We start from the raw sequence: 57,141 nt of genomic DNA, 5'->3' as shown, positions 1-57,141 counted from the left end.
ATGCGCATGGCCTCGGCTTCCGAGATCGGCATCGGCTTGTTTTCCGCGCCGAGGAAGCCGGTCACCTTCGGCGTGTTCTTGATCAGATGAAACGCCTCGTCGGTCAGCTTCATCTTCACCAGCACGTAGCCCGGGAAGAACTTGCGCTCGGCGTCGATCTTGCGGCCGCGGCGCACTTCCGTGACCTTCTCGGTCGGAACCAGCACCAACTCGAACAGTTCCTCGAGCCCGCGCTGCTTGGCCTGCTCGCGGATCGATTCGGCGACCTTCTTCTCGAAGTTCGAATAGGCGTGGACGATGTACCAGCGCTTGTCGGACAATTGAGCGGTTGCTGTAGCCATCAGTGAATGCCCAAGAGGAAGGTGATGAGGTAACGGATGATCTGGTCGGCGGCGAAGAAGAAGATCGAGGCCACGGCGACCATGACGAACACCATGATGGTGGTGATCGTTGTCTCGCGACGGGTCGGCCAGGTGACCTTGGCGGTCTCCGAGCGCACTTCCTGCAAGAACTTGAACGGGCTGACTGCCATCGTTTGATGTCCAACGTCCGTCGACAGACGCGAATGAATTTCAGGGATCCGAACAGCCGCCGTTGGCCCAGCCCTCTGTCTCGAAGGATGAGCCGGAAACCGGGCTCGATTGTTCGGGGATTTCAAAGCCGCGCCGGAGATCCGCGTCTAACGGGCCGGCTGCAGGTGGCGGGTATCTACTGCGAACGGGGCCAAACGTCAAGGTAGCGGCTCATCCGCCCGGCCTCCCCTCGCCCCCGCAGGCCTACGGCAGAGCCCATGCGAATCAACGGTTTACCGGGCCGGGCCGAGCAGCCCTCCGACGCTCGAACCGGCCTGACCGCCCGCCTCGCGCTGACGGCGGCCCCAGACCAGCGTCAATCGGCCCGGTCGACCATGGAAATGCCCGGCAACGGCACCACGAACTTTCCGCCGTCCGCGAAATAACCGGCATGCTTGGCCCGGATCGGGTCGACGTAGCGCCAGGCGAACACGACGACGAACGCCGGCTTGCGCTCGTAAAGGGCGGCGGGCGGCAGGATCGGGATGTCGTAGCCGGGGCCGGCCATCACGTTCCCCTTCTTGGGGTCGTCGTCCACCAGGAAGTCGATCTTGCCCTCCAGGCCGAACTGCGGCAGCAGGGTCGTGGTGCCGACGGAGACGCCATAGCCGGCGACGAGTTGACCGCGCGCGTGGGCGGCATCGGCCATCGCGACCAACTCGTCGCGAATGGCAGCGATCCGCTTCACGTAGGGCGCATAATAGGCCGGCTGATCGACGCCGAGCCGGTCTTCCTCGGCGATGAACCGCGCGACCTCCGCCGACGGCTTCTTCGCGCCGCCGGCGCGCTGCACCGTCACGCGAATCGAGCCGCCCTTGGTCCAGATGTGCTGGACATCGATCACTTCCATCCCGAGCCGCGCGAAGAAGCGCGTCAGCGGCTTGATGTTAAAATACGACAGATGCTCGTGATAGACGGTGTCGAGCAGGTTCTTCTCGGTGACGTCGACGCCGTATTGCGTTTCGAAGACGAACAACCCGTCCGGCGCAAGCACGTCGCGAGCCCCGATCACCAGCGGATCGAGATTGTCGACATTGGCGATCATGTTGTTGGCGATCACGACGCTCGCCGCACCGTGGCTTTTCAGGATGCGGTGCCCGACGGCGTCAGTGAAGAAATCGCCGATGGTTTCGATGCCCGCCTCGGTCGCGCGCCGCGCGATGTCGACGGCGGGATCAACGCCTAGCACCCGCATGCCACGCTCCTTGAAGAAGCCGAGCAGCGATCCGTCGTTGCTGCCGAGCTCGACCACCAGCGATCCCGGCGCGATTCCGAAGCGGCTGACGACGTCGCTGGCATAGCCTTCGAAATGCTGCCGCAGGCCGAGCGAGAGCGAGGTGGTGTAGACGTAGTTGCGGTACTGGATCTCCGGATTGCCGACATGGAGAATCTGGAGGTGGCCGCAGTCCCTGCACAGATGCAGCGCCATCGGCACCGCGGCCCTGAAGACCGGATCGTCGACGCTCGCGTCGGGCACCTGGAAGTTCGGCGTGCCAATGGGCATGCCGGCCATCGGGACGACAAGCTCTTGCTTGTCCGAATGACAGAGGCGGCAGGTATGACGGACGTAGAACAGGTTTTTCATCGTGGAACCAGAAAACGGAGAGATGCGCGCGGATGGGGCAATCCCACCCTGTGAAGATTAGATCGACGGCAATGGTTCAAGCGGGTCAGAGCTAACAGGAACGGGTTGACGGAAACGAGACGAGTCCGCAACCGGCCCAGATCGAGACCGCGCGCGATGTAGGCCGGCACGGCGATCGACAGCAGCGGCTTCAGCGAAAACAGAGCCGTCTGTTTAGACCGCAACTGCATCCGATACCCGCCTCAGGACGCCGGGTATTCCGCGCGACCGATGACGAGGTCGATCGCGGCCATCATCCAGAACTGGTGTGTGGTCTCCACAATGTTGTAGCTGCGGCTATCCACCCAGAAATTGACGTCGCCGAGATTGCGCAGGGGATTGTCCGCATTCATGCCCGAGAGCGTAATCACATCGAGCTTCATCGTCCGCGCCTGCGCGACCGCATTGAGAATGTTCTTCGAGCGCCCCGACGAACTGATCGCGACGAGGCAGTCGCCGGCGCGGGCGTTCAGCCGCACGGCGTGCGCGATCCAGTCCTCGAAACCGTAGTCGTTGGCGAGGCACGACATCATGCTTGCATCGCTGAAGCACAGCGCAGGCACCGACGCGTTCTTTGCCAGATCGATCGCCAGATGCGAGGCGATGCCGGCCGAGCCGCCATTGCCGATGAAGACGACGCGACCGCCCTGCTCGCGCGTGCGCAACCAGGTCGCCCGGGTGGCGGAGATCTCCGCAAAAATACTGTCGTCTATCGCCGTCGCGCGATGGAGGCGTCCCACGTAATCGTCCAGGAAGGCCTTGTGATCGGGATCGACGGACTCGGCAGGCATGGGCTGGCGACTCGATTGCAGCATGCCGTCGTGATACCGACTCTTACCAGGGATTGCAAAGGCATAATCCTTGCAAAACTTGCCTGCGGCTGCTAGTCGGCTTTCGGGTGTCACTCAACATTGGCGAGTCTGTTTCGCTGGGCATTCGCATCACGGGTTTCCCATGAAATGCATCGTTACTGGCGGCGCCGGTTTCATTGGAAGCCACCTCGTCGATCGACTCCTCGACGACGGTCATGAGGTGATCGCTCTCGACAATTTCGTCATCGGACGCCCCGAGAATCTGTCGTCGCACGCTGATTCGAGCCGGCTGAAGATCGTGCGGGCCGATGTCGCCGAGCTCGATTCGATCAGGCCGCACTTCGACGGCGTCGACTGGGTTTTCCATCTCGCGGCGCTGGCCGACATCGTCCCCTCGATCGAGTCCCCGATCCCGTATCATCGCGCCAATGTCGACGGCACGGTCAACGTCCTCGAAGCTGCGCGGCACGCGGGCGTCAGGCGCTTCATGTATGCGGCGTCATCGTCCTGCTACGGCATTCCCGACGTCTACCCGACACCGGAGAGCGCCGAGATCCGGCCGATGTATCCCTACGCCCTCACCAAGAATCTCGGCGAGCAGTGCGTCATGCATTGGTGCCAGGTCTACAAGCTTCCGGCCGTGGCGCTTCGCCTGTTCAACGTGTTCGGGCCGCGCCATCGCACCACGGGCACCTACGGTGCCGTGTTCGGCGTCTTCATGGCACAGAAACTTGCCGGCAAGCCCTTCACGGTGGTGGGCGATGGCGAGCAGACCCGCGACTTCACCTTCGTCAGCGATGTCGCCGACGCCTTCGTGACCGCCGCGCGCTCCGACGTCTCGCACGAAATATTCAACGTCGGCTCCGACAACACCTACAGCGTCAACCGGCTGGTCGAGCTTCTCGGCGGCGACAAGGTCCATATTCCCAAGCGTCCCGGCGAACCCGACTGCACCTACGCCGACATCACCAAGATCAAGCAGGTCCTGAAATGGGCGCCAAAGGTGAAATTCGAGGACGGCGTCGCGACGATGCTGAGGTCGATGGACCAGTACAAGGACGCGCCCTTGTGGACGGTGGACAAGATCGCCGACGCCACCAAGGACTGGTTCAAATATCTCGGTGACGAGGACGACGCGGCGGCCGGTACGCCGCGGAACGCAAGCCACTGAACAGGTTCGCCAGGTAGCGTTGCTACGAGTCGATCAATTCCGGTCGGCCGGCTGAGGTCGGTCGGCGTTTTGGGTAGTTCACATGGCTAACACTTCGACAGACAAGCCGGCTGTCCATCCGGCACCGCACGCGAAGATCAAGACGATCGAGGAACTGGGCGCGATCGCGCGGGCCGCGCAGGCCGAGGGCCGCACCGTCGCGCTCTGCCACGGCGTGTTCGATCTGGTGCATCTCGGTCACGTCCGGCACATCCTGGCGGCGCGCAACGAGGCCGACGTGGTCATCGTGACCGTTACGGCCGACCGTTTTGTCAACAAGGGCCCGGGACGGCCGATCTTCCCGGAGAGCATGCGCGCCGAGATGCTGGCCGCGCTCGGCACGGTCGACTGGGTCGGCATCAACCAGACCTCGAGCGCCGAGCCGGTCCTCGATACCGTGCGCCCCGACATCTACGTGAAGGGTTCTGACTACGAAAACCCCGAGGATGACGTCACCGGCAAGATCGCCACCGAGCGAGAGGCCGTCGAACGTCATGGCGGCCGCATCGTCTTCACACGCGACGTGACCTTCAGCTCGTCGTCGCTGATGAACCGCTACTTCGACATCTACGATCCCCCTCTGCGCGACTACCTCCAGAAGGTGCGCGAAAGCGGTGGCGCCGAGCGCCTGCTGAAGCTGATCGACAAGATCCAGGACATGCACGTGGTGCTGGTCGGCGACACCATCATCGACGAATACCAGTACGTCACGGCGCTCGGAAAGGCTTCGAAGGAAAACATCGTCGCCACCCTGTTCAAGAATGGCGAGCAATTTGCCGGCGGCGTCATTGCCGCGGCCAATCATGTGGCGAGCTTCTGCAAGTCGGTGGAGATCGTCACGACGCTGGGTGGCAAGGACTACCCGGAAGAGTTCATCCGTGCGCATGTCCGCCCGAATGTCACGCTCACGCCGATCCGCATTCAGGGCCGCCCGACGACCCGCAAATTACGGTACGTCGAGCTGGGATATCTGCACAAGCTCTTCGAAGTCTACACCATGGACGACACCCCGCTCGACGAGGCCGAGCGCAAGGAGATCGACCGCATCACCGCCGAGCGCGTTCGCGGCGGGGACGTGGTGATCGTCACCGATTTCGGTCACGGGATGATCGCTCCAAGCACAATCGCTGCCCTGATCGCCAACTCCAAGTTCCTGGCGATCAACGCCCAGAGCAACAGCGGAAACCACGGCTACAATCTGATCACGAAGTATCCGCGGGCGGACTACATCTGCATCGACGCTCCGGAAGCGCGGCTGGCCGCCACCGACAAGTTCAGCGACATCGCGTCGGTGATCGAGACCAGCCTGCACGGCAAGATCGACTGCGATAACATGATCATCACGCACGGCTCCTTCGGCTGCTACCCCTTCTCGTCGAAGACCGGCGTCGCGCGCGTGCCCGCTTTCACCAAGACCGTCGTCGATACCGTCGGCGCCGGCGATGCCTTCCTGACGATCACGGCGCCGCTGGTTGCCGCCGGCGGCAATATCGAGGACGTCGCCTTCATCGGCAACGCCGCAGGCGCGATCAAGGTCGGCATCGTCGGTCACCGCAACTCGGTCGAAAAGGCCCCGCTGGTCAAGTTTGTCACCGCGTTGCTGAAATAGCGCGCAGGAAGAATTCTGGAGAACGACTGTGATTGATCGGAAATGGAACGTGATGGTCACCGGTGGCGCCGGCTATGTCGGCAGCGTGCTGGTTCCCCAGTTGCTGGCAGCGGGCCACAAGGTCACCGTGCTCGACCTGTTCATGTACGGCGAATCCGTCTTCGACGCGGTTCGCAACAATCCGAATCTCCGCCTGATCAAGGGCGACATCCGCGATGAGACCGCGATCAACGAGGCCCTGCGCGGCAACAACGCGGTGATCCACCTCGCCTGCATCTCCAACGACCCCTCGTTCGAGCTGGACCCTGCGCTCGGCAAGTCCATCAACTACGACTGCTTCCGTCCGATGGTGCGCGCCGCGAAGAAGGCCGGCATCAAGCGCTTCATCTACGCCTCCTCCTCGAGCGTCTACGGCATCAAGGACGAGGCCGAGGTGACGGAGGAGCTGTCCTGCGAGCCGCTCACGGACTACTCGAAGTTCAAGGCGATGTGCGAGACCGACCTTGCCGACGAGGCCGCGCCCGGGTTCGTCGCCTGCACCGTTCGTCCCGCGACCGTCTGCGGCTACGCACCGCGGCAGCGGCTCGACGTCGTCGTCAACATCCTGACCAATCTCGCGGTCAACACCGGCCGCATCCGCGTATTCGGCGGAACGCAGCGCCGGCCCAACCTGCACATCGAGGACATGTCCGCGGCCTATCTGTTCCTGCTTCAACAGGACGACGCGAAGATCGACGGAAAGACCTACAATATCGGCTATGAGAACCACTCGCTGATGAAGATCGCCGACATCGTCAAGTCGGTGGTCGGCAGCAATGTCGACGTGGTCGTCGAGCCGACCGACGATCTGCGCTCGTACCATGTCTCTTCGGAGAAGATCCGCCGCGAGCTCGGATTTGCGCCGACCCACACCATCGAGCAGGCCGTGTCCGGCCTTGTGGATGCCTTCAAGGCCGGCCGCCTGCCGAACTCGCTCAACGACCCCCGGTACTTCAACATCAAGATGATGCAGAATATCAGCCTGAAGTGAGCGGCGTGCGGATCGGCATCGATTTCGACAACACGATCATCTGCTACGACAAGGTCTTTGCCGCCGTCGCGCGTCAGCGCGGGCTGGTGCCGGAGGGCTGGGAGGGACTGAAGACCGATGTGCGGGATCATCTGCGATCCCGCGCGGGCGGCGAGCTCGCCTGGCAAGGCCTGCAAGGCTTCGTCTACGGCAAGGGCATTGGCGGCGCTGAAATCTATCCGGGCGTGCGGGAATTCCTGGCGGCGTGCAGACAGGCCGGCGCGAAGGTGTACATCGTCAGCCACAAGACCCGATTCGGTCATCAGGATCCCGACCACACCGACCTGCGTGAAGCCGCACGCGGATGGCTGCGGGGGGCTGGCCTGATCGACGCTGCGGATTCGGCACTGGCCGTCGGCGACGTCTATTTCGAGGACACACTGGCCGGCAAGGTCGAGAGACTTGCGAACCTGAAGCTCGACACCTTCATCGACGATCTCGTCGAGGTGTTCGAGCAACCGCACTTTCCGAAGGCCACGCGATCGATCCTGTTCACGCGTTCGCAGCCCCCGCACCCCGAACACTGCAAGCCGATCGCGACATGGGCCGGCATCCGCCACGAGGTGTTTGCGGCATGAGCGAGCCCGACATCAGCGCGGTGGATGCAATGGCGATCGGCAGCCGTCTGGCAGGCGCCCCGGTCGCGGCCGCCCAACCGGCGCGATCCGGCGGCAACAACAGGGTGTTTCGGCTGGAGATGGCGGAGGGACCGGCCCTCGCCCTCAAGCATTATCCGTCCGACGGGCGCGATCGACTGGGACAGGAATATGACGCGCTCTCGTTTCTGTCGCGCCACGGCATCGCATTGACACCGCGCCCGATCGCGAAGGATTCGGATGCGTTCTGCGCGCTGTATCAATGGTTCGACGGCGAAGCCGCGGTGCTGCGCCCTCAGGACGGCGATGCCGATCAGCTGGCCGATTTCCTGATCGAGTTGCAGAAACTGTGCAACGCCGACGGCGCGCAAACCTTGCGGAACGCTTCGGCCAGCATCTTCTCGCCCAAGGAAGCCGTCGCCCAGTACGAGCAGCGCCTGGACGGACTGAGACGGGCCTCGGTTGATCATCCGGATCTGCGCGCGTTCATGGACGACAGCCTGATTCCCAGCACTGCCATCGCGGTCCGGCAGCTACGCCGGCGCTATGCGGAACTCGGCTGGGATCCCGCAGCGGACATTGCGCCCGCGCATCGCGCGTTGAGTCCCTCCGATTTCGGACTACACAATGCGCTGCGCGCCGCGGACGGCCGGCTGCGCTTCATCGACTTCGAATATTTCGGCTGGGACGATCCGGTCAAGCTGGTGTCCGACACCGCGATTCACCCCGGCAGCGATCTGCCCGAAGCCAAAGCAAATCGGTTGACCGAACGCCTCACACAAGCTTTCGCAGTTAGGGATGATGCGTTTGCGATCCGCCTTGACGTACTCTATCCTGTGTTTGGGGCGATTTGGTGCCTGATTGTCCTGAATGCCTATTTGCCGGAAAGCCGCTCCCGACGCGCCTTTGCTGCGCAAGGTGGCGACCTGACGGTCCGCCTCGCCGGTCAGCTCGACAAAGCCCGCCGGCTCCACCAAACGATTTGCCAACGTGATCCAGATCTCACCCCACGCTGAAGCCGCCCTCACCTGCACGCTCGACGAGCGCAGCCTTTACTTGCGCCGCCTGGTGCTCGGATCCGTCCGTTCGGCGGGACGCGGACATGTCGGTCCGGCCCTGTCGCTGATCGAGATGGTCCGCGTGCTCTACGACGACGTGCTGCGGATCGATCCGAACAACCCGCGCGATCCGGATCGCGACCGCGCCATCCTCAGCAAGGGACACGGTTGTCTGGCGCTCTATGCGCTGTTGGCCGACCGCGGCTTCTTCCCCCTGTCGGAGCTGGACGGCTTTTGCGGCCCGGACAGTATTCTGGGCGGACATCCAGAATACGGAATGGTGCCGGGGGTCGAGGCCTCGACCGGCGCGCTTGGACATGGCCTGTCGATCGGTGTCGGCCTTGCGCTCGCCGCGCGCATGCGCGAGCGCACCTACCGCACCTTCGTCCTGCTCGGCGACGGCGAGATCAACGAGGGATCGGTGTGGGAAGCTGCCATGGGCGCAGCCAAGCACGGGCTCGACAACCTGGTCGCGCTGATCGACTACAACAAGCTCCAGAGCTACGGGCCCACCGACTACGTGCTGCCGCTGGAGCCCCTCGCGGACAAATGGCGCAGCTTTGGCTTTGCCGTGCAGGAGCTCAACGGCCACGACGTCGGCGCCCTGCGCACCGTCCTGAAGCAGGTCCCGCCCGTTGCGGGCAAACCCACCGCGATCATCTGCCATACCGTCAAGGGCAAGGGTCTGCCGGCCGCAGAATCCAACGCCGATTGGCATCACAAGAACAAGCTGACCGACAGCGAGCTCGACGCGATTCGCGTCGCCGTCGGCGATTTTTGATCGGCATCCCATGCGCAACACCGCCATGAACATGGTCCACAAGCTCGCCGCGCGCGACGAGCGTGTGCTTTACATTGGCTCCGATCCCGGCGCAGGCACCTTGCGCGCGATGAGCAAGGAGTTTCCGAAGCGCCATCTGATCGAAGGCATCTCGGAAGCGCACATCATCGGCATGTCGGCCGGCCTCGCGATGGAGGGCTTCGTGCCCTACGTCAACACCATCGCGACATTCCTCACCCGCCGCTGCTACGAGCAGGTGGCCGTCGACCTCTGCCTGCACAACCTGCCGGTACGGCTGATCGCCAACGGCGGCGGGCTCGTCTATGCGCCGCTCGGTCCCACCCACCAGGCGATCGAGGACATCGCCATCATGCGGGCGCTGCCCAACATGACGGTGGTCTGCCCGTGCGATGCCGACGAAGCCGCGCGGCTGATGGAGCAGACCCTCGACTGGACCGGACCGATCTACATCCGCCTGGGAAAAGGCGGCGACGCCATCGTCTCGAAGGCCGAGCATGGCTTTGAGATCGGCAAGGCCATCCTGATGCGCCCGCCGGGTGACGTCCTCATGGTGACCACCGGGATCATGCTCCAGCGAGCGCTGGCCGCAGCCGACCTGCTGGCCGCACAAGGCGTCCGCGCGGGCATCCTGCACATGCATACCGTCAAGCCGCTCGACACCGAGGCGCTGCTGCAAGCGATCCGCGGCACCAGGCTCGTGGCGACTCTCGAGGAGCATGTCCCGTCCGGCGGCCTCGGCAGCGCGGTCGCAGAGACGCTGATCGACAAGCTCGGATCAGGCCTGCCGGCGATGCTGCGGCTGTCGCTGCCGGACCGCTTCATGCACAATTACGGCTCCCAGGACTCGCTGCTCAAGAAGCACGGGCTTTCCGCCAGCGCCATAGCCACCTCGATCGAGCGCGCACTTGCCGCCTCGCACGCCTCCTCCCCTCAACTCCATTCCACCTGACGGGCCACATGTACGACGTTCGATATTCCTATCTGCTCGAGCAATTCTCCGATCCAGCTCCCATCCTGGCCGAGATCGGCCGCCTGGTGGCGACCGGCGACTTCACCCTTGGCAAGCCCGTCGCCGAATTCGAGCGGCGTTTTGCGGAGCTGATCGGCGTGCGCCACGCCATTGGCGTCGGATCGGGCACCGACGCACTCAAGCTGCCGCTCAAGGCGCTCGGCATTGGCCATGGCGATGAAGTCATCACCGCCGCCAATACGTTCATCGCGACCGTCGGCGCCATTGCGGAGACCGGCGCGAGGCCCGTGCTGGTCGACTGCGACGATTCATTCTGCATGAACGTCGACTATGTCGAAGCCGCGATCACAGCGAAGACCAAGGCGATCATGCCGGTTCAGCTGACCGGCGAAGTCACCGACATGGGCAAGCTGATGGCGATCGCCCAGCGCCACAACATCCCCGTCGTCGAGGACGCCTGCCAGGGCATCCTCTCGGAGTTCGCGGGAAAGCGCTCCGGCACCCACGGCATCGCAGCCGGCTTTTCCCTGCACCCGCTCAAGAACCTGAACGTCTGGGGCGATGCCGGCGTCGTCGTCACCAATGACGACGGGATGAACGAGCGGCTCCGCCTCATCCGCAACCACGGCATGAAGAACCGCGACGAGATCGCGATCCTCGGCTGCAACTCGCGGCTCGATTCCCTCCAGGCGGTGGTCGGCAACTGGCTGATCGGCCAGACCAGCGAGATCACGCGGCGCCGGATCGAGAACGCGGCCTATTACGACGCGGGACTCGCCGGCCTGCCCGGCCTGCGCATCCCGCCGCGCCGGCCCAACGTGAAGCACGTCTATCACCTCTACATGGTGTTCGCCGAGCGTCGCGACGAGCTCTATCAGTACTGCCTGGACAACGGCATCGAAGCCAAGATCCACTATCCGATCCCGCTGTACCAGCAGGAAGGCCTCAAGCATCTCGGTTACGCCCCGGGAACGTTCCCGGTCACCGACCGCCATGCCAAGGAAGTCATCAGCTTCCCGGTGGACCAGCACCTGACACGCGCGCAGCAGGACCGCGTCATCGAGACTGTCAGGAAGTTCTGCCATGGACGCTGACACCGGCCGCCGGCGCATCGGATACGTCAATCTTCCGGCGCAATTCGAGGAAGAGCGCGCCGAGATCATGCAGGCGGTTGAGGGCGTCTTCCAGCGTGGCGATTTCATCGGCGGAGCGGCCGTCGGAAAGCTCGAGGAGGAACTGTCCGCCTATCTTGGCTCGCCGCATGTCGTGACGTTGAATTCCGGCACCGACGCGTTGATCCTCGCATTGCGGGCGCTCAACATCGGTCCCGGCGACGAGGTCATCACCCCGCCGAACTCGTTCGTGGCATCGACCGCCGCGATCATCGCAGTCGGCGCCTCGCCGGTCTTTGCGGACGTGCTGCCGGACCAGAACATCGATCCGGCCGCGGTCGAGGCCGCCGTCACGCCGCGGACCAAGGCGATCATGCCGGTGCACCTGACCGGGCGCATGGCCGACATGAACCCGCTGATGGCGATCGCCGACAAGCACGCTCTCGCCGTGATCGAGGACAGCGCCCAGGCCGTCGGCTCGACCTATGACGGGCGGATGAGCGGCACCATCGGAACGTTCGGCTGCTTCTCCGCACATCCCCTGAAAAATCTCAATGCCGCAGGCGATGCCGGCTTCCTCGTCACCGCCGACGCCGAGCTTGCCGCACGAATTCGCCGCCTGCGCAATCACGGTCTAATCAACCGCGGCGACGTCCAGGAATGGGGCATCGTATCGCGGCTCGACACGCTTCAGGCGGACGTGCTGCGAATCCGCCTCCGCAATTTGCCATCGGTGATCGAGCGCCGGCGGCGCAACGCCGCGCAATACCGCGCCGAGCTCGCAGGCCTGCCCCTGTTCATTCCGCCCTGCCGCAACATCGAGTTCAATACGTTCCACACCTTCGTGGTGCAGACTGACCGCCGCAACGACTTCCAGAAATATCTTGCCGACAAGGGCATCGAGACCGCGATCCACTATCCGGTGCCGATCCACCTTCAGCCGGCGGCTGCGCATCTTGGTCTGGGGCGCGGCGCGTTTCCGGTGACCGAGCGGCAGGCGGATCAGATCCTCACGCTCCCGATCAATCAGTTCCTCTCGGCCGCCGATATCAGCTATATTTGCGCGACCGCCCGGGAGTATTTTGCATGACGGATACGGACTTTCTCCAGGCCGACGAGCAGGCGCTGGCGCAGCGCTTCATCGACAACGGCTTCGTCACGACGCCGGCCGACGACCGCGCCGGGCTCGACCGGATCCAGCGGCGCGCCGCTGAACTTGCCGCCGACTATCTGAAGCTGCCGCACAGCAATGATCCCTATGCGATGCTCGACGGCATCCATACGCGCGTGAGCGTCGACGATCTCAACGGCCTGCGGCTGCACGTCTTCAACGGCCTCAACGCCGAGCGCTGGTTCCGGCCGACCTATTTCCGTCTCGCCCGCTCGACGATCGAAACCATCGTCGGCAACGAGCTCTGCATGCAGCGCCGCGTCAACCTCAGCATCCAGATGCCCGGCGACGATTCCTCGCTGCTCGCCACGCACTCCGATGTCTGGTCGGGCGACTCGCCGTTCGAGGTCGTGGTGTGGGTGCCGCTGGTTGACGTCCACCGCACTAAAGCGATGTATCTGCTGCCCCCGTCCCTGAACGGCGACATGCAGGATCGGATGGCGAGCCTGCGCAGCGCCGAGGAGCTGTACAAGACGATCAAGCCGCACGCGACCTTCATCGAGATTCCCTACGGTCACGTGATGCTGTTCAACCAGACCCTGATGCACGGTAATCGCATCAACGAGGAGCCCGGCACGCGCTGGAGCATGAACTGCCGGTTCAAGAGCATCATGTCGCCCTACGCGGACAAGCGCTTCGGCGAGTTCTTCGAGCCTATCCTGCTGCGCCCGGCGACACGGGTCGGCATGCAATACAAGCTGCCGGGAGGCTTCCATGGCTGAGCGAGCCGGCCATCGCGGCTACATCGGCGCCCGGCCGCTGAACGGCAGCCGCTCCCCGCAGCACGTCCAGAACATCGTGATCCGCGACTACGCGCGGCGGAAGAACCTGCAATACCTGCTCAGCGCCGTCGAGCACATCATGCCCGGCAGCTACATGGTGCTCGAGGACATCCTGGACGAGCTGCCCCGCTTGAACGGCCTGATCCTCTACAGCATCTTCATGCTGCCGCCCGAGGAGGCGCGGCGACGGGAGATCTACGACCGCGTGCTGCGCGAGGGCTGCGATCTTCACGCAGCCGTCGAGGAGATCACGCTTTCGTCGCGGGACGGCATTCAGGCCGTCGAGGACATCCTGCTCGTCAATAAATTCGCGACCATCCTGTGACGATGTCGCGGACCGGTCGACGATCATGACCGAGATCAACCTGCTCCAGCCGATGCACGCATCGACCAAGCGGAACTACGTTCAGCGCGTGGTCGAGCATGACAAGGCCGAATCCGCCACCGTGGCGCGGCAATGGGGGCGCGACTACTGGGACGGCGACCGCCGTTACGGCTATGGCGGCTATCGCTACGACGGAAGGTGGCGCCCGCTCGCCCAGACCCTGATCGACCGCTACGGCATCAAGCCGGGCATGAGCGTGCTCGATGTCGGTTGCGGCAAGGGCTATCTGCTCTACGAGTTCACCCAGCTCGTCCCCGACCTCACGATCGCGGGCATCGACGTCTCCGAATATGGCATCGCCAGCGCCAAGGAGGAGGTGCGGCCGCACCTGAAGGTTGGCAGCGCCGTCGAGCTGCCCTACCCCGATCACAGCTTCGATCTCGTGGTGTCGCTCGGCGTGCTGCACAACCTTCCGCTCGAGGACGTCTTCCGCGCGGTGTCGGAGATCGAGCGTGTCGGACGCGGCGCCTCGAAATATCTGATGGTGGAATCGTTCCGCAACGAGCGCGAGAAGGCAAATCTCCTCTACTGGCAACTCACCTGCCTGAGCTTCCACGGTCCGGAAACATGGGCCTGGATCTACGACAAATGCGGGTATCGAGGCGACCATGGGTTCATCTTCTTCGAATGAGACGGCCGGCCTGGGCCGGCCAACCTCGCTGCGCGCGCAGAATCCGGAAGTGTACTATTCGGACGACGCCATCGTCACGGCGGACGATGCCACGATCGCCGAGCTGAAGCGCATCGCCGCCGGCAACCCGCGCCTGCGCAGCCGGCTGTGCACGCATCCCGATCCCTCGTCGGGCCTGCACGAGATGCTGATCGTGCATCATCGCGAGGCGTATGTGCGGCCCCACAAGCATTTTGGCAAACCTGAATCGTTTCACGTCATCGAGGGTACGGCGCAGGTCGTGATCTTCGAAGATGACGGCCGCATTCGCGACGTGCTCGAGATGGCACCATACGGCCAGGGCAAGCGCTGCTATTACCGGATGCCCGAACAGGTCTTCCACTCGATCCTGATCACCTCGGAATGGCTGGTGTTTCACGAGACCACCGCCGGTCCCTTCGACCCCTCCCGTACGGCATTTCCCGACTGGGCGCCGGATGGCGGCGAACCCGCCACGGTCCAGGACTATGTCACAAAGACAGGCGCGCTCGCCGCGGAGCATCTGATGGGACGTTAGATTTCGACTGGTACCGCTACTCGACTATTCCGCCATGAACGTTCGAGGATGACCTACCGATGACGCTGCCTACGTTGTGCGCGACTTCAGAAAGATCGTGGGGACCGCCGACACGGCAGAAGCCAGCTTCGATCCCTTGGCATAAAGCGCTTCTATATCCAGAAGCGAAACTGCGATTTTTGACTCTCCGGCTTGGCCGTCCCCGCCTCCCGTCGATGGATAGCGGCACGTCTTGCATGACCTATCGACGACTGCTACCTGCATTGGCTGAGGGCGCATCGGCCGGAGGACTGCGCCCTGCATCCCTGATTGGATGTGTCCGGGACCATCTCATTGCGGCCGCGCCGGTTTCATTGAAAATCGCCTCGTCAGACCTGCCCAAATGCGAGAATAACCAGTGACCGACCATTGCCGCCTTTGCCATTCGACCAACCTGCGACCGGTCATCGACCTCGGACAGATGCCGATTGCGCATCGACTTCGGCACAGCCGGAACGAGCAGGAGGAACGGTATCCGTTCGAGGTGCTCGCCTGCGGCGATTGCGGTCTGCCGCAGATCGTCAAGCCGATCGATCCCGACATCCTGTATCGCCAGTTCAACTATAATTTTAGCAGCTGGAAGCCTGAGCCGCACCAGGTCGACGAGCTCGATACCATCGCGAAATTCTCGAGCCATCAGTCCGTGTTCGAGATCGGCTGCAACGACGGCCTGTTCATGGACAGGCTGCGCGAGCGCGGCACCAAGGTCATGGTCGGCGTCGAGCCCAATCCTGTGTCGGGCAAGATCGCCCGCGAGCGCGGCATCAAGGTCTATGCCGACATGCTCAGCCCGGAGATGGCCCACGACGCGGTCGCTCAGGCCGGCCAGTTCGACCTCGTCGTATCGCGCCAGGTGCTCGAGCACATCGTCGATTTCGAGAACTTCTTCGCTTGCGTGAAGATCGCGCTGAAGGAGGACGGGCTGCTGTTCATCGACGTGCCCGATTTCGCACCCGGTTCGACGGCAGGCGATCTCTCGGTGCTCTGGGAGGAGCACGTCAGCTATTTCACCGAACCGACTCTGGTCGCGCTGCTCGCGCGCCACGGCTTCGAGACTGTGTCCGTGAAGAAATACAATTTCAGCGGCGGCAGCCTCGCGATCGCCGCTCGCCGTGCCGCAGGCCCGGTGACGGCGCCGCCCGCGCCGGCCGGCGTCGGCGAGAGATTCGGTCAGCGCGCGCGGGAGTATGGCGAGCGCCTGCGCCCGATCCTCGCGAAGGCTCGCGCCAACGGCACCGAGATCGCCATCTACGGCGCGGGCTGCCGCGCCTGCACCTTCACCAACGCGCACGAACTGGCTGATCTCGTCGACCTCTCGGTCGACGACCAGAAGGAGCGCCAGGGGCTGTTCCTGCCCGGCACCGGGATCCCGATCCGTTCGCCGGAGGAACTCGCCGGCAAGTCGAATGCACTCGTCTGCCTTCTTGCCGTGAACGAGGAGAACGAAGCCAAGGTCAGCAGCCGGCTGCGCGAAAACGTGAAGCGCCCGCTGCACATCGTCTCGATCTTCGCGCCCTCCGATATCTGGAGCGAGCTCGACCGCCTCGAGGCGGCCGCAGGGTCGCGGCATGGCTGAGGACAAGCTCTTCAACTACTACGAACGTCAGGACGTCCTGCCGACGTTCGGGAATTTCAAGTCGGCCGCCGAACTCGCAGCCTATGCGGGCCAGCGGCGCGAACTCTTTGCGGACAAGCTGGTGCTGCCTCCGCGGCTGTTCCGCGATGCCGAGGTCCTCGAATTCGGTCCTGATTCCGGTGAGAACGCGCTGGTGTTTGCCGGCTGGGGCGCGAACATGACGCTCGCCGAACCGAACCGGCATGCGCACTCGAAGATCCAGGCCTACTTCGCGCATTTCGGCCAGGCCGAACGTCTTCGCGAACTCGCATTGTCCGACGTCGAGGGGTTTCGCAGCGACCGCCGTTTCGACATCATCGACGCCGAAGGGTTCATCTACACGGTGCAGCCGAGCGAAAAATGGCTCGGTATCTTCCACCGGCTGCTCAATCCGGACGGTTACGCCGTCGTTTCCTATTACGAACGTTATGGCGGCTTCTTCGAGCTCGCGCTCAAGGCGATCCATGCCGCCGGCAAGGCCCTGACGGGCCGCCCCGCGCTGGAGACGGCGAAGCTGCTGTTCGAGCCGAAGTGGAACAGCATTCCGCACACCCGCAGCTTCGAATCCTGGCTGATGGACGTGCTCGAGAATCCGTTCGTCCGGCACCGCTACTTCCTCGATGCGGAGGCCCTCTGCACGGCGGCGCACGAGCAGGGATTCGACATCCATTCGGCATGGCCCGCCTATCGCGACAGCCTGGACGTCTACTGGCACAAGAAGGTCCTGTCGGCGGACGAGAAGCTGCGTCGCGCCGCTCGCCATCTCGACCGCAGCCGCCTGAGCTTCCTCGGGGGACGGAAGCTCTATCTGGTCGGCCAGGCCGACGCGGTGAGCGCGATCTCGGCTTCGATCGAAGCGCTGGTGCTCGATGTGGACCGAATGATCGACGAGCCCTTCGGCGACAGCCTGCCCCGCGTGATCGCGAGCCTCGCCTCGTTACGCGAGACGATCCTGACGACGGATATTCTCGCCGACGATGCTTCCGACATCGAAGCCATCACGGCAACGCTCGACAGTTTCCATCGCATCTTCAGCGCGATCGGGCGACGGGATGCGTCCGCGGTTGCCGCCCTCACCCAGTCGGATCCGGCGTTCATCGGCACCTGGGGGCAGCCGGCGCATTTCCTCGTCGTCCGGAAGCGCTTTGAGGGATCGTAGCCAGTGAGGCCAGGCATTGGCATCATCGGAACGGGCATGGTCGGCCAGATGTGCCACCTCGCCAATTTCGCCGCCAATCCCGCCTGCCGCGTCGTTGCGATCGCCGATCTCCGGCCTGACCTGGCGGCCGCCGCGGCGAAGAAATTCGGCATCCCGCGGACCTACGGCACGCACCGGGAGCTGCTCGCGGACAGCGCGGTATCCGCCGTCGTCGTCGTGACCAAGCGTCGCGCCACCGGCCCGATCGTGCTGGATGCGTTGAACAGCGGCCGGCACGTGCTGTCGGAGAAGCCGATGGCCTACACGACGGTTCAAGCTGCGTCGCTGGTCGAAGCCGCGCGGCGACAGCGCCTCGTCTACAGCATCGGCTACATGAAGCGTCACGACGCCGGCGTGGCGCGCGCGCTGGCCGAACTGAGGCGTCTGCGCACAGACGGCTCGCTCGGACGCGTTGTCGGAGCGAGGGGCTGGTGCTTCGGCGGCGACACCGGCCGATCGCACGACAATTTCGTCATGACCGGCGAAACCCGTCCGGACGGGCTCGAGCTCTGGCAGGATGGCCCCGACTGGATGCCGGGCACGATGCGGCCCGGCTACGACAATTTTCTGAACGTGTTCAGCCATATCATCAATCTCGCGCGCTATGTGCTCGGACCGTCGCCGGCAGTCGCCGAAAGCACGCTCGAGAGCTCGGGAGCTGCGCGCATAACCCTCGACTTCGACGGCGTCGCTTGCACGCTGGATCTCGTGAATGGATCCGAAGGTGCCTGGCGCGAGGGATTGACGATCGATTTTGAGCGGGGCGCCGTGAGCATCGAATTGCCCCCGCCCTTTGCCGAGCAGGAGGCAGAGGTCATCCTCGACCAGGGCGGACAACGCACGCGGCTGGTGCGCGAGGGGAGCTGGGCGTTTCGGCGTCAGGCCGACGCCTTCGTCGCCGATATCGTCGAACAAGGAACGCCCCTGGCCTCCGGCGAAGATTCTGTGGCCGACATCGCGCTTGCGGAGACGGTATGGAAGCAGCGGACTCGCGGCTAGGCGCGGCTACGGCCATCAGATCTGCGCGTTGATCTGCTCCAGCTTGGCCTCACCCACATCCAGGTCCCCGTGTCGATCTCGATCAGGTTCCCGCCAACGCCGGGCCGACCCCCGCACGCTGATCCCAGGCCGAGGGCCCCGATCGCGGGCAACGACCGCGTGCGCCTGCCGGGGAGATCTTGTCCCCATCCTGCCGATATCTAGTCTAAATGGTTGATTTCGCTGGCAGGAGTGGCAGGGCTCGAACCTGCGACCCCCGGTTTTGGAGACCGGTGCTCTACCAATTGAGCTACACTCCTACGGACCCTGCGTCGCCTTAGGATCACGGCCGCTTTCAAGCACAGGGGACGGCCGGATTGCAAGGGAGAAGCGCGCTGCCTTCGCTTGTTTGTGCCGCGCCTTCTGGGCCACAGTTCGCTCCCGATAATAATCTGCCCCCGGGAGTGACCATGACCGCGACAGCCGCCCTTAGCCCCGCGACCGCGCCGAAAGCACCGCCTTTGCCTGAGGCCAAGCCCGAGACGCTGGGCCTGCCGCGGCAGCGCCTCCAGGCGATGTCGGACGCCTTCAAGCGCGAGATCGACAAGGGCACCGTCCCCGGAATCACCGTGCTGGTGGCCCGCCGCGGCCAGGTTGGCTGGTTCGAGGCGCTGGGGCGCCAGAGCCCGGCCGCATCGGCGCCGATGGCGCTTGATTCGATCTTCCGGATCTTCTCGATGACGAAGCCGATCGTCTCGGTCGCCGTCATGGCGCTGGTCGAGGACGGCCACCTCCTGCTCGGCGATCCCGTTGCCAAGTTCATCCCGGAATTTGCCGACCAGAAGGTCGGCGTGGTCAGCGGCGGCAGGCTGGACCTGGTTCCCCCGAGGCGCCCGATGACGGTGCAGGACCTGCTCCGCCACACCTCCGGCCTGACCTACGAGCACCAGGGCGACGGCCCCGTGCACAAGATCTACCAGGACTCGCGGGTGCGCAGCCGCAAGATCACCAATGCCGAGCACGCGGCACTGGTGGCGAGCTTCCCGCTGGTCTGCCACCCCGGCGACGAGTTCAACTACAGCCGCTCCACCGACATCCTCGGCCGCATCATCGAGGTCGTCAGCGGCAAGCCGCTCGGCGCGTTCTTGACCGAGCGCGTCCTGGCCCCGCTCCAGATGGCCGAGACCGGCTTTGCCACCAGCGAGGCCAATGCCAACAGGCTCGCCGAGCCGTTCGCGGCCGATCCCTGGACCGGCGACAAGGTCGCGCTGTTCAACATGCTGGAACAGCCGGTGATGGAATCCGGCGGCGGCGGCCTCGTCTCCACCACGATGGACTACGCCCGCTTCGCGCTGATGCTGCGCAATGGCGGCACGCTCGACGGCAACAGGATCATCGGCCGCAAGACGCTAGAGCTGATGGCCTCCGACCACCTCGGGCCCGACGTGAAGACCAACGGCACCCTGCTCTCGCCCGGTCACGGCTTCGGCCTCGGCTTCGCCGTGCGCCGCGAGGCCGGCATCGCGCCCTTCCCCGGCAGCGTCGGCCAGTATTTCTGGAGCGGCATTGCGGGGACGTTCTTCTGGATCGACCCGAAGGAGGACCTGTTCGCGGTGTTCATGAGCCAGGGCCCGGGCCAGCGCGATTTTACGCGCACGCTGGTGCGGGACCTGGTGTACGCCGCGGTGGATTGACCCGAAGGGTCATTCCGGGGCGGTCCGCAGGACCGAACCCGGAATCTCGAGATCCCGGGTTCGCGCTAAGCGCGCCCCGGGATGACGCTATATCGCCTCAGCTGATCGTCGCGCCGCCGTCGATCACCATGGTCTGGCCGGTCATGAAGTCGCCGGCCTTCGAGCCCAGGAACACGGCCGCGCCGGCGATCTCGTCGGGGATGCCGATGCGGAGCAGCGGCGAACGCGAGGTCGAGGCCTTCAGGTTCTCCGGATTGTCCCACAGCGCCTTGGCGAAATCGGTCTTGATCAGGCCGGGTGCGATGCAGTTCACGCGGATGTTGTGCTTGCCGTATTCGCAGGCGAGGTTGCGCGCGAGCTGCATGTCGGCGGCCTTCGAGATCGCATAGGCGCCGAGGATGGTCGAGCCCTTGAGGCCGCCGATCGAGGAGACGATGATGATCGAGCCGTCCTTGCGCTCGATCATCTGCGGCACCACCATCGAGATCAACCAGTTGTTGGCGACGATGTTGTTGTCGAGGATCTTTCTGAACTGATCGTCGGAGATGCCGGCGAGCGGACCGTAATACGGGTTCGATGCGGCGTTGCACACCAGCACGTCGATCTTGCCGAAGGCGCGGTTGCTCTCGTCGATCAGGTTTTGCAGATTCTCCTTCGAGGAGATGTTGGCGGCGACCGCGACCGCGGTGCCTGTGCCGAACTTGTCGTTGATCCCCTTCGCGACCTGGTCGCAAACATCGGCCTTGCGCGAGGAAATCACGACCTTGGCGCCGTGCTCGGCCATGCGCTCGGCGATCGCAAGCCCGATGCCGCGCGTCGAGCCGGTGATGACGGCAACTTTCCCCTTCATGTCGAACAAGGTCATGTTTCTCTCCCAGAGTACGAACTTCGTATTTGATGTCATTCCGGGGCGATGCGAAGCATCGAACCCGGAATCTCGAGATCCCGGGTCTGGTCCTTCGGACCATCCCGGGATGACAGCTCCCTTACGCGAGCTTCTTGACTTCAGGTCCCGCAAGCTGGTGCATCGCCGCGTGCGCATCATCCGCGATCCACGGCTGCTGATTGACCATCGGCAGTCGCCAGACCGTGCGCTCGGGACTCGCAAAATAGTCGAGCCGTGTCACCGAGCAATTGTCGATGTCGAACGACAGGCCCCGCTCCGGCTGGCCATCGAGCGCGAGGCCCAGCGCGGCCTTGATGGTGCCGCCATGCGCGACCGCGATGATGTCCTGCCCCGCCGTCTCAGTGTTGATCCGCTCGATGGTGCGGCGCGTGCGGTTGTAGAGATCCATGAAGCTTTCGCCGCCGGGCGCGGGCTCGTTGATGTCGGCGAACCAGCTGGTGCCGACGGGACGGCTGGCGATGAACTGGGCGCGGTTCATGCCCTGCCAGCGGCCGAGATTCTGCTCGGCAAGGTCCGCTTCCCACTTCATCGACGCAGGCCTTGGAAAGCCGGCCGCCCAGATCGCTTCGGCCGTTTGATGCGTCCGCATCAGATTGCTCGAATACCAGACCGCCTTGCGTGGCAGCACCTTGGCAACAGCATTGAACACATAGGTGTCGCTGGTGTCGCAAGCGATATCGCTCTGTCCGTAGATGTTGCCGCCGTCATTGCGCACAGGCGCGTGACGGACCCACCACCACCGTGTCGTGACCACATTCGGCTTGTCTGCGCCTGCCATCGAAACCCTTCCATCCCGTGTAATGTCGCTGTACGTCAGGTGTGAACGTGTCTCAAGACACTTTACCGTTTGAAATCTTGTTTGAAATTCCGTCGCGCGGCAAGCGTCGTGCGCGAGCCAAAGGGAGAAACGCATGGGCCGTCTGCAAGACAAATCCGTCATCATCACAGGCGCCGGCAGCGGCATCGGCCGCGCCGCTGCGCTGCTGTTCACCAGGGAGGGCGCCAGGCTGATCGCGGTCGATCGCACCGAGGCGGTGAAGGAGACCGTCGAGGAGGTGAAGAAGGCCGGCGGTATCGCGGAAGCGATGGTCGCGGATGCGGGTTCCGAGAAGGATGTGATCGCGGTCATCGACAAGGCGGTGAAGACGCACGGCCGGCTCGACGTGATCTGGGCCAATGCCGGCGTCTCCGGCGGGCTCGTCCCGCTCGGCGAGCAAACCGTCGAGCACTGGCAGGAGGTGCTGCGCGTCAATCTGATCGGACCGTTCCTCGCGGTAAAGCACGCGATGCCGCACATGGTGAAGCAGCAGTACGGCGCGATCGTGCTGACCGCGTCCGTCGCAGGCCTCAAGGCCGGCGCCAGCGGCCATCCCTATGCGGCGAGCAAGGCCGGCGTGATTTCCCTGGTGCAGACCACCGCCTATTCGCTCACCGGCACCGGCGTGCGTATCAACGCGGTCTGCCCGGGCCTGATCGAAACCGGCATGACGAAACCGATCTTCGACCGCGCCAAGGAGCGCGGCACCCAAGACAAGATCGGCCAGCTCAATCCGCTGAAGCGCCCCGGCCAGCCGCACGAGCTCGCGGCGATGGGGCTGTTCCTGGCCAGCGACGAAGCCTCGTATGTCAACGGCCAGGCGTTCCCGGTGGACGGCGGCCTGACGGCGTCGATGCCGTACACGGGCAAGCCGGTTTAACACACAGTGTCGTCCCGGCGAAGGCCGGGACCCATACCGCGGATTCGATCGATCGCGGTTGGCAGAAGTACCGAACGAACAATCTTCGCCAAACTACACCCTGGGGTTATGGGTCCCGGCCTTCGCCGGGACGACATCGGGGAGGTAGTGTGCCCACGTATCAACCGTCATTGCGAGCGCAGCGAAGCAATCCAGAATCTTTCCGCGGGTAGCAGCCTGGATTGCTTCGCTGCGCTCGCAATGACGGAGCGTGGGTGCCAGCGTCGCTCTTTCAACTCGCATTCTCATCGCAGACACAACTTCGCATCCTCGCGGCGCGTTTCGCCCGAGCTTTGCTTCGTCACTTCGCCCTCGGATGAAAGAGGGCGCAGGGAAGGCCGGGAGCCGGTTGGCTCCCATTGGCCGCCATGCCAAACGCGGATTGCGCTACGATGCACAGCGGGGAAACAGGGCAACCGGGGACATCCCGGCCTTCCCTGCGCGGATGGTTGGAACGGCTTATGTCGTGCTCTCCCCGGGGAGCGATGCACTATTGCCCCCGTCGCCTTACGGATGGCTGATGCGCGGGTCCGGTCGGGCCGCACACATCACCGCAAGACTTGGCGCACAGACCCCGGGCGCCAGGACGACACGATTTGGCCGTACGCCGATCACACCGGTCGTGCGCGCGATGCTGTCGCTCACGGTTGCCCGCCCTGCGATGCCTTTCGCGCCGATGTGATCCACGTCCACCGCCGCCCGGCCCGCGTTCGTGACGATCGCGATACGCCCCTCTTCCTTGGGCCGGGTTGCGCGCACTATCCGCCAATTCCGAATTTCGGTAAAGTGGAATATTTTCGTCGTCGAGCATTGACCGATGGCTTGGGTGTTTTGCCCGACGGGTAACGCAAGATCTCGTAGCCCGGATGAGCGCAGCGACATCCGGGATTCTCGGCACGAGCTGTCCCGGGTATCGCTCCGCTCACCCGGGCTACGAAGCCGACGAAGCAAGCGCGGCAACAAAGAGCGCACACCCCACCACCGACGCAACCGTCCGCACATGGTTCCAGAACGTCCAGTCCTTCAGATACGCCGCCCACACGGCACCAGCCTCCGGCGCGGATGGCTGCACCGCGGCGAGCGCGTTGTTGAGCGGGACGTTGAACACCATCGTCACGACGAACATGCCGATGACATAGAGGCCGCCGCCGGCCATCATGCTCACTGCCCCCGGCTCGCTGACGCGCAACGTACCCATCACCACCAGCGCTGCGCCTGCCACGGTCGTGCCGAGAAACAGCGGCATGAACAGCGAGCGTACGATGTCGACATTGATCGCGTTCATCGCCGCGATGCCGGCGGCCTGGCCGAGCCGGCCAAACGCGGTCATGATGAAGGTCGAAAAGGCGAAATAGATTCCGGCCATGAGGCCGCAGCCGATCGCCGAAAACCAGAGCAGTCCGGTCGTAAAAACCTGCCGCATGCCGCAGCTCCCTCAAATACGATAAACTCTCGCATTTGATAAATGCGATAAACTCTCTTATTTCTGACGTCAAGCGCGGGTAGCGGGAATCAGCATGCCGGAACGGAAAAGCAGGACGGACAAGACGACGCACGCGGCCGCGCGACGCACGCCGCTGGTGCCGACGCAGGAACGAAGCCGGGAACGCTTCGACCGCATCCTGACGGCTGCGGCCGAGATCCTCACCGAGAAAGGCAGCGACGCCTTCCGGATGAGCGACATCGTCGAGCGCACCGGCATCGCCTTCGGCTCGCTCTATCAATATTTTCCGGACAAGAGCACGGTGATCGGGACGCTCGCCGAGCGCTGCAATGCCATCGGCCGCGAATGCGTCCAGCGCGACCTCGCCGAGATGAAGAAGCTATCCGACCTGCACCCTGCGCTGTGCCGCATCACCGACGGCTATAACCAGATGTTCCGCGAGCATCCTGTGATGCATCACATCTGGCAGGCGACGCAGGCCGACCGACGCTTGCAGAAGATCGACGAGGAGGATGTGGCCTTTCTCGCCGGCCTCTTGCGCGAGGCACTCAAGCGTGTCGCGCCGAAACAGCCCGCCGCCGCCCTCACCTCCTTTTCGCAACTGGCGATGATCCAGATCGCAGCCGCGGTTCGTCACGCCATTGCCTTGCCGCCGGCGGAGGCGCGGCGTACGCTCGACCTGTTCAAGCGAATGCTGCCGAAAGACCTCTCCGCGCTCGGCTGAGGTTCGCCGAAAGCACCCTTCGCGATCGCGATTTGCCCGAACCGCCACGCTCTACGGCCGCGGCACCACCGAGGCGATACGCCCCTCTTTGGCTTGGGTGTTTTGCCCGACGCGTAACGAACATCTCGTAGCCCGGATGAGCGAAGCGATATCCGGGTTTTTCTCGCCACCTGTCCCGGGTATCGCTTCGCTCACCCGGGCTACGGGTCTACAGGTTGGCGCAAGCGGCCCGCCTCATTCGGGCGGAATGGTCCTGGCCTGATGTTGCCGGGCGGTGACAGATTCCGTTCGGCCGAACCGCTAATGTCATTAGCTCGGTTTGTTCGAGGAATGACGATGCATGTTTTTTGCAGGCATGAAGCAGAACCTGCTCGGCGCACGTGTCGGGGCAGGCTCGGATGGTGAGGCTGGATTTGGCTATATGCGTGCGGAAATATCTCGCCCTCGCTTTGGGCGTGGTGGTCGCCATGTCGCTGGCGGTCATGAGCCCGACCATGGCCGAGGACGACAAGGCCGCCGCCAGGCAGCAACAGCTTCCCGTCAACGCCGAGCAGGCGCTGTATCTGATCCGCTCGACGCTGCTGACGCTGAACGATGCCAACCGCTCCGGCAACTATTCGGTGCTGCGCGATCTCGCCGCGCCCGACTTCCAGGCCAGGAACAGCGCCGCCGATCTCGCGCTGGGCTTCACCGACCTGCGGCGGCGGAACTTCGACCTGTTCTCGGTGGCGCTTGCCGCGCCGCAGCTCTCGACGCCGCCTTATCTCGATCCCAACAAGATGCTGCGGCTGACAGGGTTCTTTCCGACCCGCCCGCTCCAGATCAATTTCGACCTCACCTTCCAAAACGTCGCCAACCAGTGGCGGCCCTACGGCATTTCGGTCGCAACGCCGCAGGCGACGCCGGAAGCCGCCGCGGCGCCGGCGCCCGCTCCGGCCAAGAAGAACGCGGCCCAGAAGAATTGAGCGCATTCGGAGGGCCGACCTGGCTCGCCCGCCCGCCCGGCGGGTTTGCACGTCGTGCCGTTCCGTTGGTATGGTTCGTGCAGGCGGCAGAGCCGACCAAAATCCCTCCCATCACATGATCCCGAGAATGCTGGACACAAGACCCGACCGGATTCGCAAGCTCCTCGCCGACCTCGTCGGCTTCGACACCGTCAGCGACCGCACCAACCTGCCCCTGATCGCCCATATCGAAAGCTACCTCGCCGCGCTCGGCGTCGGCTTTGAGCGCATCGTCGACGAGACCGGGCAGAAGGCTTCGCTGTGGGTCACGATCGGGCCGGAGGACCGCCCCGGCCTCGTGCTGTCGGGCCATACCGATGTCGTTCCGGTCGTGGGCCAGGACTGGAGCCACGATCCGTTCAAGCTGGTCGAGCGCGACGGCAGGCTCTACGGCCGCGGCACCACCGACATGAAGGGTTTTGTCGCGGTGTGTCTCGCCATGGTGCCGGAGATGCTGGAGGCCAGGCTCAAGACGCCGATTCATCTGGCGATTTCCTATGACGAGGAGATCGGCTGTGTCGGCGTGCGGCCGATGCTCGGCGAGGTCGCCAGGAAGAAGGTCAGGCCGCTCGGCGCCTTCATCGGCGAGCCGACGCAGATGCAGGTCATCATCGGCCACAAGGGCAAGCACGGTGTGCGCGCGACGTTTCGCGGACTCGCACGCCATTCCTCGATCGCGCCCGACGGCGTCAACGCGATCGAATATGCCGCCGAGCTGATCGTCGAGATCCGCCGCCGTGCCGTGCTGCTCGCAGGCAAGAGATCGACAGACAGCCTCTACGACGTTCCGCACTCGACGCTGCTCACCAGCATCGTCCATGGCGGCGCCGCGCTGAACATCGTGCCGGATACCTGCACGGTGGATTTCGAATGCCGCGGCATCGGCATCACCGAGTCGCGCGAGGTGACGGATGCGATCGTCGCCTGGGCCAAGGCCGAGATCGAGCCGGCGATGAAGGCGCGGCATCCCGAGTGCGGCATCGATTTCGAGGAAATCCTCGACTATCCCGCGCTCGACACCGCCGCCGACGCGCCAATCGTCACGCTGGCCAAGGGCCTCGCCGGCCGCAACGACCACGCCAAGGTCGCCTTCGGCACCGAGGCGAGCCTGTTCGCCAGCATGGCCGACATCCCCTCGGTGGTGATCGGCCCCGGCGCGATCGCGCAGGCGCACACGCCGGACGAGTTCGTGGAGATGTCGGAGCTGTTGAAATGTGCGGGCTTCGTGGAGAAGCTGATCGCGCATTGCGCGAAGGGCTGATGCATAGGGCGTAACCCGCCAGTTTGCGCGAACCGATTGCGAGGACTCCGAGCTCCATCCTCGTCATTGCGAGGAGCCCGCGACAAAATTGCGAAGCAATTTTGCGCTGGTGCGACGAAGCAATCCAGTCTGCCACCGCGGAAAGAATCTGGATTGCTTCGCTTCGCTCGCAATGACGGAGGGAACGAGCGCTCCGCATCATCGGTGTCATGCCCCGGCTTGACCGGGGCATCCAGTACGCCGCGGCCCCACGGCTCAACCACTGCCGCCTCTGGAATACTGGATTGCCCGCCTTCGCGGGCAATGACGTTAGAGAGTGTGGGGACGGCGCCTAGCCCGCATGAGCGACTTGTCCGCCGTAGCTCGAAGAGCGAAGGCGGAAGCGACATGCGGGACCACTGTCCCAGGTATCGCTGCGCTCACCCGGGCTACGGGCTACGGGAGCGCGTCGCGCCTCAGCGCTCCTGCAAGGCCAGCCGCACGCCGACGGCACAATAGATGGTCCCGACCACCTTGCCCTGCCACTTCACGACGGCCGGATGGCGGCGCAGGAAATTGCCGAGACGACCGGCACCCACAGCGAACACGACGGTGCTCAACAAGCCGAGCAGCACAAAGACGATGCCGAGGATCGCAAGCTGCAGCGCGGTCGCGCCGTGTTCCGGCCTCACGAACTGCGGCAGGAACGCCAGGAAGAACAGCGCCGTCTTGGGATTGAGCACCTCGGTCAGCACGGCCTCGCGGAATGCGCGGCCTGCACTGATCGTGGGCGCTCCGCCGTTCAGAGCGACCGGCGCCTTGTCGAGCATGGCGCGAATGCCGAGATAGATCAGGAACGCGGCCCCCGCATATTTGACGATGCTGAAGAGGAGCGCCGAAGTGGCGATGATCGCCGAGAGGCCGACGATCGCCATGCTGGTGTGGATCACGTCACCCGCAGCGATCCCCGCGCCCGTCGCGATACCCACCTTCGTTCCTGAGCTTGCGGCGCGCGCCATGGTGAGCAGCGTGGCCGGGCCGGGAATGAAGACGAAGCCGAGCACGATGAGGATGTAGGTGATGAGGGTGGTGTGGTCGATCATGTAGCGAGCTTACGTCACCGCAACCTCGCTGTCATGCCCCGGCTTGACCGGGGCATCCAGTACGCCGCGGCGGCTCGGTTCAGGCACTGCTGCCTCTGGAAGACTGGATTGCCCGCCTTCGCGGGCAATGACGCGGAGTGTGTCGGAGCAGCGAGGGCCTCAAAAGAAAAGCGCGGCCACATGGCCGCGCCGCCGCATGTCCCTACACCGCGCCCGCCTTCTGCGCGTATTCCCATGACGCCTGCGACAGCGGCACGGTGCGCTTGGCGGATTCGAGCGCCTTAGCGTTGGCGGCGGTGCCGTCGCGGACGCGGCCGGCGATTCCCTGGGTGATGCCGGCGAGGCGGAACAGGTTGTAAGCAAAATACCAGTTGAGATCAGGCACCGTCATCTTGGTGACGTTGCAATAGATCTGCGCGGCCTCTTCCACGCTCGGAATGTTGAGCGCCTTGAGGTCGGCGCCCTGCAGGCCCGGCATGATCCACTGCATGAGCAGATAGGTGAAGTCGGCCATGGGATCGCCGAGCGTCGACAGCTCCCAGTCGAGCACGGCCTGCACGCGCGGTTCCGTCGCGTGGAAAATCATGTTGTCGAGCCGGTAGTCACCGTGCACGATCGAGACGCGCGCCTGTTCCGGCACCGTCTTGGGCAGCCATTCGGCGACCTTCTCGAACTCCGGAATGTGCTGGGTTTCGGAGGCGCGATATTGCTTGGTCCAGCGGTCGATCTGGCGCGCGAAATAGTTTCCGGGCTTGCCGAAGTCGCCGAGGCCGATCGCGACGGGATCGAACATGTGGAGTTTTGCCAGCGTCTCGATCTTGCTGGTGAAGATCTTGCGGCGATCTTCCGGCGTCTGGCTCGGCAGCGTCGGATCCCAGAACACCCGGCCGTCCTCCATCGACATGATGTAGAAGGCGGCGCCGATGATGCTGTCGTCCTGGCAAAGCGCGTAGGCGCGCGCGACCGGAAAACCCTGCTTTCCAAGGGCTGCGATGACGCGGTATTCGCGATCGACCGCGTGCGCCGAGGGCAGCAATTTGCCGAACGGTTTTCTGCGCATCACGTAGGAACGCTTCGGCGTGTTCAGCCGGTAGGTCGGGTTGGACTGGCCGCCCTTGAACTGGAGGACGACCAGCGGTCCCTCATAGCCTTCGACGTTGTCGCGCATCCACGCCTCGAGGCGCAGCTCGTCGAAACGATGCCGCTCCTCGACCGGCTTGGTGCCCGAGAACTCCTCGTCTTTCCTGACGCCGTCGGCCACGATGACGCTCCCTCAATTCTTTTGTCCGTCATTCCGGGGCGCCTCAAAGAGGCGAACCCGGAATCTCGAGATTCCGGGTCTGGTCCTTCGGACCATCCCGGAATGACGGCGTGGAGAGCGGCTTGTGCCCTCCCCCATCTTAATGCGTGGAAGAGTTTGCATACTTCCGAACTTCAAGTCTGGCAATGGCGCGGTTATGCACCTCGTCCGGACCGTCGGCGAGCCTGAGCGTGCGGATGTGGGCGTAGTCCTTGGCAAGCCCGGCCTCGTCGGAGACACCGGCGCCGCCAAAGGCCTGGATCGCCTGATCGATGATCTTCAGCGCCATGTTGGGGCCTGCGACCTTGATCATAGCGATCTCGAGCTGCGCCGCCTTGTTGCCGACCTTGTCCATCATGTCGGCGGCCTTGAGGCACAGCAAACGGTTCATCTCGATGTCGGTGCGCGCCTCGCCGATGCGCTGTTCCCACACCGAATGCTCGATGATCTTCTTGCCGAACGCGGTGCGCGAAGAGAGCCGCTTCACCATCTTCTCCAGCGCCTCCTCGGCCTTGCCGATGGTGCGCATGCAGTGGTGGATACGGCCGGGACCAAGGCGGCCCTGCGCGATCTCGAAGCCGCGGCCTTCGCCGAGCAGGATATTCTCCTTCGGCACCCGCACGTTGTCGAGCAGCACCTGGGCATGGCCGTGCGGCGCGTCGTCGAAGCCGAAGACGGGGAGCATCTTCTCGACCTTGATGCCTGGCGTGTCGAGCGGAACCAGGATCTGCGACTGCTGCTGGTGCTTGGCCGCCTTCGGATCGGTCTTGCCCATCAGGATCGCGATCTTGCAGCGGGGATCGCCGACGCCGGACGACCACCATTTGCGGCCGTTGATGACGTAGTGATCGCCGTCCTTCTCGATGCGGGTCTCGATGTTGGTGGCATCGGACGAGGCCACTGCCGGTTCCGTCATCAGGAAGGCCGAGCGGATCTCCCCGTCCATCAGCGGCCGCAGCCATTTGCGCTTCTGCACCCTGGTGGCGTAGCGGATGAACACTTCCATGTTGCCGGTGTCGGGCGCGGAACAGTTGAACACTTCGGAGGCCCAGGTGATGCGGCCCATCTCTTCCGACAGCAGCGCGTATTCGAGATTGGTCAATCCCGCGCCGCGGAATTCATCGTCCTCATGCTCGGACGGCGGCATGAACATGTTCCAGAGGCCTTCGGCCTTCGCCTTCTTCTTGAGGTCCTCCAGGATCGGGATCACCTTCCAGCGCTCGCCGGTGCGATCCTGCTCGTCATAGACCGGCACCGCCGGACGCACGTGCTTGGCCATGAAGGACCGCACGCGGTCGAGCCATTCCTTCTGCTTGGGGGACAGATCGAAATCCATGGGACGCTCCTCGTTTTCTCTTTTCGAACCGGTTTTGCGCCGGACTGTCCTCCCGCCGCGCGCGGCCCGCAAGCGTGAATGCGCGCGCCTTGCGAAGCTTCAGGCCTGATCGCAGTTGCGAACGAGTCCCGATTGCGGATTGACTTTTCCCGGCCTTCAAACGATAGTTTCATACAACTGTTTGAATTGCAACTCCCCTCCCCGAGGGCACCCATGGCCAGCGATCATACGAGGTCTGCCATTCTCGCCGCCGCCGAACGGCTTTACGCCGATCGCGGCTTCGGCGACGTGACGCTGCGCGACATCGTCGCGGAGGCCAATGTCAACCTCGCGGCGGTGAACTATCATTTCGGCTCGAAGGACGAATTGATCGCGGAACTGTTCGTCTCCCGCTCGATCGCCACCAACCGCGAGCGCCTGCGCGAATTGAAGGCGGCGGAAGAAGAAGGCGGCGGCCGCGCGCCGATCGAGGTGATCCTGCGCGCCCTCGTCGGCCCGACCTTGCGCGGCTGCCTCGGCCCCGAGAACCAGCGCTCGACCGCGGCGCGCTTCATGATCCGCGCCTCGATCGAATCCGTGCCGCCGATCCGCCGCATCAAGAATCGCGAGATCGACCATTTGCGCAAATTCGCCGGCGCGATGCGCAGGTCCCTGCCCGACCGCAGCGACGTCGATATCTACTGGGGCCTCAACTTCGCGCTCGCCATGGCGCACCACACCATCCGCGAGAGCGAGCGGCTGACCAAACTGTCGGAAGGCAAATGCGACCTCGACGACGTCGAGGACGTGGTCGCGCGCGTGGTCAGCGTGGCGACGATGGCGCTGACCGGTGCCGAAGCCACGAGCAAGCCGGCCGCCCGGCCGATGGCTGCGAACGGGCGGCTGACACGGCAGGATTTGTGAGAACGCGCAGACGAAGAAGAGCGTCCGGCGAGCTGGCGGCACGACGGCAAGACTCGATCGGGGGCTGGATCGACCGAGTCTTTCGCCGCGTCCTCACCAACTCGCCTTCAGCGCCCCCATCCCGGAATAGCTTTGACCGAGGTCCGAGAATTCGCCGGTGACGCGCGCCGACACCTCCCACCAGCGATTGAGCGCCAGGCGCGAGCCGAGATCGAGCCGTGCCGAGTCAGAGGCGGCACTCGCGCCGGCGATCGTGAACGCCGACACCGGCACGGTGACCAACGATGCCGTGATGGTGCGCGACGGCCGAAATTCGTGCACCCAGGCGGCGTGCACGAATGGGCTCCACACCATGCCGTTGCCGAACGCGACGCGACCGTCGAACTTGGCGCCGAGGAACGTCGGCAGCGACGTGACGCTCTGCGCGGCGTAGCTCAATCCGAGTAAGCCGGGTGCAGCACCGGCCGTGCTGGCTTCGGTGTAGGCGCCCTGCCACAGCCGTGCGGCCTGGATCGCGGCGAACGGCGTCACCGCAGTGATGCCGAAGTCGAAGGAGCGGCCGATCTCCAGCCTTCCGCCAAGCTGGTCGCTCCCGAATGACCCCTGCGCGGCTTCGGTGGTGCCGACGCCAGTGATGGTCCGCGTCGTGGTGTTGTTGAAATGGCTATAGGCGATCTGCGCCGAGAGATAGTTGGCGCCGAAGCGCTGCATCGCATAGGCGCCGACATGGCCACCCTCGAGCCTGCCCGACGTCGCGCGATCATCGACGGAGAAAGTCGCGCTGGAGCCGCCGGCCGCCATGCCCAGCAGGAGATCGGGATTGACGAGGTAATCGACCCCCATCGCGCCGCCGGCGGCGCGGTTGCTGAGGCTCGCGCTGCCGACGCTCGCATTGCCCGCGAGCTGTTGCCCGGCACCGAAGCCGGCGGCCCACGCGTTCCATCGCGGCTGCGCCATCGCCGGCGCCTTCAGGGCCGCGAACGCCGACGCAGCCGGGCCGCGCGGTTGCTCCGCAGCGTAGCCAAGCGCAGCGTCGCTGGCGACGCCGCCGCGGTTGCCGGCGCGCCAGGCTTCCATCTGGCCCTCCATGGTCTGGCCGAACAGCACGCCCGAATTGAACGCGGTGTTCTGGGTGCCGCTGGTGCCCTCGCCCGAGAGCTGGTCGAGCACGCGCAGCGAACCCGCCGGCAGCAGATTGCTGTAGAATGTCGCCGCAGCGCCGGTCAGCGTCGTCGAATAGCTGGCTTCGAGCGCGTTGCCGATCGAGCGCTGGTTGGCGGTCTCGCCTGCGACTGCACCGAAGCCCTGGCGCGTCAAGGTCAGGTCGATCGAGCTCACGTTGTAGGTCGCGGTCGCGTTGAAGAAGGCCGACGACGAGGTGACGCTCGCAAACTGGCCCGTGATGGCGGCGGTGGTCTGCACGACGCCGGTGTAGGTCGTGGACGACTGATAGAGCCCCGGCTGCAGCACCGCACGCAAGGTACCGTTGAGGTTGGCTTGCACTGCGGACAGACCGTCACGATTGCCCGCATTGTCGACCCTTAGCGCCAACGTACCCTGCGCGGTCTGGGTGAATGTGCCGGCGAAGGCGAGGTTACTCACCGCAAGCGCGGTCCCCGGATCCGTGATGGTGATCAACCCGGCATTGATCAGGCTGTCGCCCGACCCCATGAGTGCGATACGCCCGTCAGCGTACCGTTGTTGGTGATGCTGTTTCCGCTCGCGAGAAAATTAGAGGAGAACAGCGAGTAGCCGTTCGTACCGCCCCTGATCGTGCCGTTGTTAACCACCGTATTGTTCTGGCCAGAGATAGCACTCCCCAGTCCGCCGGCGCCGGTCGCAGCGATCAAGCCGCTGTTGGTCACCGTGTTACCGTCGCCGCTGATATCGACACCCACGCCGCCAGTGCTGGCTGCCGTGATCGTGCCGGTGTTGGTGAGAGTGTTACCGTCCAACAGGAAGACGCCTGCGCCCATGGTGCCGGTGCTGCTCCCGACCGTGATGGTGCCTGAATTCAGGATCGTGGCGCCGATGGCTGAGATGCCGTAGGCCAAGCCGGTCAGGCTGATGGTGCCGGAATTGATCGCCGTGTTGCCCGCGCCAATCGGGACGAGGCCGGCCGTGCCGTCCGCCGTCGAGCTGATCGTCCCGGCGTTGGTTAGAATATTGTTGTTGCCGGCCACGTACATGGCCATGCCCCCCGTGCCGGGCGTGATCGTGCCGTTGTTGGTGAAGACGTTGTTGTTGATCCCCTGCATGCCCTTGCCGCCGTTGCCGACAACGATGGCGCCGTTGTTGATGGCGGTGTTGCCGCTGTCGACATCGATCGCCTTCTGCGCATTGCCGACGTCGATCGACGCGCCCGATTGAACGGTGACGGCCAGATTGTTTTCCGCACCGGTGCCGAAGCCGGTATTGGTCGCACCGCTGCAAGTGACGGTGCTGCCGGATTGGACGCACGCGGCAACCGCCGGCCCCGCCGGCATCGCAACCACCGTGGTCAGCGACAGCACGAATGGCGCGGCCAGCGTCAACGATCGTTCGGGGCGCGCCTTCGCCCTGGATACCGGCAAGTTGATAGTCGTCATCCGCGCCGCGCCATTCGTCGATGTCATCCGTCATTCCCAAGTCTTGCGGCCGAAGCAGCCGCCGCTTGCAAACTGGCCTGACGAGGCGCAACTGTCTTGGCGCAGCCGGCACGGGACATCGGCCCATACGGCACGGCAGCGGTTTCTCGGCCGGTTGTGACACTTGCACCACCATCCCGCGGACCGCGATTGTCTCAGGCGGAACGCCGGGAGGACCATGCGGAACAGGTTCCGCCGAACGGTCGCGCGCTGTGAACCTGCCGCCGCGAGATCTACGGACACGGCATCGCTAATATCGATATCGGGCGGATCGATTTGAACGCGCTGGCGAGAGCCTGCGTCTTAAGGAGGTGGTGGCCACCATTCCGCAGGGGACAGATGCAGGATACCGGATCATTTCGAGCGCAGATATCTACCCGTGACTTTCCCGAAGAAAAGCGAATCGACAGGTGGCGCGAGATCTTCGGGCGCAGCGTGACCAATGCCGATATGGAGCCGATCGGCGACGCGCCCTTCCATGCGAACGTGACCTTCAACCTGTTGCCCAATATCAGCATCGCGGCCGGCTCACATTCGCCAGCGCATTATCGCCTCTCGAAAGAGATGGCGTCGCGCGCCGGGAATGTCGTAGTGATCGCCCTGCTGCGCAGCGGCGCTGCTTCGTTCACCCAGTTCGGCGAGGAATTGACCGGCGGTGTCGGCGGTGCCGTGGCGCTCACGATGCAGGCACCTTCAACGACCACGCTACTCACGGAGGGCAACTTCATCAGGCTGGCATTTGAGCAGCCGGCCCTGGCCGCATTAGCCCCGAACTATGCGGCGTCCTTCGGCAGCATTCCGCCCAACAGTGCAGCCCTGAATCTCCTGACCCGCTATGTCGACGTCGTCCGCAACGACGACGCCCTCGGCGAGCCGGCGCTGATGCAAACCGTGGCCAACCATATCCTCGATCTCGCGGCGCTCACACTCGGCGCGAGTGGCGACTCCGCCGAGTTCGCGCGGCAGCGCAGTGCCACGGCGGCGCGGCTTGCCAGCATCAAGTCGGACATTCTGCACGCGCTCAGCCGCAGCGATCTATCGACCGAGATGATCGCCGCGCGCCACGGCATCTCGCCGCGCTACGTGAGAAAGCTGTTCGAACTGAGCGGCTCGTCATTCTCCGCCTACGTGCTCGCCGAGCGGCTGGCGAAAGCACGGCGCATGCTGATCCACCGGCGCCACGCCCAACTCAACATCACCCAGATCGCGCACGAAAGCGGGTTCGGCGACGTCTCCTATTTCAACCGCGCCTTCCGCCGCCACTTCGGCGCCACGCCCTCCGACATCCGCGCGGCGGCAAGACCGGCGTGGTGAGCGGCCAACGGCTCTCGCGTCGATCGCCCTCCTCACATCATCGCGATGCAGTCGATCTCGACGTCGAAGGGGCCGAACCATTCCGGGGTGCAGACGAAGATCCGCGCCGGCGGGTCGACCGGGAAGTAGCGGGCATAGACCGCGTTGAACACGGCGAAATGTTTTGCCGACGTGCAGTAGACGTTGCACTTCATGACGTTGTCGAGGCTCGCGCCGGCCGTCTGAAGGCACAGCTTCATCTGCTCCATGACGATCTCGCTCTGCCGCTCGATCGGCATTTCCGCGAGCTCGCCCGTCGCGGGATCGAATGGCGGCAGACCGGCGACGAAGATCATGTTGCCGGCGCGCGTCACCGGCGAGGTCGGCGCCTTCCAGCGGTCGAGATAGGACGAGATCGGTTCGACGCGGAGCGCTTCGCGTTTCATGGCGGCCACCTTCGGCTCAAGCGAGACTGACGCCTTGCTACATCATACTGCAGCCGGCATGTTTCGCCTCTGATCGAAGTGTGGTTGTCGCGGGATCAGGCCCGCTGCGGCATCTCCTCGGCCTCTTCCTTGGCGAGCAGCAGCAGCATCTCGATGCCCATCTCGCCTTCCTGCGGCGAGCGGATGAACTTTATTTCGTCGGCGCTTTGCCGCAGCGCGGCAATGATGGCGACGGCCTGATTGGCGGTTGCCGCCTCGGTCGCCAGAACTGATTTCTGGTTCTTGGACTGAAACCCGATCGTATAGGACATGCACTTCCCTCCCGGAACTCGCAGGGAGATCGAATCAGAGTCGGGCGCGCAGCGGAAGCCTGTGTGAGTACGGACCGGGTTTATCTGGGGATTGTGCGCAAGCCTCAGGCAAGGCCGAGCATCGCGCGCGCCTCATTCGCAGTAGTAGCTGCGCCCCCCGCCCCCGCTTGAATTCCGGCCTCTCCCCGCACGCGGGGAGAGGCCGAGAAGGAAAAAGGTCAGATGATACCCTGCTGCTTCAGCGTCTCGATTTTCCCCGCATCATAGCCGAGCTTGCCGCCGAGCACCTCCTGGGTGTGCTCGCCGAGCAGCGGCGGGGCGCGGTAATTCTCGATCGGGGTCTCCGAGAAGGTCAGCGCGTTGCGGATCAGCGACAGCTCCGGCTCGAACTTGTGCTCGGTCTTCACCCGCATGCCGCGCGACTGGACGTGCGGATCCGAAAACACCTGCTCGAAATTGTTGATCGGACCTGACGGCACGCCGGCCTCCTCCAGCTTCTCCAGCCAGTAGGCCACCGGCTGCTTCAGGAACAGGCCGGCGAAGATCGCCATGATCTCCTTGCCGTGCACGACACGGTCGTTGTTCTTGACGAAGCGCTTGTCGCTGGCGAGCTCGGGCGCGCCGAGCACCGCGCAGGTACGCTGGAACTGGCCGTCATTGCCGACCACCAGCATGAGCTCGCCGTCGGTGCAGCGGAACACGCCGGCCGGCATGCCGCCATTGCCCCAGGTGCCGCGGCGCGGCGGCGTCTTGCCGTTGACGAGGTAGATCTGGAGCCAGTGGCTGAGCGAGGCAATCACGGTGTCGAGCAGGCAGACGTCGAGATGCTGTCCGACGCCCCCATTGGCGTCGCGATGGTAGAGCGCCGAGAGAATGCCGATCGAGGAATTCATGCCGGTCATGTAGTCGACGATCGACGGGCCGACCTTCATCGGGCCCTCGCCCGGCTCGCCGTCGATATGGCCGGTCACACTCATCAGGCCGCCCATCGCCTGCAGGATGGCGTCATAGCCGGCGCGCGGCGCGTAAGGTCCGGTCTGGCCGAAGCCGGTCACCGAGCAATAGATGATGCCGGGGTTGATCGCCTTGATGGTCTCGTAGTCGAGGCCGTAGCGCTTGAGATCGCCGACCTTGTAGTTCTCCATGAAGACGTCGACGTCCTTGGCGAGCTCGCGGATGATCGCCTGTCCCTCGGGCTTGGCGATGTTGACCGTGACCGACTTCTTGTTGCGGTTGGCGCAGAGATAGAACGAGTTGTTGTTGTTCGCCTTGCCGTCAGGGTCGGTCAGATAAGGCGGGCCGAAGGCGCGCGCATCGTCGCCGGTGCCCGGCCGCTCGATCTTGATCACCTCCGCGCCGAGATCGCCCAGCATCTGGGCCGACAGGGGCCCGGCGAGCACGCGGGTGAGGTCAAGGATCTTGATGCCTGAGAGCGGCAAGGCCGACATGTCGATTTCCTCCGGGGAACTGGATCTTGGCGCGGCGGCCCGAGCGCTGAGGTTCGGCCGCGGCCGCGCTCCCTGCGGATACACCATTTTGGCGGCCTGAGCACTGCACTGGCGGCATGCCGCCATCCCCCGCTCCGGCGGCGGCAACCAGCCGACGGCGTCGGATTTCCGCGTGGCGAATATCGTACCGGCCGCGGCTGGCTAGAACCTGACGCTCACGCCGCCACGTACCGACTGAAAGTGCGGATGCTGCTCGTAAGATCCGCCGACAGCGGGCCAATCGAAGCGCGTGGTGCCGAAATCGCTGTAGCGATATTCCAGCCGTGCCGTGACGCGATCGGTCAGCGCCGCCTCGCCACCGGCGCCAACGGTCCATCCGGTCTTCGCAATATTGGCGTCTGCGGACGGGAATGCCACGGGATCACTCGCATTCCAGTGGTACTTCAGCTCGGTGAACGCGACACCGCCTGTGACATACAGCAGCAGGCGCTCCGTCGGTGTAAAGCCGAGCCGCCCGCGAACCGAGGCTTCCCAATCCTTGCGAGCGCTGAACACCAGCCCGAAACCAGGGGATACAACGTCACTGACCCGGCCGACATCCACATCGCCCTCGATGCCGAGCACCAGCCGGTCAAACTGATGATTGTAGCCGACATGCACGCCGCCAAAGCCGCCGCTCGGCCTGAAATCCGTGCTGGCGCCGGTCGGCGGGCCACCGAGGACGAACTCGATGGTGCGGTCGCGGCTCCATTCGTAGCCGCCCTGGGCGCCCGCATAAAAGCCGGTCCAACTGAGAGGTGGCGTGACGACAGCGCTCGGCGCCTTCACGGGCAAGTCGGCAGCATGCGCAGCGGCCGCGGTGCAGATCAGCGCAGCGAGGCAGATCAACGTGCGATTCATTGCAAATTCCAGCCCACAGGAATGATGGGCCTGACTTTAGCGGGTTCCCTTCGGTTTTGCTGTTGCGGCCGTGCGACACTCGATGAAAATGAGATGAAGGCGGCAGGCAATGCACGGCGACTGAGGCGAGCCGTCACACCTGCATGGTGGGCGCAACCGAAGCGCGCGGACAGGTTTCACGCGGCGGCCGCCGAGGCGACTCGCGGCCGACGACGGCCGAGCAGGACCAGGATCAGCACGGTCGCGCAGGAAAACACCAGGGTCAGGCCCAGCGCGGCGCGGCCGCCGAACTGGGTCAGCAGAGCGGCAAGGAGCGGCGGCGAGATCGCGGAGGCCAGATTGAGCGGCAGCGCGATCATCGACATCGCCTTGGCGAACTCGGCCTGGTCGTAGAAGACGAGCGGGATGGTTGCCCGCGCCACCGCCATCGCACCGCTGCCGGCGCCATAGAGCAGGATGAAGACCGCGACCGCCCAGGTCGCCCCCTCGCTCAGCATCAGCAGCAGCATCGCGACGGGGAGCGCCGTGCCGGCGACAAGCCCGGTCGTGATTCCGTCCCACCGTCCCCCGCCGAGGAAGTCCAGTCCGCGGGCGCTGACCTGGATCACGCCGAGCATCGAACCGAAGGCGATGGCCTGGGCCGGCGCCAGGCCTTCCGCCCGCAGCAGCTCGATGAGCACGGCGCCGAGACCAAAATTCACGAAGGCGTTCAGCGTGATCGCGATGACGACCAAGTTGAAGGTGCTGCGCGGAATCGCGGGCGCGTCGGAGGGTCTTGGAGCCGAGCCGCCTTCGTCCTTCACATTATTCCGGCGCGGCGCGCCGAAGACGTAGAGCGGAAGCGAGACCAGGATCAGCATGGCGGCGTAGACGAGGCAGGTGCCCCGCCAGCCGAAATGGCCGCTGAGAAACGAGGTGGTCGGCCAGAAGATGCTGCTGGAGAGGCCCGTCACCAGCATCAGCGCGCCGATGGCGTTCTTGGCTTGGCGCCCGGCAACCTCGTTGAGCATGATATAGGCACCGGTCGACAGCGTGGCGCTGCCGCCCATGCCGAGAATGACCCAGGCCACGAAATAGAGCATCGGCTCGCGCGCGAAATACAGAACGACGTAGCCCGGCACGGCCACAACGGTGCCCACCATCATCACCTTGCGTGCGCCGTGCCGCGCAAACGCCTTGGCGAGCCAGGGCGCGCACAGCCCCATGGTGACATAAAGCGTGGAGGTGCCCGCAAATACCATCGGCAGGCTCATGCCGAGATCGGCCGCAAGGTCGCGGCCGACGATCGGCGGAAGGCCGATCGTTCCCCATCCGATGAGTTGGGTGATTGCAAGCACCAGCAGGACCCCGATGAGCCTGCCGTCAGATTTCAAGAATCGCATTCCAAACGTCGCCTGCCCGGCAGGCGCAGATCGCGCCTGTGGGCATGTCTTAGCCGGAGACTCAGCGCACGGGAACGCCGGCCGCCGAATGGCAGAAGGCAGCCGGAAGCATGTCAGGAGGAGGCAGTAGGCCCCTATCCCGCGAGCCCGAGCAGGGATCGCGCCTCGGCCGCGGTCGCGACGCGCCGGCCATGGCGTGTGACAGCCTCACAGGCGACGGTCACGAGCTCCGCGTTGCTGGCGGCCAGCCGCGTCTTGTCGATCCTGATATTGTCCTCGAGCCCGGTGCGAACCGCGTCCGCGCCGCGCGCGAGGGCCCAGCCCATGACCTCGGCCTGATGGCGTCCGATCCCGGCCGCGGTCCAGGTCGCTTGCGGGATCAGCCGCTTCAGCTCCCCCAGGAGGATGTCGAGGACATGCTCGTCGGCCGGCATCGCGTTCTTGACGCCCATGACGAACTGCACGTGCGGACGCGGGTCGATCAGCCCCGCCTCGATCAGGCGGCGGGCGCCGTGCAGATGCGACAGATCGAAGATCTCGATCTCCGGCCGAATCCGACCCGCCTTCATGCCAGTGGCGAGGGTCTCGACCAGGGCGGCGCTGTTCTCGTAGACAATCGTCGGAAAGTTCACCGATCCCGTCGACAGCGAGGCCATGTCCGGCCTCAGATAGAGCGATGATCCACGCGCCGAAGGATCGCGGCCCCGCCCGCCGGTCGAGAATTGAACGATCATCCCCGGACAATGCTTCCTGATCCCCTCCTGCACCAGGGCAAAGCGCTCCGGGTCGGAGGACGGCGTCTCGTCATCGTTGCGAACGTGGATATGGGCAAGCGTGGCGCCGGCCTCGAAGGCTTGTTGCGTCGACTCGATCTGCTCGGACGGCAGGATCGGCACCGCAGGATTGTCCTTCTTGCGCGGAACGGAGCCGGTGATAGCGACAGCAACGACGACGGGGTTCATCCTGCAACCTCTTGATAATTGCGCTCACGCGCACCGAGTTCGACCAGGCAATTACGTAACGCGTCGAGCCCTGCCGCTGCAAACATCATCGATCGCAGCGGCATTGCCTCGTCACGTTTTCGTCAGGTCGGAATTGCGGCCGCGCTACTCGCCGCTTCGGCACGCTGCCGCTCATAGTCGGCCCGCGCCATCGGAACGGCCTTGGGATTGCCGAGATCGTCGATGCGGATCCGGTAGGTTTCCCGGGCGGTGACGGCCGCCAGCGCCGCGATGACCGTGATGCCGAACGCGATCGCTCCCACCGTCAACGGAATGTTGGCCGAGCCGGGAGGCGCCACGGTCGCAAACAAAGCGGGAAGCAACGCGGTGATGGTCGTGCCGATGTTCTGCGAGATCGCCATCGCCGACACACGGGTGCGCGTCGGAAACAGTTCCGGGTAGAAACTCGGGAAGATCGCGTTGTAGCCCTGGTAGACGACGCCCCACATCAGGAGCGACAGCAGGATCGCGAGCGGCACATTCCGGATGCTGATCGCGTAGAGATAGCCGAAGGCGAGCAAGCCGGAGAGCAGCGCGCCCACGATGATCGGAGGCTTGCGGCCGACCTTGTCGGAGAGATGGCCAACGAAGGGAATGACGAACACGGCCAGCATGTTTCCGAGCACCGGGATCCAGAGATAGACGTCCTTGGCAAAGCCGATGCCATAGGCGGGCTGGACCGCGTAGGCCGCACCGAAAATGGTCGCAACGACGGGGATGACGTTCATCAGAGCCATGCAGATGACCCTGAGCATGTCGCGCCAGCTCAGCTTGATGGCCTGGACAATGGGCGCCCGCGGCGTTTCTCCCCGCTCGTCCTCGCGGGCAAAGGCAGGCGTCTCGTCCACTTCGCGACGAATGATGTAGCCTGCGACGATGACGAAGAAGCTGAGGAGGAAGGGAATCCGCCAGCCCCAGCTGTTGAAGGCGTCGGTCGGCATGTAGGCCGCCAGCGGCAGGAAGACGGCTGCAGCGAGAATCTGACCGGCCTGCACGCCCTGAAGGGCGAAGCTCGCGTAAAAGCCGCGCCGTCCAAACGGCGCGTGCTCCAGGATCATCGAGCTCGCGCCGGAGATTTCACCGGCCACGGCAAATCCCTGCACGAGGCGCAGGATGACCAGCAGGATCGGCGCGAGGATACCGACCTGGTGATAGGTCGGCAGAAGGCCAACGGCCATGGTCGAGATGCCCATCAGGAACATGCAGACAATGAGGACGGTCTTGCGCCCATGGGTGTCGCCCCAATGTCCGAGAACGAAGGCGCCGATCGGCCGGGCCACATATCCAACCCCATAGGTCGCCAGCGATGCGACGATTGCGACGGTGGGATTGTCTGACGGAAAGAAGATTTGCGGGAAGATCAGCGACGCGGCGGTCGCGTAGATGAAGAAGTCATAATATTCGAGAGCCGACCCGATCCAGCCGCTGGCAGCAGCCTTCCTGGACTGACTCATCTGATGGATCGCGCGAGTCGTGACCATTTCAAAATTCCTCCCTGGTTTGCTGACGTCCCGTTGGCGGGCTTCGTTCGAAATTGGGCAGCACTCTCCGGACGCTCTGCGGAGCTTCGCGAGCGCTTGTCACTGCCGATACGTCTGATTGCATGCCAGAATAGGGCTTCGCCGGGCTAACACAATTACCCAGTTAAGCGATAAACCTAACATGATGTTATGCGCGTCGGGGCGACGTCAGGCTCGCGGACAGGCCGTGACGACGGCGCAGGCGCGGCTCAGCGACGGGCACTCCGAGCCGTGAACGACCCTTCATGGCGCGCGCGCACATGTCTCCGCGATTTGCGCAATCGCAGGCGCCGAGATGGACGATTGGGATTTCGAGCGGCGTGGGCCGGATGATCGCCTGAGTGGCCGGTCCCAATTCGCGTTTCGTTCGTAGACCGGGACGCTCAGGCTGGGTGGCCGGGATCGACGTGGTTCGGCGTCTTCTTGTCCCTAGCTGCCGAGCGCTGTCTCGCGCGCTTCGCGGCCGGGGACGCTGACATGGACTTCATGGCCCTGGCGCAGCGCCAGTGAGGCCGCGGCCACGGCCGATTCGAACGCGGATTCCTTGGTGGCGTATTTGCCGTTGATGTTGCCGTCGTGCAGAACGCCCCATTCGTCCTTGACCGGTACGATCGCATATTGAGCAAGGCCCATCGTCAATCTCCCTGGCATTGAAAAATCATCTCCAGCCGGCAACACGGTGTCGTCGGCGACGAGCAGCGCGCCTGGCTGTCGCCGTTGAGGAAGCCGGTGACGACGTCCTGCAGCGCGCCGATGAAGCACGCGATCGGGATCGGCACCAGCATCGGATGAATCGGGTGGCCCGCGATTTGCGCGGTGGTGCGCACGCGCAGGTGTTGCTGCACGGTCGGCCTCGTGTGGCTTTTCGCCCTGCCCGACCGGCCAACTCGTGCTTGCGGCGAAGGTTCCTACTCTTGCGCTGTCACCGGCGCGCCGGCCTGATACGCCGCATAGGCGCGCCTCAAGCCATCGTGAAGCGAGGTCGTCGCGCGCCAGCCGAGTTTCGTGAGGCGGCTGACATCGAGCAGCTTGCGCGGCGTGCCGTCGGGCCGCGAGGTGTCGAAGGAGATCTCGCCGCGGTAGCCAACGACCTCGGCAACGACGCGCGCGAATTCGGCGATGGTGATGTCCTCGCCGCTGCCGATGTTGATCAGCTCGGCAGCCGAATAGGTCTTCATCAGGTGCACGCAGGCATCCGCCATGTCGTCGACATAGAGGAACTCGCGCCGCGGCGTGCCGGTGCCCCACACGACGACGCTTCCGGCGCCCGCAACCTTGGCCTCGTGGAAGCGGCGGATCAGCGCGGCGACGACGTGGCTCATTTCGGGATGATAATTGTCGCCGGGGCCGTAGAGATTGGTCGGCATCACATTGATGAAGTCGCATCCATATTGGCTGCGATAGGCCTCCGCCATCTTGATGCCGGCGATCTTGGCGATCGCATAGGGCTCGTTGGTCGGCTCCAGCGGGCCTGACAGCACCGAGTCCTCGCGCAGCGGCTGCGGCGCCAGTTTCGGATAGATGCAGGAGGAGCCGAGGAACATCAGCTTCTCGGCGCCGTTCTGATGCGCGGCGTGGATCACGTTGGCCGCGATCGCGATGTTGTCGTAGATGAACTCTGCGCGCAGCGTGTCGTTGGCGACGATGCCGCCGACCTTGGCCGCGGCGAGGAACACGACCTGCGGCCGCACCTTTGCGAACCAGTCGAACACGGCGGCCTGGTTGCAGAGATCGACCTCGCGACGGTCCACCGTGACGAGCTTGACATCCTCGCTTGCGAGCCGGCGCACCAGCGCGCTGCCGACCATGCCGCGATGGCCGGCGACGTAGACGCTCTTGCCCTTCAGCTCAAACAGAGCGTTTGCCATGAGCTGCGTCCCGCTTCGCCTCGGCCAGATCGTTTGCCATCATCTCCTCGACGAGCTGGGCAAAGCTCCGCTTCGGCTTCCAGCCGAGCACCTCTCGCGCCTTGCTGGCATCGCCGATGAGGAGATCGACCTCGGTGGGGCGGAAATAGGTCGGGTCGATCTTCACCACCGTCTTGCCGCTCTTGGCATCGATACCGGTCTCCTCGACGCCTGCGCCACGCCATGCGATGCGCCGGCCGACCTGCGCGAATGACAATTCGACCATCTCACGCACCGAGCGCGTCTCACCGGTGGCGAGTACGAAGTCGTCGGGCTTGTCGGCCTGGAGGATCTTGTGCATGCCCTCGACATAGTCCTTGGCATGCCCCCAGTCGCGCTTGGCCTCGAGATTGCCGAGATAGAGCGTCTCCTCCAATCCCACCTCGATGCGGGCGACGCCGCGCGTGATCTTGCGGGTGACAAAAGTCTCGCCGCGGATCGGGCTCTCGTGGTTGAACAGGATGCCGTTGGAGGCGAACATGCCGTAGGCCTCGCGGTAGTTCACCGTGATCCAGTAGCCGTAGAGCTTGGCGACGCCGTAAGGAGAGCGCGGATAGAACGGCGTCGTCTCCTTTTGCGGGATCTCCTGCACGAGGCCGTAGAGCTCGGAGGTCGAGGCCTGGTAGAATCGCGTCTCCTTCTCCATGCCGAGGATGCGGATCGCTTCCAGCAGCCGCAGCACGCCGATCGCGTCGGCGTTGGCGGTGTATTCCGGGCTCTCGAAGCTCACGGCGACGTGGCTCTGGGCGGCGAGATTGTAGATCTCGGTCGGCCGGATCTGCTGCACCAGGCGAATCAGATTGGTCGAGTCCGTCATGTCGCCGTAATGCATCAGGAACGGCACGTTGCCGACGTGCGGATCCTGATAGAGGTGATCGACCCGCGCGGTGTTGAACGAAGACGAGCGCCGCTTGATGCCGTGCACGACATAGCCGAGCGACAGCAGATATTCGGCGAGATAAGCGCCGTCCTGGCCGGTCACGCCGGTGATGAGAGCGATCCGCTCAGTCATTGCTATCCCGATCTCCTGGTACCTATTGGCGGGGCGGTCCGCGCGTTCGTGGCCGTCGATGTGACCCCCTTCTTTGACAGAACGGCCGCCCCGGTCAACTCGTACGGGTCGCAATGGAGATTGGAGCGAGCGAAGCGCTCCGGCTCAGTTCGCAACTCCCATTTTTATACGCAATTCCAACAGGTTACGACGCTCCCATTTTCGTCGGCCGCTTCCCCCATCCAAACACGCCGCTCTGAAGTTGCTTCATTGTGCGGCGAATCTGCCGGCGTTTGATCGACGCCAAGGAGACGCCAAGGAAACGGCATTTGCTGCTCCCGAGCGATGGCGATCGGGCGATCGTTGGGATCATGCGGCGTGGCGGGAGGTCCTGGACCTTCCCTCTCATATGCCGGTCCGGGGAGAAAAGTGACCGCGCTCCGATTTAGCCAGAGGGGGATCTGCCGAATTTCCGCATGCTCGGCACGGATCCTCGAGTGAATGGAATTCGGGAATTATTCGTCGTCCGACGTCTTCACGTTGGATCCCTTCCCTCGGCGGAGCTTTCTGATGAATGCCGCGATCGCATCGTAAGCTTGCAGCAACGGCGGGCTCAGAGAAAAGAAGGTGCCGATCGCGATTGCAATAATTGCATGACGAAGCGAAAAACCCTCGTCCTCTTCCAGCTGGCTATTCGGATTGATCAATGCGGGTGACAGCCCGCTCTGTCCTCTCTTACCCGTCGGCCTCCGCGACTTCCGCGGAGGGATCATGATCACGACGAAGAGAACATTGATGAGCAGCCAAATGCCCAGAATAATAAGCAGAGTACGCATCGGAAATCCGAAGAATATAAATGGAATGAAATAGCCACGTCACGCCTGCGTACATTCGTTCACGCTTCCGTCACAATCATCTAGGTGCCTTGCCGGACGCAAGCAAAAAGCGCGCATTCCTCCCCCTCAGGAGCGTGCGGCCTCGACAGCCGGAGAGCGCTCGGCGGGCACAGCGCTGTTTCAACCGGACGGCTGATGCCGGACGGTGGTCGGCACTCATATGGGCGCTTGCCGCCACACCACGGGCCCCGCGGAACCGACGGACGAAGCAGCGCTAACGCTCGGCCCCACCTGCTTGCAACGATGGCTATGATGACAAGTGCGGAAACCGGCTCGTGTGTCGGCCGAAAATTGTGCTCGCGCTGTGGCAGCGGGCTCATTCGGACGATGGGTTGAGCCCGAAGCCCGGTTTCTGTTCCCCAACAGAGAATCGTCGGTCGGCGGAACAGCACCTCATGCGGCATCGTGGATCGACAACAACCTGAGAGGTAAAACGGCACGGGGGAAAACCAGACCGCGCCCGAGGTCGGCGCCGCTCCTCATCCGAAAAGAGAGGTATTATTGCACCTGTATATGCCTCCGACGTGGCATAAATGCGACAACCCCGTACATTTGCTCAATTTTCCCGCATTGTGCCTAGCTTGTCGGTGCAGTCCTTGCGAGACTTCGAGCAATTTCATGGGGGACCCCGCGACCGAATTCCGGAAACGGGCGGAGGTAAAATTGCTCAAGCACATTCTCGTTTTCACAGCATTTGCACTGGTTCCGTGCGGCGGCGCGTCGGCCGAACCGTTCTCGATCAATGACGCGTTGAAACAGGCCGTCCGGACCAATCCCGGAGTCGGTGAAGCGTCGGCCAACCGCCGCGCAACCGAGAGCGAGCTTCGCCAGACCCAGAGCACGCTGCTTCCGCAGGTGCGCGTAGAAGCGCGCTGGGGTCCCGAAAAGTTCGACCAGAGCGCTGCCGTGTCAACCAGCACCGCCCTGCCCGTCCCGGTCGCCGGAAGCGGCTCATGGCGAAACGGATCGCAGGAATCCGTCGTCGTCCGGCAGATCCTGTTCGACGGCTTCGCCTCGATTCACGACATCTGGCGGCAGACGGCGCGCGTCAACGCCGCGGCTTTCCGCGTTCGCGAGCGTACCGAATTGATCGCTCTGGACGCAGCGGAAGCCTATGTCGACGTCGTGCGCTATTTGCGACTGGTCACGCTCAGCGAGCAGAACGTCGTCACCCACGAGAAGATATTCGCCAACGTCAACACGCGCTTTTCCGGCGGACGCGCCGGTGAAGGCGATCTCGAACAGGCCCGCGAACGGGTCGAAAATGCCCGCGCGACGCTCGCCGAATTCCGCCGGAGCCTGGAAGAGTCCCGCGCCAAGTTCCGCAAGGTCGTCGGACTTGAGCCCATCAATCTTCGCTTCCCGGGACCGCTGGGCGGCTTGCCGACGACCCGCGACGAGGCCCTTGCAACCACGGTACGGTTCAACCCGACCATTCAGGCCGCGCAGGCCGACGCCGACGCGGCAAAGCATGCATTTCGCGTGACGGACGGCGCTTTTGTTCCGACCTTCTCGCTCGAGGGCCGGGCGACACACAACGACAATACGTACCCCTATCTTGGCGTTACGCACGACGACTACAGCGGCAAGGTTGTCATGTCCTGGGATGTCTTCCGCGGCGGTCAGGATGTCTGGCGACGGTCGGAGATGTCCGAGCGCTACGTCGAAAGTACTGCGCGGCATGCACGCCTTCAGCGCGATGCAATCGAATCCATCGACAAGGCCTGGGCAGCGCGGACGGTCACCGCGACACGAATCGCCGCGCTGACGCGGCAACTCGAGGCTGATCGCAAGACGATTGCGGCATTCCAGAAGGAATATGAGCTTGGCCAGCGTTCGCTGATCGACCTTTTGAATGCCCAGAACCAGTATTTTAACACGCTGGTTTCGTTGACTTCGGCTCGCGGCGTCGTGGTGTTCGCCGACTATCAACTTTTGGCGGCGATGGGCACGTTGCTCGAATATTTGAAATCGCCGCCGCCCGTCGATGCAGCGCCGATGGATCTTGGGATCTTCGCAACGCCCGACTACAGGGCGCCGACGCTCCGCGTGAAGCTGCCCCAGACCGGCTCCGAGCCGCTGAACGTCCCGGTGCCCGCACCGGAACGGGTTACCGCCCGTCTGGGCTACGCGAGCGAAGCGCCCGAGCCTGAGGCGTTCAAGAATCGATGGCCGTCGCGTTCCAATCAGCCGACCCTGCTGGGAGCATCCGAATGGATCACGCAGCAGCGAAGCACCGGCGATCCGGTCATACTGCACACCTCTCCCGTTTCCGCGTACGCGGCCGATAGAAAGCCGCACTGGCTGGCGACGGCATTCGAGCCAGCTCAAAGATAGTGCCAGTTCCGCGAGTACAGTCGGGTCCGTGATCGGCGAAAGGCGGTTCGAAGATTAACCTTTAGTTGTGCTTTTGCCGATTTACCAAATGATTCCGTGCGTTTTCCGCTATGCTGGAATGACGGTTCGCTTTTCGCTCCGCACCATTTCATTTTGGACATTCGCATTTGTTGTTTCGAGCATCCGAGTCAACGCGCATGCATGGCTACCCCATTGCGGAGCGAGCCGTTGCGTCTGAACCGAAGCAAGCGACAGGTCGCCCCGACAGCGACGACCCACTTGCATCATCGCTCATTTACCTGGCGTCGTACCACGGCCGCGCCGTTAGCCGCGAGGCACTGCTAGGCGGCCTGCCGATCCTCGATGGTCGGTTATCAGTTCCCCTCTATGACCGTGCGGCTCAGCGCGCGGGCCTCCAGACCGAAGCCGTCAAACGCGACATTGCCGATATTCCCGCGCTGGTGCTGCCGGCCGTCCTTATCATGAAGAATGGGACGACGCTGATCCTGCTGGAGTTCGACAAATCCGGAAGCAATGTCAAAGTCCTCAATCCGTCCCTGACGGCCGGTCTCCCTGAGCTTCACGCGATCCAGGCCATCTCGGCCGACTACACCGGATACGCATTCTTCGTCAGGGCGGCGGTCGAGAGCAACGCACGCGCCGTCGCTGCAGGCGATCTTCCGCGAAGCCATTGGTTTTGGTCGGTGGTCAAGTTGCATTGGCGCAGCTACGGTCACATCGCGCTTGCCGCCTTCCTGATAAATATGCTCGCGCTGGCGACGCCCCTCTTCACCATGAGCGTCTACGACCGCGTCGTCCCCAATGGCGCGCTTCCTTCGCTGATTGCCCTGTCGATCGGAATGGGGCTCGCGATTGCGTTCGACTTCATCTTCCGGACGGTCCGCAGCCGCATGATCGATGTCACCGGCAAGACGATCGACGTCATCCTCGCTGCCAACATTTTCGAGCACGTGATGGGCGTGAAGATGGCGCAGCGCCCCCCTTCGGTGGGCATCCTCGCCAATCAGTTGCGCGACTTCGATTCAGTGCGCGAGTTCTTCACGTCCGGCAGCGTCGTGTCCGCGACGGATCTGCTGTTTGCCATGCTGTTTGTCGGGATCCTCTTTGTGATCGCCGGGCCGCTGGCCTGGATACCCCTGGTGATGTTGCCGGTGATGCTCCTGATCGGCGTGGCACTGCAGCGCCCGCTGGACCGGGCCATGAAACGCCAGCAGGCTGAAGCTGCGGCACGTCACGGCGTGCTGGTCGAATCGCTGTCCGGCCTCGAGACGATACGCGCGACCGGCGCCGAAGCCCGCATGCAAACGGCCTGGGAGCGATCCGTCGCAGCAACGGCCCGCTCGGGCGAAGACGTCCATTTCTGGGCCTCGCTCGCGCTGACGAGCGCCAATACGGCCCAACAGCTCACCAGCCTCGCCCTGATCGTCGTCGGCGTATTCCTCATACTCGACGGCAAGCTCACGGTCGGAGCGCTGGTGGCGGCAAACATGCTGGCGGGGCGCGTTCTGGCACCGATCGCCGGGATCGCGTCGGTGATCACGCGCGGAACGCAGACGCTGAGCTCGTTGAAGGCCATCGATCGCATCATGTCGCTGGAGCGCGAGCGATCCCCTACGCGTGCCTATGTCTCGCGACAAATCCGTGAAGGCGCGATCGCTTTCGACGGCGTCAGCTTCACTTACCCCAATGCGCCCGGCAAGGCCCTCGACAAGGTATCCTTCAAGATCGAAGGCGGCGAGAAGGTCGGCATCATCGGACGCATCGGATCCGGCAAGACGACTGTGGGGCGGCTTCTGCTCGGATTCTATGAGGCGCAGGAGGGCCGTATCCTCGTCGATGGTGTCGATTCGCGGCAATACGATCCGTCCGACCTGCGGTCCGGGGTTGGCTTTGCGATGCAGGACACCGAGCTGTTCTTCGGAAAGCTGCGCGACAACATCGCGCTGGGCAAACCCGAGGCAACCGACGAGGAAGTCCTGGCCGCCGCACGGCTGGCGGGCGTCGAGACGTTCATCGCGGGCCATCCCATGGGCTACGACATGCCCATTTCGGAAGGCGGCCGGAGCCTCTCCGGCGGCCAGAAGCAGGCAATCGGCCTTGCGCGGGTGCTCATCAAGAAGCCGCGGATATTGTTCCTGGACGAACCGACCGCCCATTTCGACATTCGCAGCGAAGCCGAATTTCTCGAGCGCCTGAGGGCGCTGCGCGAAGAGCAGATCACCATTCTGATCTCGACGCATCGCCTCTCACTGCTGAATATGGTCGACCGCCTGCTGCTGTTCGACAACGGCCGGCTGATTGCCGACGGCCCCCGCGACAAGGTTCTCGCGCTCCTGCAGGGCAAGCCGGCGTCATCGACGCCGAGCCAGAACCCGGCGGCCGCCGAGCAACCCGCCTCACCCATGGCCAGAACCAATGTCGTCTGATTTCGCGTTTGCCAACGATGTTCGGGCCGCCGCCGCGCTTCGCGCGCCGCGGACCTCCCGCATGCTGCTTGTCGCATCCCTTGCCATGCTCGCCACGTTCCTGACCTGGGCTCATTTCGCCGTGCTGGACGAGGTCAAGCGAGGAAACGGCCGCGTTGTACCCGCGCGCCAGATGCAGGTGGTGCAGTCGCTCGAAGGCGGGATCGTCGGCGATATCCTCGTCCAGGAGGGATCGATCGTCCAGCAGGGCCAATCCCTGATGCGCATCGACGATACGAAGTTTGCATCCGAATTCGGCGAGATCAGGGAACGGCGGGCTGCGATGGCGGCCCGTGTCACCAGACTTGAAGCCGAAGCCAGAGGAAAGGGCGAGCTGATCTTTCCCGATCAGCTTGACCAGGTGGTGCCGTCGGCCGTGGCCACGGAAAGCAGTGTGTTCAAGATGCGCGCGCAGAAACTGGCGCAGGATGTCGACGTCCTGAACCAGCAGGTGGCCCGGCTCGGCGGCACACTCAAACTGCTGGATCGGGAGCTGGCGTTGACGCGCAAGCTGTACGAGCAAAAGGTGGTGCCGGAAATCGAGATGTTGCGGCTCGACCGCCAGGCGACCGAGATGCGAGGACAACTCGCGGAGGCCCAATCCAAGATCGCGAGCACGATCTCCTCCTTCCGCTCCCAGGCGGACGAGGATCTTGCGAAGTCCAAGGGCGATCTGGCCGTGCTCGATGAAAATATCAAATCAGCGCAGGACCGGGTCCGGCGAACCGACCTCAAGGCACCCGTGCACGGCATCGTCAACAAGCTGAACGTGACCACGGTGGGGGCGGTCGTGCAGCCCGGCGCCAACGTGATGGACATCGTTCCCCTCGACGACACGCTGCTGGTCGAAGGTCGCATCAAGCCCCAGGACATCGCCTTCATCCGGCCCGGCCAGGACGCGGTGGTGAAGATCTCGGCCTACGATTCCTCGGTCTATGGCTCGCTGAAGGGCAAGGTCGAGCGGATCAGCGCCGACACGATCGTCGACGACAAGGCCGAGAAAACGCCGGAGCGCCAGGAGAGCTTCTACCGCGTCATGGTGCGGACAGAGAAGAACCACCTGGGCACGGAGCAGAAGCCGCTCCCGATCATTCCCGGCATGGTCGCGACGGTCGAGGTGCTGACCGGCGAGAAGTCGGTTCTCGATTATCTGGTGAGACCGGCCCGCACATTGCGCGACGAAGCCCTGCGCGAGCGTTGAGGCTTCGCCAAGGTTAACAGAGCGCAAAGGTCGCGGCGACAATTTGCCGGTCTCTCGAAGCGCGGGATTGACCGCCTTTGCGACAAGACCGCCGCCCTCCCCCTGATTTAACCTCGTCTAAGCGTCGCAGACCTCAGTCTCGATCCGACAACAGGATCGGGGCGTGGATCGACGCGATAGACGTTGACGACGCTCCCGGCGCAGGGGACGTCGTCTATGACACTGCATTGGGAATTGCAGCGGAAAGGCCTGTGCGCGCTTGGCGCAGCGCTGGCCGCATTGATCGTTGCCAGCGTGACATCGCCTGTCCGGGCCGATGACGCCTCGGCTCAGGACGTCTTGGCTCGGGACGTCTTGGCTCAGGGCGCTCAGGAAACTCTCGCACCCGGCATTGACGCAGCAGTGCGGGCACCGGCGACGTTCTTCCGCATCAACGACGTGCTGGCGAAGCTCGATGCCATGCGCGGCCGCGGGCCGAATGCAGTCCGCCTTGCGGCGCTGATGCCTTCCAACATCGCGACCGACGCGGCTCCTGAGCCGAGGCCCGCGCCGGCGAAAGGCGACGAGCCGTTTGGCCTCTTCACCTTCCGCGCGCCCGAAGGCGTGTTGTGGCAGAAATGGCGGGGCCTCGAAACCAGGCTGGCGAGGGATGCAGAGACACTGAGAGGGTGTCAGACCGACGCCGGCAACTGCCCCTCGAACGCCGCCCAGTTCCTGCGATTGATCGGCGCCGTCAAATCGAAATCCGGACGCGCAAGGCTCGATGAGGCCAACCGCGCGGTCAACATGGCCGTCCGCTACGTGAGCGACTATGCGCAGCATGGCGAGGCCGATCGCTGGAGCTCGCCGCTGGAGACCTTCGCGACCGCAAAGGGTGATTGCGAAGACTATGCGATCGCAAAATACGTCGCACTGCGCGAAGCCGGATTTCCGCGCGAGGATCTCCGGCTCGTGCTGGTCCGTGACCGCGCCGTGCGGCAGGACCACGCCGTGCTCGCCGCGCGCCTCGACGGGCAGTGGCTCGTGCTGGACAACCGGCGCTCCGAGCTGATCGAGGATTCGGGGGCGACGAACCTGGCCCCGCTATTCGCCATCGACCACGCCGGCGTCCACTTGTTCGCCGCACCCTACGCTCAGCGCCAGCTATCCGGACCCGCGGAAGCAACGCCGGCTGCCAGCGACGAAGCGACGGAATGGGGCAACGCGGACGTCGCTGCCGGCGCGGCCTGGCCCGGCGCACTCCCGCTGCTAATGTGAGACAAAGAGAAAGCGGCTCTCATCGAGCCGCTTTCCGGTACCGTCAGCGTCAGCCCAACTGCTAGGCCTGCGCGGCGTGATTCACCTGCAGATCGTTGTCGATGAACAGGCTTGCCGTCGCCGTTGCCACGGTCGAGCCCGTCGGAATCCACTGATGGAAGACCTGCCCGCCAGAGGAGGTGAAGGTGTTGGCCGACTCGGTCCACCCCCCGGCTCCCGTCGCAAGCTGCACATCGTCGCCGGCAGAACCGACAATGAAGAGGGAATGCGCCGTCGTCGAAGTGCTGTTGGTCGCCTCAGTGATGGCGGTGACCTTGGCGATCGATAGCCCGTTGAGCTCGGTTCCGTAGAGCGAACTTGCGAGCGGATCGTCGGTGATCAGGATCGATTCCAGATTGGTCAGGCTCGCACCCGACAGGTCAACTCCATAGAGATGGACACCTCCCACCGTGTGGGCATTGCCAGATGACAGGCCGTTGGCCGACGCACTGCTGATCTCCAGCGACGAGTTATAGATCGCTCCGTCATCGATGCGCAGAATGTCGAAGCCGCTGCCGCCATCGATCGTGGTCGACGGGTGGTACACCAGAATGTCGTTGCCAGCTCCGCCGTTCTCCGTGTTGCCCGGAGAACCCGCCGCATTCAGAAGGTCGGCATCATTGCTGCCCGACGCGGTCGCGTTCTTACCATCCACATACGTCATGTTGTAGGTGTTGGTATTGGCTGACGGATCCGAGATGCTGTCGCCGTTGGTGTGAGAGTCATGTGAATCCGTGCCGGTCACGCCAGCGGCATTGTTCGTCGTCATGACCGCAGTGAAACCGGCACTGACGCTGCCGCCGCTGATCCCGATCTGAGGGTGCCCAGACGCCTCGTCGATATGCGTGCCGTTGAGTGTGAAGTTGGTCACACCGATCTTTGAAGTGTCGAACGGGGCATCGAGCGAGACCAGGAAGTGGTCCGCTCCCGAGATGTTGAAACCGGCGTCCGAGGTGACGTTGCCCTGCTGGCCCTGCGCGTTGGTGATCACCAGCTGTGAGTAGGCGTCGAGCGGATGCTCCTGGTCGACGAACGTCAGGATCATGTCCTGGGCGGACTGGTTCGAGTTGGTGACGATTGTGCCCGACAGCAGCCGCGCAGCCGGGATACCGGTCGTATCGGTGAAGGCCGCCACGTTGTCGGTGGTGAGATCGGCGTTGCTCGCGCCGACCCCACCGCCATGCAGCGTGGTCTCGGTTGCAGTCGCCGTGGCCGTGAAGTTCAGCGTGCTTGGCAACGTGCCCGTCGCCGGCGCGGTCACCGCAAAGGTCAGGTCGATCGTGGCGGTCTGGTTGGCGTTCGGATTGAGACCTGTATCCTGGGGGACGATGACATGGATGTCACCCGTCGCCGAAGTGTAGGTGTAGCTGAACGTCGTGGGGGCACCGTTGTAGGTGCCAGCGATCGTGCCGCTTGCCAGGAGGCCGGCCGTGAACCCGCTCTGGAGATGGATATCCAGCGTGTGGGTCTCCGATCCGTCGTGAACGTCGCCGAACGTCGCCTTGATTTGCAGCGCTCCGGTTTCGCCGTTGCTGAAGGCCGTATTGGAATCGCTCGGCGAGTCGGTCACGAAGATCATGTGCGTCTGGCCGGCGACCACGGTCGGCATGTCCGCGACGGCGTCGACGTAGATGGTCCCAGCCGTACCCGCGCTGGTGGCGCTTATCGCGCCCTGCGCGGCGGTGGCCGTCATCGTGATGCTCGCGTCCACATCGGTGTTCAGGGGCGGCGTCATCGCCACCGAGACCGTCTCGGCCGTGCCGGCCGCGGCGCCGCTGATGTTGAAGGTCAGCACGCCGCTACCGGAGTTGAAGGTTGCGGTCACAGTCGCACCGTTGACCGTGGCCGTGGATGTATCGACGCTCCAGCCCGTGAGGCCTGAAACGACGACCTGGGTGACATGCGAGCCCGCGCTGACGGGCGTAGCCGTGAATTGGAACACCTCCTGGGTGTCTTCCGGCAAGGCGACGTTGCTGCCGACCGCAACGGTCGGCGCGTACACGACTGGCACCGAGGTCGTTCCGGTCGTCAGCAGCTGCTCGTATTCGCTGCCACCGCTGAAGACTCCGGTGATGGAATCGGCGATCGACGTCTGATTTGTGATCTGCGCGTCGGTGTAGTTGGTCGTCACCGAACCGCTCGCCTGCCCCGCGACGATCGTGACGTGCTCACCGTTGGCCAGGGTCAACACCAAATCGGTCTTTGGAGTGAACGGTGTCAGCCCGCTCGTCAGCGTCACCGTGTAGGTGACCGAGCCGCCAAACTCGGAGATGCCGGCGGTAGAGGTCGTCAAGGCGGCGGTGACGGGATCCTGATCGTCGGTGATCGTCGTCGTCACCGTCGCCGGGTTCGTCACCAGGCTCTCGTACTCGCTGCCGCCGGTATGGCTGACAATGCTGTTCGTCACCGGATGGGTGTCGATATAGACGTCGTCCTCGTTGACCGAGATCGTGGTCGAGCCGCTGGCCTGGCCAGCCTGCACGATGACGTGCTCGCCATTGGCAAGCGTGAAGTCCAGATTGCCGGTCGGCGTGACCGGGCTCAGCCCGCTGGTCAGCGTCACCGTGTAGGTGATCGAGCCGCCCTGCTCGCTCGTCGACTGTGTCGCCGTTAGCGTCGCCGTCACCGGGTCGATCGTGTCCTTGATCGTGACCGTCGCGTGGCCATAGGTTGCGTAGTTCACCGCCTCGAAATTGCCGCCGGAGGTGCCGGCGATCGAGACCTGGGTCGCGTTGCCGTCCAGGTAGACGTCATCACCCTGCGCGGGCTGCGGAGCGGACGACGCGAGCAACTGACCAGGCGCGAAGGTGATGTTCACGCCATTGTCCAGCGTCACCGTGAACGGGGTCAGCGACGCGTAGTCCATGTGCGCCGTGTAAACAATCATCTCGTTCTCGAGCACCACGACATCGTGCAGCG

The 57,141-nt window shown here is 64.1% G+C and carries 52 protein-coding genes, 1 tRNA gene and 1 pseudogene (1 of these 54 only partly in view); 27 read left to right on the top strand and 27 right to left on the bottom strand.

Annotated elements, in window-relative coordinates; all coding sequences use genetic code 11:
• The 4 genes from nusG to XI08_RS03150 all read right to left on the bottom strand — a co-directional run.
• A protein-coding gene (nusG, locus tag XI08_RS03165; protein WP_007602985.1) for a transcription termination/antitermination protein NusG crosses the window boundary here: on the bottom strand, positions 1–341 show its 5' portion. The gene continues 214 nt to the left of window position 1, outside the view; 341 of the gene's 555 nt are visible here — the first part of the coding sequence; it begins with the start codon at positions 339–341; its stop codon lies beyond the left edge, outside the window.
• Positions 341–532: a preprotein translocase subunit SecE gene (gene secE, locus XI08_RS03160; RefSeq protein ID WP_007611620.1), complete on the bottom strand. Its 192-nt coding sequence runs from the start codon at positions 530–532 to the stop codon at positions 341–343. Before secE ends, nusG begins: the two co-directional genes overlap by 1 nt.
• A 356-nt stretch (positions 533–888) precedes the next feature.
• Positions 889–2,157 (bottom strand): class I SAM-dependent methyltransferase, encoded by a 1,269-nt coding sequence (locus XI08_RS03155; protein ID WP_271573329.1) that lies wholly within the window; start codon positions 2,155–2,157, stop codon positions 889–891.
• Positions 2,158–2,399: 242 nt separating this feature from the next.
• A complete protein-coding gene (locus XI08_RS03150) occupies positions 2,400–2,987 on the bottom strand; it encodes an SIS domain-containing protein (protein ID WP_271573328.1) in 588 nt (195 codons plus the stop codon).
• 163 nt (positions 2,988–3,150) lie between these two features.
• On the opposite strand from XI08_RS03150, the gene XI08_RS03145 reads away from it, so the two are divergent.
• The 16 genes from XI08_RS03145 (at position 3,151) to XI08_RS03070 (ending at position 18,810) form a co-directional block, all read left to right on the top strand.
• Positions 3,151–4,179: an SDR family oxidoreductase gene (locus XI08_RS03145; RefSeq protein ID WP_271573327.1), complete on the top strand. Its 1,029-nt coding sequence runs from the start codon at positions 3,151–3,153 to the stop codon at positions 4,177–4,179.
• 82 nt (positions 4,180–4,261) lie between these two features.
• On the top strand, positions 4,262–5,827 hold the full coding sequence (locus tag XI08_RS03140; RefSeq protein WP_271573326.1) for a PfkB family carbohydrate kinase: 1,566 nt from the start codon (positions 4,262–4,264) through the stop codon (positions 5,825–5,827).
• A gap of 28 nt (positions 5,828–5,855) precedes the next feature.
• The gene (locus tag XI08_RS03135) at positions 5,856–6,857 is read left to right on the top strand and encodes an NAD-dependent epimerase/dehydratase family protein (RefSeq protein ID WP_271573325.1); all 1,002 of its coding nucleotides are present in this window, start codon (positions 5,856–5,858) and stop codon (positions 6,855–6,857) included.
• The gene (locus tag XI08_RS03130; RefSeq protein WP_271573324.1) at positions 6,854–7,474 is read left to right on the top strand and encodes a hypothetical protein; all 621 of its coding nucleotides are present in this window, start codon (positions 6,854–6,856) and stop codon (positions 7,472–7,474) included. The genes XI08_RS03135 and XI08_RS03130 overlap by 4 nt, the downstream gene beginning before the upstream one ends.
• The gene (locus XI08_RS03125; protein ID WP_271573323.1) at positions 7,471–8,508 is read left to right on the top strand and encodes a phosphotransferase; all 1,038 of its coding nucleotides are present in this window, start codon (positions 7,471–7,473) and stop codon (positions 8,506–8,508) included. Before XI08_RS03130 ends, XI08_RS03125 begins: the two co-directional genes overlap by 4 nt.
• Positions 8,483–9,331, top strand: coding sequence for a transketolase (locus XI08_RS03120; RefSeq protein ID WP_271573322.1), 849 nt, complete (start codon positions 8,483–8,485; stop codon positions 9,329–9,331). The genes XI08_RS03125 and XI08_RS03120 overlap by 26 nt, the downstream gene beginning before the upstream one ends.
• 10 nt (positions 9,332–9,341) lie before the next feature.
• Entirely contained in the window at positions 9,342–10,301 is a 960-nt protein-coding gene (locus XI08_RS03115) for a transketolase family protein (RefSeq protein ID WP_271573321.1), read from the top strand.
• 8 nt (positions 10,302–10,309) lie between these two features.
• Positions 10,310–11,416 (top strand): DegT/DnrJ/EryC1/StrS family aminotransferase, encoded by a 1,107-nt coding sequence (locus tag XI08_RS03110; RefSeq protein ID WP_271565495.1) that lies wholly within the window; start codon positions 10,310–10,312, stop codon positions 11,414–11,416.
• The gene (locus tag XI08_RS03105; protein WP_271573320.1) at positions 11,406–12,524 is read left to right on the top strand and encodes a DegT/DnrJ/EryC1/StrS family aminotransferase; all 1,119 of its coding nucleotides are present in this window, start codon (positions 11,406–11,408) and stop codon (positions 12,522–12,524) included. Before XI08_RS03110 ends, XI08_RS03105 begins: the two co-directional genes overlap by 11 nt.
• Positions 12,521–13,327, top strand: coding sequence for a sporadic carbohydrate cluster 2OG-Fe(II) oxygenase (locus XI08_RS03100; protein ID WP_271573319.1), 807 nt, complete (start codon positions 12,521–12,523; stop codon positions 13,325–13,327). Before XI08_RS03105 ends, XI08_RS03100 begins: the two co-directional genes overlap by 4 nt.
• Positions 13,320–13,712 carry an LIC12192 family sporadic carbohydrate cluster protein gene (locus XI08_RS03095; RefSeq protein WP_135178074.1) on the top strand — a complete coding sequence of 131 codons (393 nt, stop codon included), beginning with the start codon at positions 13,320–13,322 and terminating at the stop codon, positions 13,710–13,712. The genes XI08_RS03100 and XI08_RS03095 overlap by 8 nt, the downstream gene beginning before the upstream one ends.
• A gap of 25 nt (positions 13,713–13,737) precedes the next feature.
• On the top strand, positions 13,738–14,403 hold the full coding sequence (locus XI08_RS03090; RefSeq protein ID WP_271573318.1) for a class I SAM-dependent methyltransferase: 666 nt from the start codon (positions 13,738–13,740) through the stop codon (positions 14,401–14,403).
• Positions 14,381–14,959 (top strand): WbuC family cupin fold metalloprotein, encoded by a 579-nt coding sequence (locus XI08_RS03085; protein WP_271573317.1) that lies wholly within the window; start codon positions 14,381–14,383, stop codon positions 14,957–14,959. Before XI08_RS03090 ends, XI08_RS03085 begins: the two co-directional genes overlap by 23 nt.
• 397 nt (positions 14,960–15,356) lie before the next feature.
• On the top strand, positions 15,357–16,574 hold the full coding sequence (locus XI08_RS03080) for a class I SAM-dependent methyltransferase (protein ID WP_271573316.1): 1,218 nt from the start codon (positions 15,357–15,359) through the stop codon (positions 16,572–16,574).
• On the top strand, positions 16,567–17,772 hold the full coding sequence (locus XI08_RS03075; protein WP_271573315.1) for a class I SAM-dependent methyltransferase: 1,206 nt from the start codon (positions 16,567–16,569) through the stop codon (positions 17,770–17,772). The genes XI08_RS03080 and XI08_RS03075 overlap by 8 nt, the downstream gene beginning before the upstream one ends.
• Before the next feature lie 3 nt (positions 17,773–17,775).
• On the top strand, positions 17,776–18,810 hold the full coding sequence (locus XI08_RS03070; protein WP_271573314.1) for a Gfo/Idh/MocA family protein: 1,035 nt from the start codon (positions 17,776–17,778) through the stop codon (positions 18,808–18,810).
• Positions 18,811–19,033: 223 nt separating this feature from the next.
• Here XI08_RS03070 and XI08_RS03065 read toward each other — a convergent pair.
• Positions 19,034–19,109, bottom strand: a tRNA-Trp gene (locus XI08_RS03065).
• A 150-nt stretch (positions 19,110–19,259) separates the two neighbouring features.
• Between XI08_RS03065 and XI08_RS03060 the strand changes: the two genes are divergently transcribed.
• The gene (locus XI08_RS03060) at positions 19,260–20,483 is read left to right on the top strand and encodes a serine hydrolase domain-containing protein (RefSeq protein WP_271573313.1); all 1,224 of its coding nucleotides are present in this window, start codon (positions 19,260–19,262) and stop codon (positions 20,481–20,483) included.
• 97 nt (positions 20,484–20,580) lie between these two features.
• On the opposite strand, the gene XI08_RS03055 is transcribed toward XI08_RS03060, so the two are convergent.
• The gene (locus tag XI08_RS03055) at positions 20,581–21,348 is read right to left on the bottom strand and encodes an SDR family NAD(P)-dependent oxidoreductase (RefSeq protein ID WP_271573312.1); all 768 of its coding nucleotides are present in this window, start codon (positions 21,346–21,348) and stop codon (positions 20,581–20,583) included.
• 121 nt (positions 21,349–21,469) lie between these two features.
• The gene (locus XI08_RS03050) at positions 21,470–22,168 is read right to left on the bottom strand and encodes a histidine phosphatase family protein (RefSeq protein ID WP_271573311.1); all 699 of its coding nucleotides are present in this window, start codon (positions 22,166–22,168) and stop codon (positions 21,470–21,472) included.
• 133 nt (positions 22,169–22,301) lie between these two features.
• Here XI08_RS03050 and XI08_RS03045 point away from each other — a divergent pair, with 133 nt between their 5' ends.
• Positions 22,302–23,087: an SDR family NAD(P)-dependent oxidoreductase gene (locus tag XI08_RS03045; protein ID WP_271573310.1), complete on the top strand. Its 786-nt coding sequence runs from the start codon at positions 22,302–22,304 to the stop codon at positions 23,085–23,087.
• A gap of 546 nt (positions 23,088–23,633) precedes the next feature.
• On the opposite strand, the gene XI08_RS03040 is transcribed toward XI08_RS03045, so the two are convergent.
• Positions 23,634–24,008, bottom strand: coding sequence for a hypothetical protein (locus XI08_RS03040; RefSeq protein ID WP_271573309.1), 375 nt, complete (start codon positions 24,006–24,008; stop codon positions 23,634–23,636).
• Positions 24,009–24,057: 49 nt separating this feature from the next.
• Positions 24,058–24,549, bottom strand: a complete 492-nt coding sequence (locus XI08_RS03035) for an anthrone oxygenase family protein (RefSeq protein WP_271573308.1) — start codon at positions 24,547–24,549, stop codon at positions 24,058–24,060.
• Positions 24,550–24,643: 94 nt separating this feature from the next.
• Here XI08_RS03035 and XI08_RS03030 point away from each other — a divergent pair, with 94 nt between their 5' ends.
• The 3 genes from XI08_RS03030 to argE all read left to right on the top strand — a co-directional run bounded on the left by XI08_RS03030 (position 24,644) and on the right by argE (position 27,559).
• Entirely contained in the window at positions 24,644–25,294 is a 651-nt protein-coding gene (locus tag XI08_RS03030) for a TetR family transcriptional regulator (RefSeq protein WP_271573307.1), read from the top strand.
• A 425-nt stretch (positions 25,295–25,719) separates the two neighbouring features.
• Positions 25,720–26,259, top strand: a complete 540-nt coding sequence (locus XI08_RS03025; protein WP_271573306.1) for a hypothetical protein — start codon at positions 25,720–25,722, stop codon at positions 26,257–26,259.
• 127 nt (positions 26,260–26,386) lie between these two features.
• Positions 26,387–27,559 carry an acetylornithine deacetylase gene (gene argE, locus XI08_RS03020; RefSeq protein ID WP_271573305.1) on the top strand — a complete coding sequence of 391 codons (1,173 nt, stop codon included), beginning with the start codon at positions 26,387–26,389 and terminating at the stop codon, positions 27,557–27,559.
• Between the two features lie 455 nt (positions 27,560–28,014).
• On the opposite strand, the gene XI08_RS03015 is transcribed toward argE, so the two are convergent.
• From XI08_RS03015 to XI08_RS03005, 3 genes are all read right to left on the bottom strand, one after another.
• Entirely contained in the window at positions 28,015–28,641 is a 627-nt protein-coding gene (locus tag XI08_RS03015) for a LysE family translocator (protein WP_271573304.1), read from the bottom strand.
• A gap of 202 nt (positions 28,642–28,843) precedes the next feature.
• On the bottom strand, positions 28,844–29,902 hold the full coding sequence (locus tag XI08_RS03010) for a phosphotransferase family protein (protein ID WP_027549153.1): 1,059 nt from the start codon (positions 29,900–29,902) through the stop codon (positions 28,844–28,846).
• 139 nt (positions 29,903–30,041) lie between these two features.
• Entirely contained in the window at positions 30,042–31,277 is a 1,236-nt protein-coding gene (locus XI08_RS03005) for an acyl-CoA dehydrogenase family protein (protein ID WP_271573303.1), read from the bottom strand.
• A gap of 213 nt (positions 31,278–31,490) precedes the next feature.
• On the opposite strand from XI08_RS03005, the gene XI08_RS03000 reads away from it, so the two are divergent.
• The gene (locus XI08_RS03000) at positions 31,491–32,180 is read left to right on the top strand and encodes a TetR/AcrR family transcriptional regulator (protein WP_027549151.1); all 690 of its coding nucleotides are present in this window, start codon (positions 31,491–31,493) and stop codon (positions 32,178–32,180) included.
• A 93-nt stretch (positions 32,181–32,273) separates the two neighbouring features.
• Here the strand turns inward: XI08_RS03000 and XI08_RS02995 are convergent, their stop codons facing one another.
• On the bottom strand, positions 32,274–33,851 hold the full coding sequence (locus tag XI08_RS02995) for an autotransporter family protein (RefSeq protein WP_271573302.1): 1,578 nt from the start codon (positions 33,849–33,851) through the stop codon (positions 32,274–32,276).
• Positions 33,830–34,795, bottom strand: a complete 966-nt coding sequence (locus XI08_RS02990) for a hypothetical protein (protein WP_271573301.1) — start codon at positions 34,793–34,795, stop codon at positions 33,830–33,832. The genes XI08_RS02995 and XI08_RS02990 overlap by 22 nt, the downstream gene beginning before the upstream one ends.
• A gap of 288 nt (positions 34,796–35,083) precedes the next feature.
• Here XI08_RS02990 and XI08_RS02985 point away from each other — a divergent pair, with 288 nt between their 5' ends.
• On the top strand, positions 35,084–36,121 hold the full coding sequence (locus tag XI08_RS02985; RefSeq protein WP_271573300.1) for an AraC family transcriptional regulator: 1,038 nt from the start codon (positions 35,084–35,086) through the stop codon (positions 36,119–36,121).
• Positions 36,122–36,153: 32 nt separating this feature from the next.
• Here the strand turns inward: XI08_RS02985 and XI08_RS02980 are convergent, their stop codons facing one another.
• From XI08_RS02980 to XI08_RS02925, 12 genes and pseudogenes are all read right to left on the bottom strand, one after another.
• Positions 36,154–36,546: a RidA family protein gene (locus XI08_RS02980; protein ID WP_271573299.1), complete on the bottom strand. Its 393-nt coding sequence runs from the start codon at positions 36,544–36,546 to the stop codon at positions 36,154–36,156.
• Positions 36,547–36,641: 95 nt separating this feature from the next.
• Positions 36,642–36,857 carry a hypothetical protein gene (locus tag XI08_RS02975; protein WP_027549147.1) on the bottom strand — a complete coding sequence of 72 codons (216 nt, stop codon included), beginning with the start codon at positions 36,855–36,857 and terminating at the stop codon, positions 36,642–36,644.
• 218 nt (positions 36,858–37,075) lie between these two features.
• Positions 37,076–38,305: a CaiB/BaiF CoA transferase family protein gene (locus XI08_RS02970; protein ID WP_271573298.1), complete on the bottom strand. Its 1,230-nt coding sequence runs from the start codon at positions 38,303–38,305 to the stop codon at positions 37,076–37,078.
• Positions 38,306–38,506: 201 nt separating this feature from the next.
• The gene (locus XI08_RS02965; RefSeq protein WP_271573297.1) at positions 38,507–39,205 is read right to left on the bottom strand and encodes an outer membrane protein; all 699 of its coding nucleotides are present in this window, start codon (positions 39,203–39,205) and stop codon (positions 38,507–38,509) included.
• A gap of 176 nt (positions 39,206–39,381) precedes the next feature.
• The gene (locus XI08_RS02960; RefSeq protein WP_271573296.1) at positions 39,382–40,587 is read right to left on the bottom strand and encodes an MFS transporter; all 1,206 of its coding nucleotides are present in this window, start codon (positions 40,585–40,587) and stop codon (positions 39,382–39,384) included.
• A gap of 134 nt (positions 40,588–40,721) precedes the next feature.
• Complete coding sequence (locus tag XI08_RS02955) at positions 40,722–41,549, bottom strand: 3-keto-5-aminohexanoate cleavage protein (protein ID WP_271573295.1); 828 nt, start codon at positions 41,547–41,549, stop codon at positions 40,722–40,724.
• Positions 41,550–41,671: 122 nt separating this feature from the next.
• Positions 41,672–43,069, bottom strand: a complete 1,398-nt coding sequence (locus tag XI08_RS02950; RefSeq protein ID WP_092192590.1) for an MFS transporter — start codon at positions 43,067–43,069, stop codon at positions 41,672–41,674.
• Between the two features lie 468 nt (positions 43,070–43,537).
• Positions 43,538–43,741 (bottom strand): hypothetical protein, encoded by a 204-nt coding sequence (locus tag XI08_RS02945; protein WP_271573294.1) that lies wholly within the window; start codon positions 43,739–43,741, stop codon positions 43,538–43,540.
• Between the two features lie 110 nt (positions 43,742–43,851).
• Positions 43,852–43,953, bottom strand: a pseudogene (locus XI08_RS45940) (DUF2231 domain-containing protein); the annotation flags it as partial.
• Positions 43,954–44,016: 63 nt separating this feature from the next.
• Positions 44,017–44,976: a GDP-L-fucose synthase gene (gene fcl, locus XI08_RS02935; RefSeq protein WP_271573293.1), complete on the bottom strand. Its 960-nt coding sequence runs from the start codon at positions 44,974–44,976 to the stop codon at positions 44,017–44,019.
• Entirely contained in the window at positions 44,957–46,027 is a 1,071-nt protein-coding gene (gene gmd / locus XI08_RS02930) for a GDP-mannose 4,6-dehydratase (RefSeq protein ID WP_271573292.1), read from the bottom strand. The genes fcl and gmd overlap by 20 nt, the downstream gene beginning before the upstream one ends.
• A gap of 494 nt (positions 46,028–46,521) precedes the next feature.
• Positions 46,522–46,842, bottom strand: coding sequence for a hypothetical protein (locus XI08_RS02925; RefSeq protein ID WP_271573291.1), 321 nt, complete (start codon positions 46,840–46,842; stop codon positions 46,522–46,524).
• 678 nt (positions 46,843–47,520) lie between these two features.
• Here XI08_RS02925 and XI08_RS02920 point away from each other — a divergent pair.
• From XI08_RS02920 to XI08_RS02905, 4 genes are all read left to right on the top strand, one after another.
• Complete coding sequence (locus XI08_RS02920; protein WP_271573290.1) at positions 47,521–49,239, top strand: TolC family outer membrane protein; 1,719 nt, start codon at positions 47,521–47,523, stop codon at positions 49,237–49,239.
• Between the two features lie 197 nt (positions 49,240–49,436).
• On the top strand, positions 49,437–51,686 hold the full coding sequence (locus tag XI08_RS02915; RefSeq protein ID WP_271573289.1) for a type I secretion system permease/ATPase: 2,250 nt from the start codon (positions 49,437–49,439) through the stop codon (positions 51,684–51,686).
• The gene (locus XI08_RS02910) at positions 51,676–52,926 is read left to right on the top strand and encodes an HlyD family type I secretion periplasmic adaptor subunit (RefSeq protein ID WP_027549137.1); all 1,251 of its coding nucleotides are present in this window, start codon (positions 51,676–51,678) and stop codon (positions 52,924–52,926) included. Before XI08_RS02915 ends, XI08_RS02910 begins: the two co-directional genes overlap by 11 nt.
• A gap of 216 nt (positions 52,927–53,142) precedes the next feature.
• Positions 53,143–54,183, top strand: coding sequence for a transglutaminase-like cysteine peptidase (locus XI08_RS02905; protein WP_271573288.1), 1,041 nt, complete (start codon positions 53,143–53,145; stop codon positions 54,181–54,183).
• Positions 54,184–54,244: 61 nt separating this feature from the next.
• Here XI08_RS02905 and XI08_RS02900 read toward each other — a convergent pair.
• The coding region (locus tag XI08_RS02900) for an immunoglobulin-like domain-containing protein (protein WP_271573287.1) at positions 54,245–57,141 on the bottom strand (2,897 nt) is incomplete at its 5' end.

The sequence above is a fragment of the Bradyrhizobium sp. CCBAU 11361 genome (assembly GCF_028128935.1).
In the GTDB taxonomy this organism is placed as follows: Bacteria; Pseudomonadota; Alphaproteobacteria; order Rhizobiales; family Xanthobacteraceae; genus Bradyrhizobium; species Bradyrhizobium niftali.
Note: the sequence above shows the minus strand (reverse complement) of the source record. Positions and strands in the feature narration are given on the sequence as shown.

What these genes read in the sequence shown, in the direction of transcription:
- secE (WP_007611620.1), bottom strand. Translation starts at nt 532, where the DNA reads ATGGCAGTCAGCCCGTTCAAGTTCTTGCAGGAAGTGCGCTCGGAGACC.
- XI08_RS03155 (WP_271573329.1), bottom strand. Translation starts at nt 2,157, where the DNA reads ATGAAAAACCTGTTCTACGTCCGTCATACCTGCCGCCTCTGTCATTCG.
- XI08_RS03150 (WP_271573328.1), bottom strand. Translation starts at nt 2,987, where the DNA reads ATGCCTGCCGAGTCCGTCGATCCCGATCACAAGGCCTTCCTGGACGAT.
- XI08_RS03145 (WP_271573327.1), top strand. Translation starts at nt 3,151, where the DNA reads ATGAAATGCATCGTTACTGGCGGCGCCGGTTTCATTGGAAGCCACCTC.
- XI08_RS03140 (WP_271573326.1), top strand. Translation starts at nt 4,262, where the DNA reads ATGGCTAACACTTCGACAGACAAGCCGGCTGTCCATCCGGCACCGCAC.
- XI08_RS03125 (WP_271573323.1), top strand. Translation starts at nt 7,471, where the DNA reads ATGAGCGAGCCCGACATCAGCGCGGTGGATGCAATGGCGATCGGCAGC.
- XI08_RS03115 (WP_271573321.1), top strand. Translation starts at nt 9,342, where the DNA reads ATGCGCAACACCGCCATGAACATGGTCCACAAGCTCGCCGCGCGCGAC.
- XI08_RS03110 (WP_271565495.1), top strand. Translation starts at nt 10,310, where the DNA reads ATGTACGACGTTCGATATTCCTATCTGCTCGAGCAATTCTCCGATCCA.
- XI08_RS03105 (WP_271573320.1), top strand. Translation starts at nt 11,406, where the DNA reads ATGGACGCTGACACCGGCCGCCGGCGCATCGGATACGTCAATCTTCCG.
- XI08_RS03100 (WP_271573319.1), top strand. Translation starts at nt 12,521, where the DNA reads ATGACGGATACGGACTTTCTCCAGGCCGACGAGCAGGCGCTGGCGCAG.
- XI08_RS03095 (WP_135178074.1), top strand. Translation starts at nt 13,320, where the DNA reads ATGGCTGAGCGAGCCGGCCATCGCGGCTACATCGGCGCCCGGCCGCTG.
- XI08_RS03090 (WP_271573318.1), top strand. Translation starts at nt 13,738, where the DNA reads ATGACCGAGATCAACCTGCTCCAGCCGATGCACGCATCGACCAAGCGG.
- XI08_RS03085 (WP_271573317.1), top strand. Translation starts at nt 14,381, where the DNA reads ATGGGTTCATCTTCTTCGAATGAGACGGCCGGCCTGGGCCGGCCAACC.
- XI08_RS03075 (WP_271573315.1), top strand. Translation starts at nt 16,567, where the DNA reads ATGGCTGAGGACAAGCTCTTCAACTACTACGAACGTCAGGACGTCCTG.
- XI08_RS03060 (WP_271573313.1), top strand. Translation starts at nt 19,260, where the DNA reads ATGACCGCGACAGCCGCCCTTAGCCCCGCGACCGCGCCGAAAGCACCG.
- XI08_RS03055 (WP_271573312.1), bottom strand. Translation starts at nt 21,348, where the DNA reads ATGACCTTGTTCGACATGAAGGGGAAAGTTGCCGTCATCACCGGCTCG.
- XI08_RS03050 (WP_271573311.1), bottom strand. Translation starts at nt 22,168, where the DNA reads ATGGCAGGCGCAGACAAGCCGAATGTGGTCACGACACGGTGGTGGTGG.
- XI08_RS03045 (WP_271573310.1), top strand. Translation starts at nt 22,302, where the DNA reads ATGGGCCGTCTGCAAGACAAATCCGTCATCATCACAGGCGCCGGCAGC.
- XI08_RS03040 (WP_271573309.1), bottom strand. Translation starts at nt 24,008, where the DNA reads ATGTCGCTGCGCTCATCCGGGCTACGAGATCTTGCGTTACCCGTCGGG.
- XI08_RS03035 (WP_271573308.1), bottom strand. Translation starts at nt 24,549, where the DNA reads ATGCGGCAGGTTTTTACGACCGGACTGCTCTGGTTTTCGGCGATCGGC.
- XI08_RS03030 (WP_271573307.1), top strand. Translation starts at nt 24,644, where the DNA reads ATGCCGGAACGGAAAAGCAGGACGGACAAGACGACGCACGCGGCCGCG.
- argE (WP_271573305.1), top strand. Translation starts at nt 26,387, where the DNA reads ATGCTGGACACAAGACCCGACCGGATTCGCAAGCTCCTCGCCGACCTC.
- XI08_RS03015 (WP_271573304.1), bottom strand. Translation starts at nt 28,641, where the DNA reads ATGATCGACCACACCACCCTCATCACCTACATCCTCATCGTGCTCGGC.
- XI08_RS03005 (WP_271573303.1), bottom strand. Translation starts at nt 31,277, where the DNA reads ATGGATTTCGATCTGTCCCCCAAGCAGAAGGAATGGCTCGACCGCGTG.
- XI08_RS03000 (WP_027549151.1), top strand. Translation starts at nt 31,491, where the DNA reads ATGGCCAGCGATCATACGAGGTCTGCCATTCTCGCCGCCGCCGAACGG.
- XI08_RS02995 (WP_271573302.1), bottom strand. Translation starts at nt 33,851, where the DNA reads ATGGGGTCGGGCGACAGCCTGATCAATGCCGGGTTGATCACCATCACG.
- XI08_RS02990 (WP_271573301.1), bottom strand. Translation starts at nt 34,795, where the DNA reads ATGACATCGACGAATGGCGCGGCGCGGATGACGACTATCAACTTGCCG.
- XI08_RS02980 (WP_271573299.1), bottom strand. Translation starts at nt 36,546, where the DNA reads ATGAAACGCGAAGCGCTCCGCGTCGAACCGATCTCGTCCTATCTCGAC.
- XI08_RS02975 (WP_027549147.1), bottom strand. Translation starts at nt 36,857, where the DNA reads ATGTCCTATACGATCGGGTTTCAGTCCAAGAACCAGAAATCAGTTCTG.
- XI08_RS02970 (WP_271573298.1), bottom strand. Translation starts at nt 38,305, where the DNA reads ATGTCGGCCTTGCCGCTCTCAGGCATCAAGATCCTTGACCTCACCCGC.
- XI08_RS02965 (WP_271573297.1), bottom strand. Translation starts at nt 39,205, where the DNA reads ATGAATCGCACGTTGATCTGCCTCGCTGCGCTGATCTGCACCGCGGCC.
- XI08_RS02960 (WP_271573296.1), bottom strand. Translation starts at nt 40,587, where the DNA reads ATGCGATTCTTGAAATCTGACGGCAGGCTCATCGGGGTCCTGCTGGTG.
- XI08_RS02955 (WP_271573295.1), bottom strand. Translation starts at nt 41,549, where the DNA reads ATGAACCCCGTCGTCGTTGCTGTCGCTATCACCGGCTCCGTTCCGCGC.
- XI08_RS02950 (WP_092192590.1), bottom strand. Translation starts at nt 43,069, where the DNA reads ATGGTCACGACTCGCGCGATCCATCAGATGAGTCAGTCCAGGAAGGCT.
- XI08_RS02945 (WP_271573294.1), bottom strand. Translation starts at nt 43,741, where the DNA reads ATGGGCCTTGCTCAATATGCGATCGTACCGGTCAAGGACGAATGGGGC.
- fcl (WP_271573293.1), bottom strand. Translation starts at nt 44,976, where the DNA reads ATGGCAAACGCTCTGTTTGAGCTGAAGGGCAAGAGCGTCTACGTCGCC.
- gmd (WP_271573292.1), bottom strand. Translation starts at nt 46,027, where the DNA reads ATGACTGAGCGGATCGCTCTCATCACCGGCGTGACCGGCCAGGACGGC.
- XI08_RS02925 (WP_271573291.1), bottom strand. Translation starts at nt 46,842, where the DNA reads ATGCGTACTCTGCTTATTATTCTGGGCATTTGGCTGCTCATCAATGTT.
- XI08_RS02920 (WP_271573290.1), top strand. Translation starts at nt 47,521, where the DNA reads ATGGGGGACCCCGCGACCGAATTCCGGAAACGGGCGGAGGTAAAATTG.
- XI08_RS02915 (WP_271573289.1), top strand. Translation starts at nt 49,437, where the DNA reads ATGCATGGCTACCCCATTGCGGAGCGAGCCGTTGCGTCTGAACCGAAG.
- XI08_RS02910 (WP_027549137.1), top strand. Translation starts at nt 51,676, where the DNA reads ATGTCGTCTGATTTCGCGTTTGCCAACGATGTTCGGGCCGCCGCCGCG.
- XI08_RS02905 (WP_271573288.1), top strand. Translation starts at nt 53,143, where the DNA reads ATGACACTGCATTGGGAATTGCAGCGGAAAGGCCTGTGCGCGCTTGGC.